Annotated in this window: 56 protein-coding genes (1 of these 56 running past the window's edge); 29 read left to right on the top strand and 27 right to left on the bottom strand. The window is 71.2% G+C overall.

Features of this window, described 5'->3' with window-relative positions:
- The 6 genes in view from ACWF7A_RS06285 to ACWF7A_RS06260 are tightly spaced (at most 23 nt apart) and all read left to right on the top strand, a layout consistent with a single transcriptional unit that may run on beyond the window.
- Positions 1-1,119: the 3' end of a bifunctional acetate--CoA ligase family protein/GNAT family N-acetyltransferase gene (locus ACWF7A_RS06285; protein WP_452249356.1), read on the top strand. It extends 1,476 nt beyond the left edge of the window; 1,119 of the gene's 2,595 nt are visible here — the last part of the coding sequence; the start codon falls outside the window, past its left edge; the stop codon is at positions 1,117-1,119.
- Between the two features lie 23 nt (positions 1,120-1,142).
- Entirely contained in the window at positions 1,143-1,598 is a 456-nt protein-coding gene (locus ACWF7A_RS06280) for a universal stress protein (protein ID WP_452249355.1), read from the top strand.
- Positions 1,595-1,990, top strand: a complete 396-nt coding sequence (locus tag ACWF7A_RS06275) for a CBS domain-containing protein (protein WP_452249354.1) — start codon at positions 1,595-1,597, stop codon at positions 1,988-1,990. Before ACWF7A_RS06280 ends, ACWF7A_RS06275 begins: the two co-directional genes overlap by 4 nt.
- Positions 1,971-4,499, top strand: coding sequence for an HAD-IC family P-type ATPase (locus ACWF7A_RS06270; RefSeq protein WP_452249353.1), 2,529 nt, complete (start codon positions 1,971-1,973; stop codon positions 4,497-4,499). Before ACWF7A_RS06275 ends, ACWF7A_RS06270 begins: the two co-directional genes overlap by 20 nt.
- Entirely contained in the window at positions 4,499-5,320 is an 822-nt protein-coding gene (ppk2, locus tag ACWF7A_RS06265) for a polyphosphate kinase 2 (protein WP_452249352.1), read from the top strand. Before ACWF7A_RS06270 ends, ppk2 begins: the two co-directional genes overlap by 1 nt.
- On the top strand, positions 5,317-5,727 hold the full coding sequence (locus tag ACWF7A_RS06260) for an Hsp20/alpha crystallin family protein (protein WP_452249351.1): 411 nt from the start codon (positions 5,317-5,319) through the stop codon (positions 5,725-5,727). Before ppk2 ends, ACWF7A_RS06260 begins: the two co-directional genes overlap by 4 nt.
- 127 nt (positions 5,728-5,854) lie before the next feature.
- Here ACWF7A_RS06260 and ACWF7A_RS06255 read toward each other — a convergent pair whose 3' ends face one another.
- Positions 5,855-6,256: a hypothetical protein gene (locus tag ACWF7A_RS06255; protein WP_452249350.1), complete on the bottom strand. Its 402-nt coding sequence runs from the start codon at positions 6,254-6,256 to the stop codon at positions 5,855-5,857.
- Positions 6,257-6,424: 168 nt separating this feature from the next.
- On the opposite strand from ACWF7A_RS06255, the gene ACWF7A_RS06250 reads away from it, so the two are divergent.
- Both ACWF7A_RS06250 and ACWF7A_RS06245 read left to right on the top strand, forming a co-directional pair.
- Positions 6,425-7,018 (top strand): Rv1733c family protein, encoded by a 594-nt coding sequence (locus ACWF7A_RS06250; RefSeq protein ID WP_452249349.1) that lies wholly within the window; start codon positions 6,425-6,427, stop codon positions 7,016-7,018.
- Positions 7,019-7,023: 5 nt separating this feature from the next.
- Positions 7,024-7,929 carry a universal stress protein gene (locus tag ACWF7A_RS06245; RefSeq protein WP_452249348.1) on the top strand — a complete coding sequence of 302 codons (906 nt, stop codon included), beginning with the start codon at positions 7,024-7,026 and terminating at the stop codon, positions 7,927-7,929.
- A 55-nt stretch (positions 7,930-7,984) separates the two neighbouring features.
- On the opposite strand, the gene ACWF7A_RS06240 is transcribed toward ACWF7A_RS06245, so the two are convergent.
- The 3 genes from ACWF7A_RS06240 to ACWF7A_RS06230 all read right to left on the bottom strand — a co-directional run bounded on the left by ACWF7A_RS06240 (position 7,985) and on the right by ACWF7A_RS06230 (position 11,295).
- Positions 7,985-8,536 (bottom strand): hypothetical protein, encoded by a 552-nt coding sequence (locus tag ACWF7A_RS06240; protein ID WP_452249347.1) that lies wholly within the window; start codon positions 8,534-8,536, stop codon positions 7,985-7,987.
- Positions 8,537-8,827: 291 nt separating this feature from the next.
- Positions 8,828-10,156: a nicotinate phosphoribosyltransferase gene (locus tag ACWF7A_RS06235; protein WP_452249346.1), complete on the bottom strand. Its 1,329-nt coding sequence runs from the start codon at positions 10,154-10,156 to the stop codon at positions 8,828-8,830.
- Entirely contained in the window at positions 10,153-11,295 is a 1,143-nt protein-coding gene (locus ACWF7A_RS06230; protein WP_452249345.1) for a site-2 protease family protein, read from the bottom strand. The genes ACWF7A_RS06235 and ACWF7A_RS06230 overlap by 4 nt, the downstream gene beginning before the upstream one ends.
- Before the next feature lie 162 nt (positions 11,296-11,457).
- Here ACWF7A_RS06230 and ACWF7A_RS06225 point away from each other — a divergent pair, with 162 nt between their 5' ends.
- Positions 11,458-11,709, top strand: coding sequence for a hypothetical protein (locus ACWF7A_RS06225; RefSeq protein WP_452249344.1), 252 nt, complete (start codon positions 11,458-11,460; stop codon positions 11,707-11,709).
- A 569-nt stretch (positions 11,710-12,278) separates the two neighbouring features.
- Here ACWF7A_RS06225 and ACWF7A_RS06220 read toward each other — a convergent pair.
- From ACWF7A_RS06220 to ACWF7A_RS06205, 4 genes are all read right to left on the bottom strand, one after another.
- Positions 12,279-12,773 (bottom strand): flavodoxin domain-containing protein, encoded by a 495-nt coding sequence (locus ACWF7A_RS06220; protein WP_452249343.1) that lies wholly within the window; start codon positions 12,771-12,773, stop codon positions 12,279-12,281.
- A 110-nt stretch (positions 12,774-12,883) separates the two neighbouring features.
- Positions 12,884-13,894 (bottom strand): type I glyceraldehyde-3-phosphate dehydrogenase, encoded by a 1,011-nt coding sequence (gene gap, locus ACWF7A_RS06215; protein WP_452249342.1) that lies wholly within the window; start codon positions 13,892-13,894, stop codon positions 12,884-12,886.
- Positions 13,895-13,920: 26 nt separating this feature from the next.
- Complete coding sequence (gene ppsA, locus ACWF7A_RS06210) at positions 13,921-16,167, bottom strand: phosphoenolpyruvate synthase (RefSeq protein ID WP_452249341.1); 2,247 nt, start codon at positions 16,165-16,167, stop codon at positions 13,921-13,923.
- Positions 16,164-17,159, bottom strand: a complete 996-nt coding sequence (locus tag ACWF7A_RS06205) for an Acg family FMN-binding oxidoreductase (RefSeq protein WP_452249340.1) — start codon at positions 17,157-17,159, stop codon at positions 16,164-16,166. Before ACWF7A_RS06205 ends, ppsA begins: the two co-directional genes overlap by 4 nt.
- A gap of 184 nt (positions 17,160-17,343) precedes the next feature.
- Between ACWF7A_RS06205 and ACWF7A_RS06200 the strand changes: the two genes are divergently transcribed.
- Complete coding sequence (locus tag ACWF7A_RS06200) at positions 17,344-18,030, top strand: CBS domain-containing protein (RefSeq protein WP_452249339.1); 687 nt, start codon at positions 17,344-17,346, stop codon at positions 18,028-18,030.
- A gap of 11 nt (positions 18,031-18,041) precedes the next feature.
- The gene (locus ACWF7A_RS06195) at positions 18,042-18,650 is read left to right on the top strand and encodes a CBS domain-containing protein (RefSeq protein ID WP_452249338.1); all 609 of its coding nucleotides are present in this window, start codon (positions 18,042-18,044) and stop codon (positions 18,648-18,650) included.
- A 57-nt stretch (positions 18,651-18,707) separates the two neighbouring features.
- Here the strand turns inward: ACWF7A_RS06195 and ACWF7A_RS06190 are convergent, their stop codons facing one another.
- Entirely contained in the window at positions 18,708-19,745 is a 1,038-nt protein-coding gene (locus ACWF7A_RS06190; protein ID WP_452249337.1) for a zinc-dependent alcohol dehydrogenase family protein, read from the bottom strand.
- A 190-nt stretch (positions 19,746-19,935) separates the two neighbouring features.
- Here ACWF7A_RS06190 and ACWF7A_RS06185 point away from each other — a divergent pair, with 190 nt between their 5' ends.
- From ACWF7A_RS06185 to ACWF7A_RS06165, 5 genes are read left to right on the top strand one after another with little or no spacing between them, the layout of a single operon-like run.
- Positions 19,936-21,309, top strand: coding sequence for an APC family permease (locus tag ACWF7A_RS06185; protein WP_452249336.1), 1,374 nt, complete (start codon positions 19,936-19,938; stop codon positions 21,307-21,309).
- Positions 21,306-22,550: an arginine deiminase gene (locus ACWF7A_RS06180; RefSeq protein ID WP_452249335.1), complete on the top strand. Its 1,245-nt coding sequence runs from the start codon at positions 21,306-21,308 to the stop codon at positions 22,548-22,550. The genes ACWF7A_RS06185 and ACWF7A_RS06180 overlap by 4 nt, the downstream gene beginning before the upstream one ends.
- A 13-nt stretch (positions 22,551-22,563) precedes the next feature.
- Positions 22,564-23,556 carry an ornithine carbamoyltransferase gene (argF, locus tag ACWF7A_RS06175; protein ID WP_452249334.1) on the top strand — a complete coding sequence of 331 codons (993 nt, stop codon included), beginning with the start codon at positions 22,564-22,566 and terminating at the stop codon, positions 23,554-23,556.
- On the top strand, positions 23,556-24,482 hold the full coding sequence (locus ACWF7A_RS06170) for a carbamate kinase (RefSeq protein WP_452249333.1): 927 nt from the start codon (positions 23,556-23,558) through the stop codon (positions 24,480-24,482). The genes argF and ACWF7A_RS06170 overlap by 1 nt, the downstream gene beginning before the upstream one ends.
- Positions 24,482-24,994, top strand: a complete 513-nt coding sequence (locus ACWF7A_RS06165) for a DinB family protein (RefSeq protein WP_452249332.1) — start codon at positions 24,482-24,484, stop codon at positions 24,992-24,994. The genes ACWF7A_RS06170 and ACWF7A_RS06165 overlap by 1 nt, the downstream gene beginning before the upstream one ends.
- Here the strand turns inward: ACWF7A_RS06165 and pflA are convergent, their stop codons facing one another.
- The 3 genes from pflA to ACWF7A_RS06150 are packed head-to-tail and all read right to left on the bottom strand — an operon-like array spanning position 24,995 to position 29,002.
- Positions 24,995-25,726: a pyruvate formate-lyase-activating protein gene (gene pflA / locus ACWF7A_RS06160; protein ID WP_452249331.1), complete on the bottom strand. Its 732-nt coding sequence runs from the start codon at positions 25,724-25,726 to the stop codon at positions 24,995-24,997.
- Positions 25,723-27,972, bottom strand: a complete 2,250-nt coding sequence (gene pflB, locus ACWF7A_RS06155) for a formate C-acetyltransferase (protein ID WP_452249330.1) — start codon at positions 27,970-27,972, stop codon at positions 25,723-25,725. The genes pflA and pflB overlap by 4 nt, the downstream gene beginning before the upstream one ends.
- A gap of 34 nt (positions 27,973-28,006) precedes the next feature.
- Positions 28,007-29,002: an Acg family FMN-binding oxidoreductase gene (locus tag ACWF7A_RS06150; protein ID WP_452249329.1), complete on the bottom strand. Its 996-nt coding sequence runs from the start codon at positions 29,000-29,002 to the stop codon at positions 28,007-28,009.
- A gap of 221 nt (positions 29,003-29,223) precedes the next feature.
- Between ACWF7A_RS06150 and ACWF7A_RS06145 the strand changes: the two genes are divergently transcribed.
- Entirely contained in the window at positions 29,224-30,105 is an 882-nt protein-coding gene (locus tag ACWF7A_RS06145; RefSeq protein ID WP_452249328.1) for a universal stress protein, read from the top strand.
- Positions 30,106-30,115: 10 nt separating this feature from the next.
- The gene (locus ACWF7A_RS06140) at positions 30,116-30,532 is read left to right on the top strand and encodes an OsmC family protein (protein ID WP_452249327.1); all 417 of its coding nucleotides are present in this window, start codon (positions 30,116-30,118) and stop codon (positions 30,530-30,532) included.
- An 11-nt stretch (positions 30,533-30,543) separates the two neighbouring features.
- On the opposite strand, the gene ACWF7A_RS06135 is transcribed toward ACWF7A_RS06140, so the two are convergent.
- Complete coding sequence (locus tag ACWF7A_RS06135) at positions 30,544-31,059, bottom strand: flavodoxin domain-containing protein (protein ID WP_452249326.1); 516 nt, start codon at positions 31,057-31,059, stop codon at positions 30,544-30,546.
- Between the two features lie 124 nt (positions 31,060-31,183).
- Here ACWF7A_RS06135 and ACWF7A_RS06130 point away from each other — a divergent pair, with 124 nt between their 5' ends.
- A complete protein-coding gene (locus tag ACWF7A_RS06130) occupies positions 31,184-32,563 on the top strand; it encodes a DUF4389 domain-containing protein (protein WP_452249325.1) in 1,380 nt (459 codons plus the stop codon).
- On the opposite strand, the gene ACWF7A_RS06125 is transcribed toward ACWF7A_RS06130, so the two are convergent.
- The gene (locus ACWF7A_RS06125) at positions 32,524-32,739 is read right to left on the bottom strand and encodes a hypothetical protein (protein WP_452249324.1); all 216 of its coding nucleotides are present in this window, start codon (positions 32,737-32,739) and stop codon (positions 32,524-32,526) included. The two genes, ACWF7A_RS06130 and ACWF7A_RS06125, sit on opposite strands and share 40 nt — an antisense overlap.
- 46 nt (positions 32,740-32,785) lie before the next feature.
- Here ACWF7A_RS06125 and ACWF7A_RS06120 point away from each other — a divergent pair, with 46 nt between their 5' ends.
- Genes ACWF7A_RS06120 through ACWF7A_RS06110 form a run of 3 tightly spaced genes read left to right on the top strand, consistent with a single transcriptional unit; the run spans position 32,786 to position 36,210 of the window.
- Positions 32,786-33,358, top strand: a complete 573-nt coding sequence (locus ACWF7A_RS06120; RefSeq protein ID WP_452249323.1) for a CBS domain-containing protein — start codon at positions 32,786-32,788, stop codon at positions 33,356-33,358.
- A 10-nt stretch (positions 33,359-33,368) separates the two neighbouring features.
- Entirely contained in the window at positions 33,369-33,893 is a 525-nt protein-coding gene (locus ACWF7A_RS06115) for a flavodoxin domain-containing protein (protein ID WP_452249322.1), read from the top strand.
- A 25-nt stretch (positions 33,894-33,918) separates the two neighbouring features.
- Entirely contained in the window at positions 33,919-36,210 is a 2,292-nt protein-coding gene (locus tag ACWF7A_RS06110) for a heavy metal translocating P-type ATPase (RefSeq protein ID WP_452249321.1), read from the top strand.
- 55 nt (positions 36,211-36,265) lie between these two features.
- Here ACWF7A_RS06110 and ACWF7A_RS06105 read toward each other — a convergent pair whose 3' ends face one another.
- The 3 genes from ACWF7A_RS06105 to ACWF7A_RS06095 all read right to left on the bottom strand — a co-directional run bounded on the left by ACWF7A_RS06105 (position 36,266) and on the right by ACWF7A_RS06095 (position 39,020).
- On the bottom strand, positions 36,266-38,014 hold the full coding sequence (locus ACWF7A_RS06105; RefSeq protein ID WP_452249320.1) for a carboxypeptidase regulatory-like domain-containing protein: 1,749 nt from the start codon (positions 38,012-38,014) through the stop codon (positions 36,266-36,268).
- Positions 38,015-38,100: 86 nt separating this feature from the next.
- A complete protein-coding gene (locus ACWF7A_RS06100) occupies positions 38,101-38,748 on the bottom strand; it encodes a LiaF transmembrane domain-containing protein (RefSeq protein ID WP_452249319.1) in 648 nt (215 codons plus the stop codon).
- Positions 38,745-39,020: a DUF4342 domain-containing protein gene (locus ACWF7A_RS06095; RefSeq protein ID WP_452249318.1), complete on the bottom strand. Its 276-nt coding sequence runs from the start codon at positions 39,018-39,020 to the stop codon at positions 38,745-38,747. Before ACWF7A_RS06095 ends, ACWF7A_RS06100 begins: the two co-directional genes overlap by 4 nt.
- A 288-nt stretch (positions 39,021-39,308) precedes the next feature.
- Between ACWF7A_RS06095 and ACWF7A_RS06090 the strand changes: the two genes are divergently transcribed.
- Entirely contained in the window at positions 39,309-40,703 is a 1,395-nt protein-coding gene (locus tag ACWF7A_RS06090) for a wax ester/triacylglycerol synthase family O-acyltransferase (RefSeq protein WP_452249317.1), read from the top strand.
- Here ACWF7A_RS06090 and ACWF7A_RS06085 read toward each other — a convergent pair.
- From ACWF7A_RS06085 to ACWF7A_RS06070, 4 genes are read right to left on the bottom strand one after another with little or no spacing between them, the layout of a single operon-like run.
- Complete coding sequence (locus ACWF7A_RS06085) at positions 40,609-41,700, bottom strand: ABC transporter permease (protein WP_452249316.1); 1,092 nt, start codon at positions 41,698-41,700, stop codon at positions 40,609-40,611. The genes ACWF7A_RS06090 and ACWF7A_RS06085 overlap by 95 nt on opposite strands.
- Entirely contained in the window at positions 41,697-42,866 is a 1,170-nt protein-coding gene (locus ACWF7A_RS06080) for an ABC transporter permease (RefSeq protein WP_452249315.1), read from the bottom strand. Before ACWF7A_RS06080 ends, ACWF7A_RS06085 begins: the two co-directional genes overlap by 4 nt.
- 2 nt (positions 42,867-42,868) lie before the next feature.
- Positions 42,869-43,792: an ATP-binding cassette domain-containing protein gene (locus ACWF7A_RS06075; protein ID WP_452249314.1), complete on the bottom strand. Its 924-nt coding sequence runs from the start codon at positions 43,790-43,792 to the stop codon at positions 42,869-42,871.
- Positions 43,749-44,213 (bottom strand): universal stress protein, encoded by a 465-nt coding sequence (locus ACWF7A_RS06070; RefSeq protein ID WP_452249313.1) that lies wholly within the window; start codon positions 44,211-44,213, stop codon positions 43,749-43,751. Before ACWF7A_RS06070 ends, ACWF7A_RS06075 begins: the two co-directional genes overlap by 44 nt.
- Positions 44,214-44,373: 160 nt before the next feature.
- Between ACWF7A_RS06070 and ACWF7A_RS06065 the strand changes: the two genes are divergently transcribed.
- From ACWF7A_RS06065 to ACWF7A_RS06055, 3 genes are read left to right on the top strand one after another with little or no spacing between them, the layout of a single operon-like run.
- Complete coding sequence (locus ACWF7A_RS06065) at positions 44,374-45,060, top strand: CBS domain-containing protein (protein ID WP_452249312.1); 687 nt, start codon at positions 44,374-44,376, stop codon at positions 45,058-45,060.
- Positions 45,060-45,503: a universal stress protein gene (locus tag ACWF7A_RS06060; protein WP_452249311.1), complete on the top strand. Its 444-nt coding sequence runs from the start codon at positions 45,060-45,062 to the stop codon at positions 45,501-45,503. The genes ACWF7A_RS06065 and ACWF7A_RS06060 overlap by 1 nt, the downstream gene beginning before the upstream one ends.
- Complete coding sequence (locus tag ACWF7A_RS06055) at positions 45,500-45,715, top strand: PLDc N-terminal domain-containing protein (RefSeq protein ID WP_452249310.1); 216 nt, start codon at positions 45,500-45,502, stop codon at positions 45,713-45,715. Before ACWF7A_RS06060 ends, ACWF7A_RS06055 begins: the two co-directional genes overlap by 4 nt.
- Positions 45,716-45,768: 53 nt before the next feature.
- On the opposite strand, the gene ACWF7A_RS06050 is transcribed toward ACWF7A_RS06055, so the two are convergent.
- From ACWF7A_RS06050 to ACWF7A_RS06035, 4 genes are all read right to left on the bottom strand, one after another.
- Positions 45,769-46,086 carry a hypothetical protein gene (locus ACWF7A_RS06050; RefSeq protein WP_452249309.1) on the bottom strand — a complete coding sequence of 106 codons (318 nt, stop codon included), beginning with the start codon at positions 46,084-46,086 and terminating at the stop codon, positions 45,769-45,771.
- A gap of 3 nt (positions 46,087-46,089) precedes the next feature.
- Positions 46,090-46,428, bottom strand: a complete 339-nt coding sequence (locus ACWF7A_RS06045) for a spore germination protein GerW family protein (RefSeq protein ID WP_452249308.1) — start codon at positions 46,426-46,428, stop codon at positions 46,090-46,092.
- Between the two features lie 102 nt (positions 46,429-46,530).
- Positions 46,531-47,613 (bottom strand): acetate/propionate family kinase, encoded by a 1,083-nt coding sequence (locus ACWF7A_RS06040; RefSeq protein WP_452249307.1) that lies wholly within the window; start codon positions 47,611-47,613, stop codon positions 46,531-46,533.
- Complete coding sequence (locus ACWF7A_RS06035) at positions 47,598-49,928, bottom strand: phosphoketolase family protein (RefSeq protein ID WP_452249306.1); 2,331 nt, start codon at positions 49,926-49,928, stop codon at positions 47,598-47,600. Before ACWF7A_RS06035 ends, ACWF7A_RS06040 begins: the two co-directional genes overlap by 16 nt.
- A 153-nt stretch (positions 49,929-50,081) precedes the next feature.
- On the opposite strand from ACWF7A_RS06035, the gene ACWF7A_RS06030 reads away from it, so the two are divergent.
- On the top strand, positions 50,082-50,384 hold the full coding sequence (locus tag ACWF7A_RS06030; protein ID WP_452249305.1) for an HPF/RaiA family ribosome-associated protein: 303 nt from the start codon (positions 50,082-50,084) through the stop codon (positions 50,382-50,384).
- Between the two features lie 57 nt (positions 50,385-50,441).
- On the opposite strand, the gene ACWF7A_RS06025 is transcribed toward ACWF7A_RS06030, so the two are convergent.
- Positions 50,442-50,891 (bottom strand): universal stress protein, encoded by a 450-nt coding sequence (locus ACWF7A_RS06025; protein WP_452249304.1) that lies wholly within the window; start codon positions 50,889-50,891, stop codon positions 50,442-50,444.
- A 126-nt stretch (positions 50,892-51,017) separates the two neighbouring features.
- On the opposite strand from ACWF7A_RS06025, the gene ACWF7A_RS06020 reads away from it, so the two are divergent.
- Positions 51,018-51,521 carry a universal stress protein gene (locus ACWF7A_RS06020; RefSeq protein WP_452249303.1) on the top strand — a complete coding sequence of 168 codons (504 nt, stop codon included), beginning with the start codon at positions 51,018-51,020 and terminating at the stop codon, positions 51,519-51,521.
- Positions 51,518-54,088: a cation-translocating P-type ATPase gene (locus ACWF7A_RS06015; RefSeq protein WP_452249302.1), complete on the top strand. Its 2,571-nt coding sequence runs from the start codon at positions 51,518-51,520 to the stop codon at positions 54,086-54,088. The genes ACWF7A_RS06020 and ACWF7A_RS06015 overlap by 4 nt, the downstream gene beginning before the upstream one ends.
- Here the strand turns inward: ACWF7A_RS06015 and ACWF7A_RS06010 are convergent.
- On the bottom strand, positions 54,079-54,213 hold the full coding sequence (locus tag ACWF7A_RS06010) for a hypothetical protein (protein WP_452249301.1): 135 nt from the start codon (positions 54,211-54,213) through the stop codon (positions 54,079-54,081). The genes ACWF7A_RS06015 and ACWF7A_RS06010 overlap by 10 nt on opposite strands.
- Positions 54,214-54,364: the final 151 nt, after the last annotated feature.

Below are 54,364 nucleotides of genomic sequence, written 5' to 3'. Positions count from 1 at the left end.
GCCGCGGACGCGTGCGTGCGGGAAGGACTGCACGTGGCGGACCTGTCCGAGAAGACGGTCGCCGCGCTGCGCAAGCTGCTGCCACCGGTCGCGAGCACGCACGACCCGGTCGACACGACCGCCGTGGTGGACGAGGCGACGTTCGCCCGCTGCCTGGACGTCGTCGCGGCCGATCTGTCCGTCGACGCCGTGATCACCGTGACCGTGCCGACCGCGCTCGGCGACCCCACCGGGGGAGTGCACCGCGTCGAGGGCAAGCCGGTGCTGGCCGTGCGCACGGGGCAGACCGAACGGCTCGCGGGCGAGGTGCCCTGCTACGCCGAACCCGCCCGCGCGGCGGCGGCGCTCGCCCGGCTCGCGGAACGCGCGGAGTGGCTGGCGAGGCCGGCGGAGATCCCCGAGCTCGACGGCGTGGACCTGGTCACGGCTCAGGCGGTCGTGGCACGCCGCGGTGAGGGCTGGCTGACGCCGGACGAGGTCGTGACGCTGCTCAAGGCGTTCGACCTGCCGGTGCTCGGTGGCACGTTCGCCACGACCGCCGAACACGCGGCATCGGCGCAACGCGCGTACGACGCGCCGGTGGCACTCAAGGCCGTGGCCGACGACCTGCTGCACAAGAGCAAGGGCGGCGGCGTGGAACTCGGCGTCGCCGACGCCGACGGTGTGGCCGCCGCTTTCCGCGCGTTCCAGGAGCGCTTCGGCGACCGGCTGCGCGGCGTGTTCGTGCAACCGATGGCCGACCGCGGAAGGGAGCTCCTCGTCGGGGTGGCGACCGACGAGAAGTTCGGGCCGCTCGTCGTGACGGGGCTGGGCGGCGTGGACACCGACGTCATCGACGACAGGACCGCCGCGCTGGCACCGCTGTCCACTGCGGACGCGGACGGCCTGCTGCACAGCTTCCGCGCGGCCGGTGCCGCGCTGGCGGACGCAGACAGGGAGTCCGTGCGTGACGTCCTGCTCCGGGTCGCCGCGCTCGCCGCGGCACTGCCCGAGGTGGTCGAGCTCGACATCAACCCGCTCGTCGTGTCGGAGAAGGGGTGCCTGGTGGTCGACGCCAGGGTCCGCGTCGCACCCGCGCGGCGGACCGACCCGTTCCTGCGGCGGCTGCGGACCAGCTGACAACACGAGACGAGGAGATCGAGATGAGCACGAACGCGAAGCCCGTCGTGGTGGGTGTGGACGGGACGCCCGCTTCGGACCGCGCGCTCACGTGGGCGGTGGACGAGGCCGTCGTGCGCGGATGCCCGCTGCACGTCGTGAACGTCTGGCAGTACGAGGCGCTGGTCGACTGGACGGAGACCTCGGCCCAGCGCGAGAAGGCCGCGTCGGAGCGGCTGATGGAGCAGGCGCTGGACCGCGTGCTCGAAGGCAGGACCGACCGGCCGGAGATCGTGCGGCGCAGCCTGCGCGGGTCCGCGGCCGAGGTGCTGGAGACGGCGTCGGAGGGCGCGGCGATGCTGGTCGTCGCCTCGCACACGGACCACCGGATCCGGCAGGCGGTCCTCGGCTCGACCAGCATGCACGTGGTGCGCCACGCGCACGCCCCGATCGTCGTGATCCCGGTGACCGACCGCGAGCACGCGGAGAGCACGCGATGAAGGCCGGAGACCTGGTGATGCGGCCACTCGTGACCGTGGGGCCGCGCGACTTCGCTCGTCACGCCGAAGGGCTGATGGACGACTTCGGCCTCACCGTCCTGCCGGTCGTCGACCGGCTGGGGTTCCTCGGCGTGGTGACCAGGGCGGGGTGCCGGCGTGACGACGAGGACGCGCCCAAGGTGGAGCGGGTCATGACCAGGCCGGCGCTCACCGTCGGACCCGGTTTCGACGCGGAGTCGCTCTTCGAGGCGATGACCCGCTACGAGGTGATCTGCGTGCCGGTCCTCGACGAGGGACAGCTCGTCGGGATGGTCAACCGCCTCGACGTGCTGCGGGCGCTCAGCCACGAAGACCCGCACCTGAGGGTGGACCATGCCGGTCACCGCTCCTGAGCGCGAGGACGTCGTCCACCACGGGCTGCCCGCTGCGGAGGTCGTCCTGCTCGCCGAGTCCGATTCCGGCGCCGGCCTCTCGGCCGCCGAGTGGCGGGACCGGCTGGCCCGGCTCGGTCCCAACGAGCTGCCCGCTCACCGCGGGCCGGGGTGGGTGGTGCGGCTGCTCGGACAGCTGCACCACCCGCTCATCTACGTGTTGCTCGCGGCGGCGACGATCACCGCCGCGCTCGGCGAGGTCGTGGACGCGTCGGTGGTGTTCGGCGTCGTCGTGGTCAACGCGATCATCGGGTTCGTCCAGGAGGCACGGGCCGAACGGGCGCTGGACGCGTTGACCGCGATGGTGCGCACCGAGGTCACGGTCGTGCGAGACGGACTCACCACTCGCGTTCCGTCCGCGGAGCTCGTGCCCGGCGACCTCGTGGTGCTGGAGGCGGGTGACCAGGTCGGCGCCGACCTCCGGCTGATGTCCACCGACGAACTGCACGTCGACGAGTCGGCGCTGACCGGGGAGTCCGTACCGGTGACGAAGAACCCGGTGACGCTGCCCTCGGACACCGCCCTCGCCGATCGCGCGAACATGGCCTACTCCAGCACGCTGGTGACCGCGGGCGCCGGGCGCGGTGTCGTGGTCGCGACCGGTGCGGACACCGAGATCGGCCGGGTGCACCGGCTGGTGAGCACCACGACCACCGTGCAGACCCCGCTGACGCGCAAGCTCGCCCATTTCAGCCAGGTGCTGACCGTGGTGATCCTCGGGCTCGCCGCCTTCAGCGTCGTGGTGGGAGTGCTGCGCGGCGAGCCGTTCGCCGAGATGGTGACTGCGGCCGTCGCTCTCGCCGTCGGCGCGATCCCGGAGGGTCTGCCCGCGGCCGTCACGGTGACGCTGGCGATCGGCGTGGCGCGGATGGCGCGGCGCAACGCGATCATCCGGCGTCTGCCCGCCGTGGAGACGCTGGGCAGCACCACCGTGATCTGCACGGACAAGACGGGAACCCTGACGGCCAACGCGATGACGGTCGGCACGGTCGTCCTGACCGCGGGGACGCGCTACGAGCTCTCCGGGATCGGTTATGCCCCTGAGGGTTCCGTCACGCCGTTCGTGACCCCGGTTCTGCGCGAGTGCCTGCTGGCCGGTCTGGCGTGCAACGACGCGCGGATCGTCGAGGAGGACGGGCGCTGGCTGCCGATCGGTGATCCGACCGAGGCCGCGCTGGTGGTGGCGGCGCGCAAGGCCGGGCTGTGCGAGGACGACGTGCCCGCACGGGTGGACACGCTGCCGTTCAGCTCGGAGCGGCTGTTCATGGCGACCAGGCACGCGAACGACGTGGTGTACGTCAAGGGCGCGGTCGAACGCGTCCTGGCGCTGGCGGGATTCGACCACTTCCCGGAGGCCGAGGAACTGGCTCACACCGGCCTGCGGGTGCTCGCGATCGGCCGCGCGGCGGGTGCGGAGCTGACCGAGGAGGGCTTGCGCGGCACCGTCGAACTGCTGGGCGTCGTGGCGATGCACGACCCCGCCCGTCCCGAGGCGATCGAGGCGGTGCGGGCCTGCCAGGCGGCGGGCATCGAGGTCAAGATGATCACCGGCGACCACCCGGCGACCGCGCGCTCGATCGCGGCCGAGTTCGGGATCTCCTCCGTGCACGCCCGCGTGGCGCCGGAGGAGAAGTTGCGGCTGGTGAAGGAGATGCAGGCCGCCGGCGAGGTGGTCGCGATGACCGGTGACGGGGTGAACGACGCCCCCGCGCTGCGGCGCGCGGACATCGGCGTGGCGATGGGCAAGGGAGGCACCGAGGTCGCGAAGCAGGCGGCTGACATGGTGCTGACCGACGACAACTTCGCCTCGATCCGCGCCGCGGTCGAGGAGGGCCGCGCGGTCTTCGACAACCTGCGCAAGTTCATCATCTGGACGCTGCCCACGAACATGGCCGAGGGACTGGTGATCCTCACCGCGATCCTGCTCGGCGTGGCGTTGCCGATCCTGCCCGTGCAGATCCTGTGGATCAACATGACCACGGCCGTCGCACTGGGACTGACGCTGGCGTTCGAACCGCGCGAGCCGGGCGTGATGAACCGCCCGCCGTTGCCGCCCTCGCTGCCGTTGCTGACCAGGCAGCTCGTCGGACGCATCCTGTTCGTCTCGGCGATCCTGCTCGCGTGCTCGTTCGGCGCGTTCCGCTGGCAGCTCTCGGCCGGCGCGTCGCTCGAGGTCGCGCGCACCGTGGCGGTGAACGTGTTCGTCGGCGCACAGATCGCCTACCTGTCCAACTGCCGTTCGCTGGAACGCTTCCGGCCGAGCACCGGACCGAACCGGTGGCTGCTCGTCGGTGTCGCGCTGACGGTCGGACTGCAGCTGCTGCTCACGTACGCGCCGTTCATGAACACGTTGTTCCACACCGCTCCGCTCGGCTGGCAGGCCTGGGGCGCGGTGGTGGCGCTGAGCGCGGCGTCGTACGTGCTGGTGGAGCTGGAGAAGTGGCGCCAGCGCAGGGGAAAGGGCGCCTGATGGACCGGTTGGGCCGCGAGACGTACGAGCGGGAGCTGCTGCGGCTGCAGACCGAGCTCGTGAAGCTGCAGGAGTGGGTCAGGGAGACCGGCGCGCGCCTGGTGGTGATCTTCGAGGGGCGTGACGCGGCGGGCAAGGGGTCGGCGATCAAGCGGATCACCGAGCACCTGAACCCCCGCGTCGCCCGGATCGTGGCGCTGCCGGCGCCGAGCGAACGTGAGCGCACCCAGTGGTACTTCCAGCGCTACGTGGCACATCTGCCGGCGGCGGGGGAGATCGTGCTGCTGGACCGCAGCTGGTACAACCGCGCGGGAGTCGAGCACGTGATGGGCTACTGCACGCCCGAGGAGCACCGGCTGTTCCTGCGCCAGTGCCCGCTGTTCGAGCGGATGCTCGTCGAGGACGGGATCCTGCTGCGCAAGTACTGGTTCTCGGTCAGCGACGCCGAGCAGGAACGCCGGTTCCGCAAGCGGCTCGACGACCCGCTCAAGCGGTGGAAGCTGTCCCCGATGGACCTCGAGTCGCTGACGCGCTGGGAGGACTACTCGCGCGCCAAGGACGAGATGATGGTCCACACCGACATCGCCGACTCCCCCTGGTACGTGGTCGAAGGCGACGACAAACGGCGCGCGCGGATCAACATGATCGCCCACCTGCTCGGCACCGTCGACTACCACGAGGTGACCGCGCCGCGGATCACCGTGCCCGACCGCCCGTCCTCGACGGGCTACCAGCGCACCGCACGCGCCCTGCAGACAGAGGTCCCCGATCACGCCGCGGGGCTGGTGCGACACAACCACGACAGGAAGGTGAGGACATGACATCGGTCGTCCGTCGTCCCTCCGGGGGACTGCACCCGGATCTGTGGGACGTGTTCGAGGCGTCCTGGCCGTTCTCGACCAGGCACCCCATGCACATCGAGGACTTCGTCGAGGACGGTGCCTACGTCGTCCGCGCGGAGCTGCCGGGACTCGACGTCGCGAAGGACGTCGACGTCAGCGCGGCCAACGGAGTGCTGACCATCAAGGCCAAGCGGGAGGAGACCACCAAGCAGCACCAGCGGACCGAGTTCCACTACGGCTCGTTCACCCGCGCCGTCACGCTGCCCACGGGGGCGGAGGCGGAGAACATCTCCGCGAAGTACGAGAAGGGCATCCTGGAGGTGCGCGTCCCGCTGCCCGCCGCACCGGAGGAGCGCAAGATCGAGATCGAGGTCCAGCCCGACTAGGCTGAGACCACGGGGGAAGGGCGCGGCGTGGCTCCGCGGGCAGGCCACGCCGCGCCGCTCGCCCCGAGTCCGTTGACGAGGTGCCTCCGGCGTCCACAGTCGGGCGTCGTACGTCTACTTGAGACAGTCAGGCGGACTGCCGCTCCACGCAGGCGTTCCCGGGGAAGAACCCTTGCGCTGCTGCCAGACTCGCCCGGCACGCGCGCACGATCTGCCTGGTGGCCGCCGTGCCGGGAGCCGTTCCGCACGACCCGCAGCGGACCAGGACGTCACCGGTCAGCTCGTCGACACCGACGGACGCGACCGACGAGCAGTCGCGGCACCACCGGTGACCGGTGACCTTGATGACGTGGTCCGCGGAGTGCACGCAGTGGTGCAGCCAGCGGCGGTGCACCCGGCAGGAGAGGCGCTCCAGCGGGTCGAGCCCGAGCTCATCCGCCGCGTCCTCCTCGGCCAGCATCGCCGCGAGCCGGCGGTCCCTGACGTCGGCGTAGCAGTGCCGGTCGGCGACGAGAAGTGGCGTGGTCATGGCGTTCTCCCCGGAATCGAAGTCCGCTTCAGCCTGCTGTGCGCACACCGGCGCCGACACCGCATCCCGGCTCGGATCCGCCGAGACCACGGGCTCATCCCCGATGCGACGAAGGACCCTGGGACCTGCCTCCCGCACGCGGAAATCTTGAACCAGGAGGTGGACCACATGATCGCGAAACCGATGTCCCGACTCGTCCATCAAGCCTTCCCGGGTCGCAACCGGCTCGCCACGGCGGGAGACCGCCTCGAGGGCGCGGTGCTCGCGCTGGGGCTCGCCGTCACGGTCCTCGCCGTGCCCCTCACGGGTGCCACCGGCTCGGAGATCTATGCGCACCAACGGTCCCGGGTCGCCGTGGAACAGGCGACCAGGTACGAGACCACCGCCGTGCTCGTCGAGGACGCCCCGGAGACGATCGGATCGTCCGAGCGGGGCGGCGTCGTCGAGACAGCCTCCGTGCTCGCCACGTGGCGGCTGCCGGACGGAAGCGCGCGGCGGGGCGAGGTGCAGGCGCACTACGACGCCCAGGCCGGTGCCGCGGTGACGATCTGGGTCGACGAGCACGGCGACCCGTCCGATCCGCCGATGACCCCCGAGGGCGCGGCGATCGACGCGATCGCGCTGGCGTTGCTGCTGTGGGCCGGCGTGGCCGGCGCGATGACGTTGCTCTACCTGGCGACGCGGTTCACGCACCAGCGAATCCGCCTGAGCCGGTGGGCGCGTGACTGGGAGCGGATCTCCCCGGAGTGGACCGGGAGGTGAGCCGGATGACCGTCCCGATCGGACATGCGAACGTGGTCGTCGTCGGGGTGGACGGATCGGGGCAGGCCCTGCGCGCCGTCCGCTGGGCCGCCGCGGAAGCGGTGCGCCGCGGTGCGGCGTTGCGCGTCGTGCACGCGGAGATGCCACTGCCCGCGGACGCGCTGGACATGACCGGCATGGCCCGCGAGGCGTTGCACGACGAGGCGATGAACTGGGCGTACGAGGCCATCGCCGCCGCGCTCGAGGTCGCGCCGGAGCTGGACGTCACGCACCGGGTCGAGGTCAGCACGGCCGCCTGGCTGCTCGAACGGGAGTCGGCCGACGCGGTGCTGGTCGTAGTGGGCTCCCGAGGGCTGGGCGGCTTCGCGGGCCTGTTGCTCGGCTCGGTCGCCGTTTCGCTGTCGTGCCGTGCGATGTGTCCTGTGGCCGTTGTCCGGGGCGACGAGGGAGAAGGTCCTGTCGTCGTCGGCGTGAACGGCGCACCGCACAACTGGATCGTGCTGGATCGCGCGTTCGTGGAAGCAGAGGCGCGGGGTACGTCGCTCGTCGCCGTGCACGTCTGGAAGCCGCCGATGGGCAACGAAGAGCTCGCCGCCTCGCTCGGGATCGTGTGGTCGGAGCTCCAGACCGCCCGGGACGCCGTGGTGGCCCAGCGGCTCGCCGCATGTGCGGACCGGCACTCCGGTGTACCCGTGGAGCGCCACGTCGTGCACGGGTCCGCCGCTCACCGCCTGGCCGAGTTCGCCGCCGGCGCGTCCCTGCTCGTCGTGGGGTCGCACGGCACCGGCGGTCTGCGGGGCAAACTGCTCGGGTCGACCAGCCAGGCAGTGATCCGGCACGCGCCGTGCCCCGTCCTGCTCGTGCGGCCGGGCCTGGACGAACAGATCGAGAACGCCCACCGCGCCGGTTGATCCCGTGCACGCGGGAAGGGAGGGCACCGAGGTGCCCTCCCTTCCCGCGGTGCCGTCACCGCAGCCAGGTGTTCGCCTTGACCAGCGGCAGTTCGGCCCACCAGCGACCCAGGCCCCAGACAACGCCCGATGCCGTCGCCGCGAGCACGACCAGCACGATCGCGTAGACGACGTGGTAGTCGATGATCGGGTTGGTGGACATCGTGGCCTCACCGGCCGAGTTGTGCTGCGCCGGCGGCCATTCGGCGACCCACATCAGCAGCATCATCAGGGTTCCGGCGACCGCCGAGATGCGCAGGCCGACGCCGAGCACCAGGGCGACCCCGATCGCGAGCAGGCCGATCATGAAGAGACCATCGGCCCACCAGGTGCCCGCGATGTCGTGGAAGGCGGACTGGAACGGTCCGACGTCGACCCTGCTCAGGAAGCCCTTCGTGGGCGAGCCGCCCGAGAACCACGCGTTCTTGGACTGCGTGGCGTAGCCGAGACCGAACGCCTTGTCGAAGAACGCCCAGAGGAACAGCAACCCCGTCGCGATGCGGAGCACCGCGAGGGACTTCGCGGCCGCGTCGACACGGCTGCGGGCTGGAGCGTGAACAGCGGACATCGTTGCCTCCCAAGTGTTTCCCTGATTTGAGTCTTCTCGGGTGCGGCGGGTGGGGACGCGGTCATTGGTCCCGTTCCGCCCGGGACGTCACGACCTGGCCGCCCGGTCACTCCTCCTCGGGCCCGTTCAACACCGTGCCGGCCCCGAACAGCGACATGCCGCGCGTGCCTCCCGGATCGTCCACGAGCGACAGTCGTCTCCGCTTCCTCCCGTCACAACGACGAGGTGGTGGACGAGGCGACCTTCGCCCGCTGCCAGGCGGCGGTCTCGGCGCCGCGCGTGACCGCCGAGTCAGGTCGGTGGAGAGGACAGCGACCGGCGGACGTCCTCGGTGAGCGCGTGCAGCCGGTCGCTGACGCGCACCCGCACCGATGTCGGATCGACGAGGTCCCGGGAGTGCGCCGGCAGCCAGCTGAGGTCGGCGGTGCACCTGTCCCTCGCGTCCCGCACCACCTCGGGTTCGGTTCGGGGCTGACCGACGCGCCGCCCGTCGCGCATGACGGTCGTCAGCAGGGGCTCGTGGCCCTCGGGGACTTCCTCGTCGTACAGGGCCAAGACGTCGGCCGGCCGGTCCGCGGCGCGGAAGACCTGCTTGCGCCCAGGGACGCCGGCCTTGCCCGTGGAGAGCTTCGTCGTCGGCCTGCCGTCCAGGTCGACCAGCTTGTACACGCTGTCGAGAGCGGGGGCGTTGGAGGAGACGCCCATCCGGGTGCCCACACCGAAGACGTCGATCGGCGCACCGGCCACCACGAGACGGTCGATCGCGCGCTCGTCCAGTCCGCCGCTGACGATGACGCGGGAGTCGGTCAGGCCCGCCTCGTCAAGGCGCTTGCGGGTCACCCACGACAGGGTGTGCAGGTCACCCGAGTCGAGTCGTATGCCGACCGGCTGGTGCGAGGGCATCCGCCGGGCCACCTCGATCGCCCGGTCCACCCCGGTGAGCGTGTCGTAGGTGTCGACCAGGAAGACCGCGGAAGACGGGAAGTCCGCGGCGAAGGCCTCGAACGCCGCGGACTCGTCCGGGAACGCCTGCACGTAGGAGTGAGCCATGGTGCCGCTCGGGGTGAGCCCATACCGGTCGGCGGCCGCGACGTAGCTGGTGCCCGCGAAACCCGCGATGGCCGAGGCCCGTGCCGCCGCCATCGCGGCGTCGGGGCCGTGCGCACGGCGTGCGGCGAAGTCGACGAGGTCACGTCCGGCCGCGGCGATCCGGCAGCGGGCGGCCTTGGACGCGATCGCCGTCTGGTAGGTGAGGAGGTTCAGCAACGCCGTCTCGACCAGCTGCGCCTCGGCCAGGGGAGCGGTGACCTCCAGCAGCGGCTCGCCCGCGAACACCACCCGGCCCTCCGCGACCGCGCGCACCTCCCCGGTGAACCGCACACAGGCCAGAGGGGTGACGTCGAGACCGGTGAGCCGGGCGAGGTGGACGAGTTCGGCGTCGGTGAAGCGGAAGTCCTCGAGGAACGACAGGCAGTCGGCGAGCCCGGCCGCGACGAGGAATCCGCGCGTCGGAGGCAGTCCCCGGACGAACAGGCTGAACGTCGCCGGCGCACTCATGTCCCGGAGCAGGTAGCTCAGCGCCATCCGGATCTCGTAGAGATCGGTCCGGTTTCCGCTCATGACGACGGTTCCCGGTCGCCGAGCGGCACCGCTCTGCTGATCTCGGTGGCCCAGGCGACGTCCTCGGCGTCGAGCACGCCGGTGAGGAAGCCGTCCTCGAGCACCGGCACGATGTCCTTGCCGGCGGTGAGCGACACCCTGCCGATCACGTCCAGCAGCGGCTCGCCGGCGGACGCGACAGGCACCTCCCTGGCGATGGCGGACACCGGCGTGTGCGCCCGGTCGGGCACGCGCACGAGATCGGCGAGGCTCACCACGCCCACGGGTTCCGCGTCGGAGGAGATCACCGGGAACACCCGCTGGTGCCGGTCGGCGGTGCAGGAGCGCAGGAACTCGTCCACGGTCCACCATCCCGGTGCCACGGGCGGGTCCGGCTTCATCACCTCGCGCACCAGCACACCGTCCAGCTGGTGCCGGACCTGGTCGTAAGACTGCTCCGCCGAGGCGGAGAACGCGAGGAACACCCCGGCGAGCAGGAGCCACACCCCGGAGATCCGCCCGGCGAACGACTCGCCCGCGCCGGCCGCGACGAGCACGAGCCCGAACGCACGCCCGGCGAAGGCGGCGACCCGCTCACCGCGAGCCTGCTCGCCCGTGCGCCACCAGATGATCGCCCGCAACACCCTTCCTCCGTCGAGAGGTGCGGCGGGCACCAGGTTGAACGCGGCGAGCAGCACGTTGGCGACCGCGAGCCACATCAGTGACGACGTCACCGGCGCGGGCACACCCGCCACGTCCAGCACCGTCGCGGTCAGTGCGGCCACCACTCCCGTGACCGCACTCGCACCGGGACCGGCGAGCGCGACCAGCAGATCGGCCCGCGGTGTCGGCGGCGGTGCGGTCAGCTCCGTTGCGCCACCCAGCAGCCACAGGTCGATGCGGCGGACCCCGACGCCGTAGCGGGTCGCGACGCGTGCGTGCGCAAGTTCGTGGACCAGCAACGACGCCATGAACGCCAACGCGACGACCACACCGGCCAGCCAATAGCTCACCGGCGAGTACCCCGGTGCGGTGGTGGGCAGGAACGACATGGCCATGACCTGAGCGATGAGGAGCACCACGACCAGGGTCGACCAGTGCACGCCCAGCACGACGCCCCGGTAGCGGCCGAGGGGAACGGAACGCAGAAGTGTGTTCATGCACTCCAGCATCTCGGCCGGTGTCCTGACCGGGCAGAGCCTCAGGTCTCGCCGGGGCGCGGCGATGGTCCCAGTGCGGTCACCACGTTGGGATCTGCGTCACAGCCGGGTCCGAAGAGCAGCCTTGCCTCACCACGAAGGACGTGCGAGAGGGGAAGTCCGATGAGCGTCCACGGATACACCGCCCGCCACCGAGCCATGTTGCAGGCTGTCGCGGACGGCCGCGCCGAGATCCTCAGCGGCCGCGTTCCCAGCCTGTCGGTGGACGGACTGTGGTGCGACTTCACCGCCACCAACGACCTGTGCACCGCCGGGCTGGTCGCCTCGGTGTCGCGATCCCGGGCGGGGACGCGTGTTCCCGCCGTCCTGACGCCGGTCGGCAGGCAGGTTCTCGGCACGCTGGCGGCCGCCTGACGCCACGTCCGTGCCGGTGTCCGGGGGCTTCTCGAGCGGGATGACCGTGACCGTTGCCCCGCTCTGCTCGTCGGCTCGACTCAGACCTCTGCCGCACCGGGCCGCCGTCGGAATCATCGCGATCAGGGCCCTGCGATTCGGTGCTGTGGTGCCCCAAGCCGCGTCGCCGGTACTCGCCGGATGCCTGGCCTCGGACGCATGACAGCGGCGATCGCCCTGTCCGGTCTGAGGAGGTCGTTCGGCCCGATCACCGCACCTGACGGACTGGCCCTCACCGTCCGCACGGGAGAGGTTCACGGTCTGCCCGGCCCCAAGCGGCGCGGGCAGGACGACCACGTTGCGCATCCTGCTCGGACGGCTGCGCGCCGACGGCCGCGGTCCTCGGCGCCGATCCGTGGCGCGACATCGCCACGCTGCACCGGCCTCCGTGCCGCGCAGGCCGGGAGGCACTGTCACCGCTGAACCCCGGTCTGGCTGATGGTCGTGGCGGCGGCGCTGATCGCGGCCGGACTGACCGCCCTGAGCCGCCGGGACGTGGGCTGAGCGGCGGCCGCGTCCCGGCGGAACCGTCAGCGCGCGGCCACCAGCCTTTCGGAGATCACGTACGCCCACAGCCGGATCTCGTCCCAGTCCCGGAAGTCGCCGGCCGCGGCGGTCCGCGCCATCCTCCTCGCGAGGAATCCGACGGCGGTGTCGCTCGAGAGCCTGCCGCCGAACGTGACGGGTTCCTCCGCACCGATGCGTGCGGCGATCTCACGCACCTGGCGCGGTGCGCGCTGGGGCACCTGGCCGGGGCCGAGCGGGCCGCTGTGGAAGAGCCACACCGGCTTGCGGACGAGCAGTTCCTCGTTGCGCTTCAACAGCCTGACCGCCTCCGGCCGCCAGCGACCGGAGTAGAGCGCGCTGCCCAGCACGACCGCCTTGTACGGCTCGACGGACTGCACGTCCGCGGCGTCCAGCACGGCGACTTCGTGCGCGGCGTGGCGGATCTGCTCCGCGACGGCCTCGGCGATCTCCCTGGTGGAACCCGACCTGGTCGCGTACGCGACGAGAATCTCAGCCATACCAACACCATCGGGCCTGTCCTCGACCGCGGACAGAGCACTTGTGCTCGGCTGCGGGAGGACTCCGGTCATCGGCTCGGGGACCAGCGGTCAGGTGGTGGTCCGCTCGTTCACGGCAGCGTCCTGGCCACCCGGTCCGCGAGGTCGATCGTGCGGTGGGCGTAGCCCCACTCGTTGTCGTACCAGCCCATCACCTTGACGACGTGTCCCTGCACCTTGGTGAGCGAGGCGTCGAACACGCACGACGCCGGGTCGCCGATGATGTCACGGGAGACGACGGGATCCGTGGTGTAGCGCAGGATTCCCTTCAGATGCCGGGCGGCGGCCTCTTCGAACGCGCTGTTGACCTGGCCCGCCGTCGCCGGCTCGGCGAGCCGCACGGTCAGGTCGGTGAGCGACCCGTCCTCGACCGGCACGCGCACGGCCAGGCCGTCGAGCTTGCCGTCCAGCGACGGGATGACCTGGCCGATGGCGCGGGCGGCACCGGTGGAGGTCGGGATGATGTTGACCGCGGCCGAACGCGCTCGGCGCAGGTCCTTGTGCGGGCGGTCGAGCAACGCCTGGTCGCCGGTGTAGCTGTGGATCGTCGTCATCACGCCCTCGACGATGCCGAACGCCTCGTCGAGCACGGCCGCCATCGGGGCGGCGCAGTTGGTGGTGCACGAGGCGTTCGAGATGACGTGGTGCTTGCCCGCGTCGTAGCTCTCGTCGTTGACGCCCATGACGATCGTGGCGTCGACGTCCTTGCCCGGAGCGGTGATGATGACCTTGCGCGCACCGCGTTCGAGGTGGACTCCCGCTGTCTCCCTGGTGCGGAAGCGGCCCGAGGCCTCGATGACGACCTCGACGCCGAGCACGCCCCAGTTGAGCTCTGCCGGATCCGCCTGCGACGTCACGAGGATGCTGTGATCGTCCACGGTGATGGTGTTGCGCTCGACGGTGACGTGGCGGCTCCACGGGCCGTACGTCGAGTCGTAGGCGAGCAGGTGTGCCAGCGTCTCCGCGTCGGTGACGTCGTTGACGGCGACGATCTCGATCGCCGTGTCGTTGCGGTCGAACGCGGCGCGCAGCACGTCGCGGCCGATGCGTCCGAACCCGTTGATGCCGACCCGTACAGCCATGGTGGATCTCCCTGGTGAGTGAGGTGTCAGTGGGCGTGCCGCAGCAGGAGGCGTCGCTCGGCCGACCCGATCGCCGCCCTGGCGGAGGGAACCGCGTCCGGGTTGACCGAGATGGACGTGATGCCGAACTCCACGAGCTTCTCGGCGAACTCCGGTTTGTTGGACGGCGCCTGCCCGCACAGCGACGACGTGATGCCCGCGTCCCTCGCGGCGCCGACGATGCGTCCGATCATGTCCAGCACGGCGGGGTCGGACTCGTCGAACAGGTCCGCGCACAGCTCGGAGTCGCGGTCGACGCCGAGCATCAGCTGCGTGAGGTCGTTGCTGCCGATGGAGACCCCGTCGATGCCCGACCGCGCGTACTCGGGGATCCAGTACGCCACCGAGGGGACCTCGGCCATGACCCACCGGTGCAGGCCGCGGTGGCGGCCGAGCGGGCTGCGGTCGATCTGCTCCAGGCAGGCCTCCAGCTCCCACTTCGTGCGCACGAACGGGATCATCAGGTGCAGGTTCGGCGTCTGCTCCCGCACCCTCGCCAGTGCTTCGAGCTCCAGCCCGAACAGCATCGGGTCGTCCACGTACCGGTAGCAGCCGCGGTAGCCGATCATCGGGTTGTGCTCGTGCTTCTCGAACTCGTCGCCACCCTTGAGCTCGCGGAACTCGTTGGTGCGGAAGTCCATCGTCCGGTAGACGACCGGCCGCGGCGCGAACGCGTGGGTGATCTGCAACAGCGACGACGTCATGGCGTGGAGGAAGTCCTCGGTGCCGTGCTGCGCCAGGAACCGGCGCGGGTGCTCGGCGCCGAGCGCCTCGGTGAGCATGAACTCCGCCCGCAGCAGGCCGACGCCGTCCACCGGCATCGCCGCCACCTCGGAGGCGTGCTCGGGCAGCGCGAGGTTCACGTACACCCGCGTGCCGAGCGCCTCGGTGGCGAGCACGGCGGGCGGCACGATGCGCGGCGCGGTCGTGATCGGCGCGGCGCCGGCCCGCACCTCGCCCGCGCTGCCGTCGACGGTGACCTGCTGCCCCTCCTTCAGCACCGAGGTCGCCGCGCCGGTACCGACCACGCACGGCACGCGGAGCTCGCGGGCCACGATGGCGGCGTGGCAGGTGATGCCGCCGCCGTCGGTGACCACCGCGGACGCGCGCCGCATCGTCGGCACCCAGTCGGGATTGGTCATCTCGGCGACGAGGACCTCGCCGTCGCGCAGGCGGGAGCCCTCGTCGGGGGAGGTCAGCACGCGCACCCGGCCCGAGGCGATGCCCGGTGAGGCGCCGAGCCCGGCGACCAGCGGGCCGTCCGGGGTCGTGCCGGTGTCGGGCAGGGTCGTGATGGGACGGGACTGCACGAGCCACGTCTTCCCGTCGGCGATCGCCCACTCGGTGTCCTGCGGCTCGCCGTAGTGCCGCTGCACCCGCACGCCGAGCTCGCCGATCGCGACGGCTTCGGCCTCGGCTAGCACCTGGGTGTGCGACTCCTCCGCGGTGAGCTCGATCCGTTCGTCGTTGCCGTTGGCACCCCGAACGATCTTGTGCGTCTTGCGGCCGATCCGGGTGTCCACAAGGGACACCGTGTCGCCGTCGCGGCGCAGGACGTAGGTGTCAGGTTCCACGGACCCGCTGACGACGACCTCGCCGAGCCCGAACGACGCCTCGACGAGCAGCCGGTCGCGTTCCCCGGTCGACGGGTCGGCGGTGAACATGACGCCGGAGCGCTCGGAGTCGACCATGCGCTGCACGACGACGGCGATGGCCGGCTCGTCGGAGATGTCCTGCTCGGCGCGGTAGGCGACCGACCGGGTGCCGAACAGCGACACCCAGCAGTCGAGCAGCCGGTCGAGCAGGGCGTGCGCGCCGCGGGTGTTCGTGAAGGTGCTGTTCATCCCGGCGAACGAGGCTCCCGCGGTGTCCTCGGACGTCGCCGAGGACCGCACGGCCACGGACTCGTCCTGTCCGAGCTCGCGGTAGGCGTGCAGCACGGCGTGCCGCACGTCGTCGGAGATCCCGGCCTTGCGCACCAGGTCGCGCATGCGTTCGGCGGACTCCGCGAGGCGGTCCGGCGCGGTGGCCCGGTCGAGCGCGATGGCGAGCTCGGCGGCGAGGTCCTCGCGGACCTGGCTCATCGAGGTCAGGAACGCTTCGGCGGTCACGACGAAACCGGGTGGCACCGGCAGGCCCGCACGGGTCAGCTCGCCGAGGTTGGCGCCCTTCCCGCCGGCGATGCCGGTGTCGTTCTTGCCGAGCGTGGTGAAGTCGCGGATGTACCTGGTCACGGCTGCTCCTGGTGGCTGAGGACGTCGAGGACGGGACGGCGGGGCGTGCCGGGCACCGGGTCCGCGTTGAACCCGGCCCAGCCGATCCGGATGACGAGCTGCGGGCAGGTCGCGCCCCCGAGCACCTGGTCGCGCACCAGCTCCTTGGTCTCGACGACCTCCAGCGGCTGGCTCAGCGGGCAGGTCGCGAGTCCCGCCGACGTGGCCTCCAGCAGCACCGCGCTCGCGGCCTCGCCCGCGCGCAGCCGCGACAGGTCGTCGTCGGACGAAGTGCTGAGCAACAGCAACGACCCCGCGTCCTCGCCGAGCAGCCTGCGGTCGGCCTGGATCAGCTCACCGGGCGCGAACTCGCGCATCCGGAGGTTGCCGTACCGGTGCGGTCCGGCGGGGATGTTCGCGGCGGGCACGCCGGCCGAGGCTCCGGGGTAGACGCCGCTCCAGTCGCGGATCTCCCTGCGGTAGGCGGGGTCCGCCTCCTGGGTGGCGGCAGCCCTGTCGATGGCGATCAGCAGTTCGTCCCGCCCCCTTCCGGTCACGACCAGCGCCTCCACGCCCTCGTTGCGGGCGCGCCGCACGAGCTGGTCGAGGATCGCGTCAGGCGGCGGCCAGGAGGAGAAGGCACGGCGATCGGTGCGCCTGCGCGGAATCGCGGTCGAGAGCGCGACGAGCGCCTCGCTCGGCTCGCGCGCCTGGAACTCGATCGCGGCGAGGTGGTCCGGCTGGCTCGGGTTGGGCAGCCGGTGCACGACCGCCCGCCAGCCGAGCGCGGCCAGCCCGACGCGCAGGTGGTGCAGCGCGGCCCCGCAGCTGATCACGAGGTCGGCGCCCGTCGGGTCGATCGCGGGCAGGCCGCGCGTGCGGTCGGCGTACAGGTGCAGGCTGTGCGCGCCGATCTCCCAGCGCCAGGGCTGGGAGTTGTGCACCGACGGCGCGCGGCAGGCGAGCGCCACCGCCGCCCGCAGTGTGTTCTCGTCCGGCTGACCGCGGTCCATCCGGCTCACCTCCAGGTCGAAGTCGCCCTTTGAAACTCGCAGCGACGACGGCCTGCGGTGAGGGGCGTAGGTCCCCGCCTCTCCGGGACCCGCGTCCCGTCCGCGTGCGCCTTTGGCAGGTGTCCCGCCCGCGGTTCCGGCAGAAGGCTGGAGGCACGTGGACCGAAGATCACCGGAGGGTGTCATGCGTGAACCGACAGTCGCCTCGCTGATGACGCGTGAGGTGATCACCGCCGACATCGGCAGCTCGTTCAAGGAAGTCGTGAAGCTGTTGGAGGACAACGAGATCAGTGCTGTTCCCGTGCTCGACGGCGGTTATCCCGTCGGCGTCGTGTCCGAGGCGGACCTGCTGCCGAAGGAGGAGTTCCGCGGTGGCACCGGGCAGGAGCCGGGACTGTTCGCCGGCCGCGCGGTGAAACACCGCTGGGACCAGGCGTCCGGGCTGACCGCCGAGGACCTCATGACGGTCCCGGTGAAGACCGTGACGCCGGACACCGCGGCGAGCGCGGCCGCGCGCGAACTGGCGGCCACCGGACTGCGCAGGCTCTTCGTCATGGACTCCGACGGCGCGCTCGTCGGCGTGCTGTCCCGGCGCGACCTGCTGAAGCTCTACCTGCGGGAGGACGACGAGCTGCGCACCGACATCCGCGAGCAGATCTTCGGCGGGATGCTGTGGGTGGACCCGGACGGCATCGACGTGGAGGTCGACGACGGCGTGGTCGCCCTGCGGGGACAGCTGGAGCGCCAGAGCGAGGTCGAGATCGCCGAGCACCTCGTGCGCGCGTTGCCCGGGGTGGTCGACGTCCGCAACGGGCTGCGCGCCGGGTGGAACGACACGACGCACGCCCGCCAGACCGAGATCTTCGGGTGAAGGAGAGCACGATGAGGACTCGAGACGTGATGACGGCCGACGTCGTCGTTGTCAGGCCGGACACCCCCGCCCGCGAGGCGGCGCACCTGCTCGCCGAACGCGGTTTCACCGCGCTGCCCGTCGTGGACGACTACGGCGTGCTCGTCGGCCTGGTGAGCGAGACCGAGCTGCTGCGGCACCGATTGCCGCAGGACCCCAGGAAACTGGTGCACGGCGAGCCGCCCAAGGCCAGGGTCGCCCCCGCCGACCTGGTGGGCCAGGTGATGACCTCCCCGGCGACGGTCACGCCGAACACCGACCTGGCCGAGGTCGCGGACCTGATGCTGGAACGCGGAGTGCGCAGCGTGCCGGTCGTCTACGAGGGCCACCTCGCGGGCATCGTGACACGCAGGGACCTGTTGCGCTCCATCAGCAGGGACGACTGGATCATCGAGGCCGAGATCCGGCACCGTCTCGACGTGATCGGCTCCGAGCACCGGTGGACCGTCTCGGTGCGCGACGGCAAGGTGTCCATTGTGGACAGGCTGAACGACGCGACGGATCGGCACGTCGCGGAGGTGCTCGCACGCGCCGTCGCGGGTGTGACCGACGTGCGGATCGTGCAGTACGCGGAGAACTGACCACCGTGGTCCAAGAGGGCGCCGGGATCGTCCCGGCGCCCTCTTGTCGTTGCCGCGTCAGGCCTGCAGGACGACCTTGAGCGCTCCGGTGTCACCCGCGTTCTCGAACACCTCGTACGCCTGCTCCATCTCGTCGAGGGCGAACCGGTGCGTGATGAACCGCTCCCCGTCGATCCGGCCGGCCGCGACCATGCGCAGCAACGTCGGGGTGGAGACGGTGTCGACGAGCCCGGTGGTGATGGTGACGTTGCGGATCCACAGGTTCTCCAGGTGCAACGTCGCGGGCTTGCCGTGCACGCCGACGTTCGCGACGTGCCCGCCCGGACGGACCAGCTTGGCGCACAGCTCGAACGTCTCCGGCACCCCGACCGCCTCGATGGCGACGTCGGCGCCCAGGCCGCCGGTGAGCTCGCCGACGATCCGCTCGGCCTCCTCCTCGCTCGATGCGGTGATGTCGGCGCCGAACTGCTTGGCCGCGTCGAGCCGCGACGCCGCGAGGTCGACGGCAACGATGTGTCCGGGGCTGTAGAGCTGCGCGGTCTGGATCGCGGCGAGGCCGATCGGCCCGGCACCGACGATCACGACGGTGTCCGCGGGCTTCACGGTCCCGTTGAGCACGCCGACCTCGTACGCGGTGGGCAGGATGTCGGCCAGCACGACCGCGGCGGTGTCGCTCACGTCGTCGGGCAGCAGGTGGGTCGAGGTGTCGGCGAACGGCACGCGCACGTACTCGGCCTGCACGCCGTCGACCAGGTGCCCGAGGATCCAGCCACCGCCGCCGAGGCATTGGCCGTAGCTGCCGGTGCGGCAGTACTGGCAGCGTCCGCAGGTGGTGATGCACGAGATCAGCACGCGGTCGCCGGGCTGGAGACCGGTGACGGACGCGCCGACCTCCTCGACCACGCCGACGGCCTCGTGCCCGAGGATCCGTCCGTTCTCGACCTCCGGCACGTCCCCCTTGAGGATGTGCAGGTCGGTGCCGCAGATCGTCACCGCCGTGACGCGCACGACCGCGTCCGTCGGGTCCTGGATCTCAGGCTTGGGAACCTCTTGCCACGCGCGTTTCCCGGGCCCGTGGTAGACCAGCGCCTTCATCAGGATTCCTCCTCTGTCCGGTTTCCATCCCAGGCTGCTCGCGCGGGTGCGTGCCGCGCAGAGACCGGGGTCCCGCCCGCCGGGGGACCTAGGACCTGCCGCCGAGAAGACCTGGGGTGGTGGGGGATCGCGCGGCCGCGGCGCACGCTGCTGACAGCGACACGGTCCACATCGGAGTGAGGAGTTCGCCGTGAGCACAGACATCGCCGGGCCGGCTGCCGAGACGCGGCCCGACCCGGGAAGTGACCGGCCGCGGCCGTCGAGGTTCGGCCTCCCCACCGCCACCGCGCTGGTGGTCGGATCCGTGATCGGCACCGGCGTGTTCGGCCTGCCGTCCGCACTGGCGCCGTTCGGGCCGGTGAGCCTCGTGGCGTTCGTCCTCGTGTCGATCGGCGCTCTCGCCCTCGCCCTCACGTTCGGCGCGCTGGCGAAGCGCCTCAGCGGTTCCGGTGGCCCGTACGTGTACGCGAGGGACGCGTTCGGCGAGTTCGCGGGATTCCTCAACGCCTGGTGCTACTGGATCACCGCGTGGGCGGGCAACGCGGCGATCGTCGTGGCACTGGTCGGCTACGTCGAGGTGTTCGTGAACACCGAGCACCAGGTCGGCTGGTCCATCGTGATCGCGTTGGCGGGCCTGTGGATTCCCGCCCTGGTCAACCTGTCCGGGCTGCGGAGCATGGCCGTGACGCAGATCGTCTTCACCGTGCTGAAGATCGTGCCGCTGCTGTTCATGGCGACCGTCGGGCTGTTCTTCGTCAAGTCGGCGAACTTCGGCCCGTTCAACGCCAGCGACCTCTCACTCGGTGGTGCCGTCTCCGCCGCCGCGGCGATCGCGTTGTTCAGCTACATCGGCATCGAGACCGCCTCGGTCGCCGCCGGCCGCGTCCGCGACCCCGAGCGCAACGTCGGCCGCGCCACCGTGTTCGGCACGATCGGGTGCGCTGTCGTGTACGTCCTCGGCACCCTCGCCGTTTTCGGCACCGTGCCGAACGGGGCGCTGCAGGAGAGCAAGGCGCCGTTCACGGACGCCGCCAACGCGATGTTCGGCGGCCAGTGGGCCGGTCAGGCGATCGCGGTCGCCGCCGTCGTCTCCGGCCTGGGCTGCCTGGTCGGCTGGACGCTGATCATCGGCGAGATGCCGATGGCCGCGGCGAAGGACAAGCTGTTCCCCAAGGCGTTCCTGCGCACCCGCGGTGACATCCCGAGCTTCGGCATCATCAGCTCGACCGTGCTGGCCTCGGCGCTGGTCGTCGTCAGCTACACCAACTTCGAGCAGGTCTTCACCACGCTCGTGCTGCTGTCGGTGTTCACCGCCGTCGTGCCGTACCTGTTCAGCGCCGCCGCACAGCTGTTCTGGCTGTTGGTCCGCGGCCGCAAGGCCGAGTGGCCGCACCTCGTGCGCGACGGCGTCGTGTCGGTGCTCGCGCTGGGCTTCGCCTTCTGGGCCCTGGCCGGCAGCGGCTACCAGGCCGTCTACTACGGCGTCGTGTGCCTGCTGCTGGGCGTGCCCCTCTACATCTGGCTGAAGGTCGGCCGCCGTGAGTACGGCGAGGTCGCGTCATGACCCTCGGCGTCGGCTCCGAGGTCGGTGCGCTGCGCCAGGTGATCGTGCACCGGCCAGGGCTGGAGCTCAGCAGGCTCACCCCGCGCAACTGCGACGAGCTGCTGTTCGACGACGTGCTGTGGGCCTCAAGGGCCCAGGAGGAACACGACGTGTTCACCGGTGTGCTGCGCGGGCGGGGGATCACCGTGCACCACACCGGCACCCTGCTCGCCCAGACCCTGGCGTTGCCGGAGGCACGGGCGTTCGTGCTCGACCGCGTGTGCACGCCGGAACTGCTCGGACCGGCCCTGGCGGGACCGGTGCGCGAGTTCGCGGAGAAGGTCGACGCGACGGATCTCGCCGAACTGCTCGTCGGAGGCGTGACCCGCGCGGACCTGTCCCCGCTCGGAGTGCACAGCCTGCGCTGGAACACCCTGGGACTGGACGACTTCGTGCTTGCGCCGCTGCCGAACACCCTGTTCCCGCGCGACAGCTCGGCGTGGGTCTACGGCGGCGTCACGATCAACCCGATGGCGAAGGCCGCCCGCCGCCGCGAGTCTCTGCACTGCCAGGCCGTCTACCGCTTCCACCCGTTGTTCGCCGGCGCGATGTTCCCGACCTACTACGGCGCCGACGACGCCAACCACCAGCCCGCGACGCTGGAAGGCGGCGACATCCTCGTCCTGGGACGTGGTGTCGTGCTGGTCGGCATGGGGGAGCGGACCACCCCGATGGGCGTGGAGATCCTGGCCCGCGAACTGTTCCGCACCGGCCAGGCCACCTCGGTGATCGCCGTGCAGCTCCCGCGTTCGCACGCTCTCATGCACCTCGACACCGTGATGACGATGCTCGACCTGGACACGTTCATCCGCTACCCGGAGCTCGACCCGGCCGCGCTGCGCACGTGGGTGATCACACCGGCCGATCCGCACGAGGTCGTCGAGCACGCCTCGGCGGGCCTGCGGGTCGAGGAACGCGTCTCGGTGTTCGCCACGATCGCCGAACTGCTGGAGGTCGACCGCCTCCGCGTGTTGTGCGCGGACGAGGACGCCCGCGCCGCCGAACGCGAACAGTGGGACGACGCCAACAACTTCCTCGCGCTCGCCCCCGGCGTCGTCGTCGGCTACGAGCGCAACACCGTCACCAACACCATGCTCGCCGACCACGGCATCGAGGTCATCTCCATCCCCGGCAACGAACTCGGCCGCGGCCGGGGCGGGGCTCGCTGCATGACCTGCCCGATCCAGCGCGACGGCATCTGAAAGGACCTCTCCGATGCGACACCCCGGCTCTCTGCTCAAGGAACTCGACCTCACCAAGGAGAAGTTCCTCGACCTCGTCTCGCAGGCGCGCGGCCTGAAGCGCGCCAAGGCGTCCCACACCGAGCACCCCGTTCTGAAGGGCAAGAACATCGCCCTCGTCTTCGAGAAGAGCTCGACGCGCACCCGCTGCGCGTTCGAGGTCGCCGCCCACGACCAGGGTGCCCACGTCACCTACCTCGACCCGACCGGCTCCCACATGGGCCGCGAGGAGTCCGTCCCGGACACCGCGAAGGTGCTGGGCCGCATGTTCGACGCCATCGAGTTCCGCGGATTCGCCCAGGAGACCGTCGAGACGCTGGCCGAGCACGCCGGCGTGCCCGTGTGGAACGGCCTGACCGACTCCTGGCACCCCACCCAGATGCTCGCCGACGTCCTCACGATGACCGAGCACTTCGACGGCCAGGTCGAGGACATCGCCTTCGCCTTCGTGGGGGACGGCCACAACAACGTCGCCCGGTCGTTGCTCGTCACCGGCGCGCTGCTCGGCATGGACGTGCGGATCGGCGCGCCCGCCGCGCTGCAGCCACCCGCCGACGTGATCGCCAAGGCGCACGAGCTGGCAGCGGCCAGTGGTGCCCGCGTGCTCGTCACCGAGGACCCCGAAGAGGCCGTCGCGGGCGTCGACTTCGTCTACACCGACGTCTGGGTCAGCATGGGCGACTCACCGGAGGCCTGGGACACCCGCGTGCCGCTGCTGACGCCCTACCGCGTCACCGCCGAGCTGATGAAGGCCACCGGCAAGCCGGGCACGAAGTTCCTGCACTGCCTGCCGTCCGTCCACGACCGCTCCACGACCGTCGGCCGCCGCGTGCACGACCAGTACGGCCTCGAGGGCGCCGAGGTCACCGACGAGGTGTTCTCGTCGTCCGCGTCGGTGGTCTTCGACCAGGCCGAGAACCGCCTGCACACCATCAAGGCGGTCATCGTCGCCGGACTGGCCTCGTGATGCGGATCGTCGTGGCCCTCGGCGGCAACGCCCTGCTGCAGCGCGGCGAACGCGCGGACGCCTCCGTCCAGCTCCACCACGTCGAGGCGGCGGCGCGAGCACTCGCGCCGCTGGCGGCCGAACACGAACTCGTGGTGTGCCACGGCAACGGTCCCCAGATCGGCCTGCTCGCCCTGGAGAGCGAGGCCGACCCGTCGTTGAGCCGGCCGTACCCGCTCGACACCCTCGGCGCCGAGACCCAGGGCATGATCGGCTACTGGCTGGCCCAGTCGCTGTGCAACGCGGGCGTCCGCAGACCCGTTCTCGCCGTCGTCACCCAGACCGTCGTCGACGCAGCGGATCCGGCGTTCGCCGCACCGACCAAGTTCATCGGCCCGATCTACGACCGGGACCAGGCTGATCAGCTGGCCGAGCAGAACGGATGGACGATGGCGGCCGACGGCCCGCACTGGCGCCGTGTCGTCCCGTCACCGGAACCGCTGCGGCTCGTCGAGCAGGAGTCCGTCGAGCAGTTGGTGAGCGGCGGGACTGTCGTGGTCTGCGCGGGTGGCGGCGGCGCGCCCGTGGTGGACGACGGGCAGCTGCGTGGTGTGGAAGCCGTGGTGGACAAGGACCTCACGTCCGCCGTGCTCGCGATCGGACTGAAGGCCGACCGGCTGCTGTTGCTGACCGACGTGCCGGCCGTGATGACCGACTTCGGCCTGCCGGACGCCGAACCGCTGCGCCACCTCGACGTGGCGGAGATCGACCGGCTGACCTTTCCGGCCGGTTCGATGGGGCCGAAGGTCGAGGCGTGCCGGCGGTTCGTGGTGGCGACCGGCAGCACGGCGGCCATCGGTGCGCTGACCGATGCGAAGGCGCTGCTGTCGGGTGACGTGGGGACGACCATCAGCACCCAGGCGGTTGCGAGGAGCACACTCGGGTGATGGACAGGCAGGCGGTTCACGACGACCTCGAGCGCGTGCGGGCGACCTTCCGCACGGCGCTCAGCGACACGTCCGGTCACGAACTCCGCCGCCGCTCGAACGGCACGCGGTGGACCAACCGGCAGCTGTTGTTCCACATGCTGCTCGGTTTCCTGATCATGCGTGCGCTGATCGGCCTGGCCCGGATCGTCGCGCGGCTGCCCGGCGGGGTGGGCCGCACCTGGGCCCGGTTGCTCGACGCCGGAACCAAACCTTTCGACGTCGTCAACTTCGCGGGCTCCTGGCTGGGCGGTAGCCTCCTGCCCCGCCGGGCAATGCTCGTGCTGTGCGACCGCACGATCGCGTCGTTGCACCGCCGCCTCGACCGGGAGAACGACATCGGCCTGGCGAAGGGCATGCCCTACCCGACGCGCTGGGACCCGTGCTTCCACGAGTTCATGACCATCGCGGACCTTTACCGCTTCCCGGTGCGGCACTTCGACTTCCACCGCGACCAGCTCTCGCTCGCCTGATCAGTGCACCGGGACGCCGCAGCCGGCGAACTGGTCCCGCACGCGGCGGACGAGGTCGTTGTCGGGGGTGGGGACGTCGGCCAGCGGGAACCGGATGCCGAGTGCGGCGTACTTGGGCGCGCCGAGCTTGTGGAACGGCAGCACCTCCACGCGTTCTACGGTCTTCAGGGTGCTGACGAACGACGCGATGCCCGCGACGTTGTCCGGGTCGTCGGTGAGTCCTGGCACGAGCACGAACCTGATCCACATGGTCTTGCCCAGGTCGGACAACCGGCGCGCGAACCGCAGCGTCGGCGCGACCTCGCCGCCGGTGACGTGCCGGTAGGTGGCCGGGTCCCACGACTTGATGTCCAGCAGCACCAGGTCGGTGTCGGTCAGCAGATGGTCGGACGCCCGTGCACCCAGGAACCCGGACGTGTCGAGAGCGGTGTGCAGCCCGAGCTCCTTGGCGCGGTGGAACACCGCGGCGGTGAAGTCGGGCTGGAGCAACGGTTCTCCGCCGGTGATCGTCAGGCCACCGCCGGCGACCTCGATGAACCGCCGGTACTTCGCGACCTCGGCCATGACCTCGTCGACCGTCTTGCGGTGGCCGTCGCGCATGTGCCAGGTGTCCGGGTTCTCGCAGTACAGGCACCGCAGCGGGCACCCGCTCAGGAACAGCACGAAGCGGGTGCCCGGTCCGTCGACCGCCGTGGAGACGTCCCACGAGTGGACTGATCCGGTTGTGGTCACAGCGACTCGTGGAAGGTGCGGTTGATGACGTCGCGTTGCTGCTCGGGGGTGAGCCGGACGAAGTTGACCGCGTAACCGGAGACCCGGATGGTGAGCTGCGGATGCTTCTCCGGGTGTGCCATGGCGTCGAGCAGGGTCTCGCGGTTCAGCACGTTGGCGTTGAGGTGGAATCCGCCCGCGTCGGTGTAGGCGTCGAGCAGGCCGACCAGGTTGGTCACCCGCTCGTCCTCGGTCTGACCGAGGCCCGTGGGGGTGATGCTCGCGGTCAGCGAGATCCCGTCCTGCGCCTGGTCGTAGGGCAGCTTCGCCACCGACAGCGCCGCCGCGACGAGGCCGTGCCGGTCGCGGCCGTTCATCGGGTTGGCGCCTGGCGCGAACGGCTCACCGGCGCGGCGGCCGTCCGGGGTGTTGCCGGTGTGCTTGCCGTAGACGACGTTCGAGGTGATGGTGAGCACCGACTGGGAGTGCACGGCGCCGCGGTGCGCGGGGTACTGCCGCACCTTCCGCATGAAGTCCTCGACCAGGCCGACGGCGATCGCGTCCGCACGGTCGTCGTTGTTGCCGTACTTGGGGAAGTCGCCCTCGACCGCGTAGTCGACGGCGAGGCCGGTCTCGTCGCGGATCACTCTCACCCTGGCGTACCGGATCGCGGACAGGCTGTCCGCGACCACCGACAGGCCGGCGATCCCGCAGCCGAGCAACCGCTGGACCGGATGGTTGTGCAGCGCCATCTCGATGCGTTCGTAGGCGTACTTGTCGTGCATGTAGTGGATGATGTCGAGCGCCTCGACGTACGTCTTCGCCAGCCAGTCGGTCATGCGGTCGAACGCCGCCCGCACCTCCTCGTGGTCCAGGTACTCCGAGGTGATCGGAGGGAACGCCGGGGCCACCTGCGCACCCGACACCTCGTCGCGGCCGCCGTTGATCGCGTACAGCAATGCCTTGGCGAGGTTGACGCGAGCGCCGAACAGCTGCATCTGTTCGCCGACGCGCATCGCCGACACGCAGCACGCGATCGCGGTGTCGTCGCTGAACGTCGGGCGGATGAGGTCGTCGTTCTCGTACTGGATGGAGCTGGTGTCGACGGAGACCTTGGCGCAGAAGCGCTTGAACCCCTCCGGCAGGCGCGGCGACCACAGCACGGTCAGGTTCGGTTCAGGCGCCGGTCCGAGGTTGTAGAGCGTCTGCAGGAACCGGAAGCTCGTGCGCGTGACCAGCGGGCGTCCGTCGCGGCCCATGCCGCCGATCGACTCGGTGACCCAGGTCGGGTCGCCGGAGAACAACTGGTCGTACTCCGGCGTGCGCAGGAACCGCACGATCCGCAGCTTGATCACCAGGTCGTCGACGAGCTCCTGCGCCTCGCGCTCGGTCAGCACACCCTCGTCGAGGTCGCGCTGCAGGTAGACGTCGAGGAACGTGGACGTGCGGCCCAACGACATCGCGGCGCCGTTCTGCTCCTTCACCGCGGCCAGGTAGGCGAAGTACAGCCACTGCACTGCCTCCCGGCCGGTGGTGGCGGGGCCGGAGATGTCGTGACCGTACGCCGCGGCCATGTCGCGGAGCTCGCCGAGCGCGCGGATCTGCTCCGCCAGTTCCTCCCTGTCCCTGATGATGTCCTCGGTGGACGCCATGTCGTCGAGGACGGCTCGTTCGGCTCGCTTAGCCGCGACGAGGCGGTCGACGCCGTAAAGGGCGACGCGCCGGTAGTCCCCGATGATCCGGCCCCTGCCGTACGCGTCCGGAAGTCCGGTGATGATGCCGGCCTTGCGCGCTCGCAGGATCTCGGCGGTGTAGGCGTCGAACACGCCGTCGTTGTGCGTCTTGCGGTACTTGGTGAAGATCTCCTCGACGCGAGGGTCGAGCCGGTAGCCGTAGGTCTTGAGGCTGTTGTCCACCAGCCTCAGCCCGCCCGCGGGCATGATGGCGCGCTTGAGCGGTGCGTCGGTCTGCAGACCGACGATCAGCTCGTGGTCGCGGTCGATGTAGCCGGGCCGGTGCGCGGTGATCGAGGACGGGGTGCTCACGTCGACGTCGTAGATCCCGCGGGCGCGTTCGTCGGTGAACATCTCCGTCAGCCGGTGCCACAACGCCGTCGTGCGGGACGTCGGTCCGGACAGGAAGCCCGCGTCGCCCTCGTACGGCGTGTAGTTGGTCTGGATGAAGTCACGTACGTCGATCTCGTCGCACCACTGTCCGGTGTGGAATCCACGCCAGGCGGTGGTCGGGCGTTCCGCCGTAGCGGTCATCGTGTTCCTCCTCGTCGGCCGGTCGGGTGTCCGCTCAGGACCGGCAGTCGTTGGGTTCGAGCAGCAGTTCGGAGACGGGACGTCGAGGTGTGGGCGGAACCGAGGTGCTGTATCCGAGACGCAGCACGGCCTGCGGCACGAGCATGCCGCCGAGCGAGCGGCGCAACTGCTCGCGGACGCTGCGCACCTCGACCGGCTGGGACAGGAAGGACGCCGACAGCCCGCGCACGGTGGCCGCGAGCAGGACGCGTTGCATCGCCTGTCCCGCCTGCAGTTCGCCGAGTGGTCCGTCGTAGAACGAGCAGACGACGACGACCAGTGGATCGGACTCGTAGTCCTTGCCGGGCAGGCGCCGCTGTCCCTTGAAGTCGCGGAAGACCCACTCGTCCTGCAGTTCGGGACGAACGCCCGCGGAAAGGGCGGGGATGCCGTCGCTCGCGTCCGGCCGGTCCCCGACGAACGACGCCAGCTCGGCCTGGACGTTCTGGTCGTGGAGCTGGATCTCGTGCGCCTGCCGGACGAACTTCTTGAGCTGGGCGCGGTTCTCCGCCGTCGACACCACGTGCAGCCACGAGCGCTCCAACTCGGCCGCGCGCACCAACGCGTGACGCTGGCGGAGGTCGACGGGCGCCTCGTGGAACGGTTTGCGGTTCGTGCGGCGGCGAGAGATCGCCTGCAGCAACGCGCGTTGCTCTTCGTCGGGAGCGATCGCGCCTCCGCGCCGCACGACCGCGAGCGCTCCGGGCGCGTCGTGACCGGGCAGCATCGACACCAGCGGCCGCACTCCCGCACCCTGCAACGCCATCCGCAGGTTGAACAGCGCCGCGCCGCAGGACAACCGCAGCTCGCGATCGTCGGGATCGGTGGCGGGCAGCCGCCGGTGCGGGTCGGGGTGCAGTTCGATCCGGTCTGGAAGCACGCGGAACCGCCACGGCTGGGTGTTGTGCACGGACGGCGCGAGCGAGGCGGCCTCGAGCACCTGGTGAACCTGTTGCGGCGCGAGCCCCAGCGCCTGCGGCACCTCGGCCATGTCACTCACCTCATCGTGTCGCGGTCGAACTCTCCGTGGCTCCACTCTCCGTGCGGACACGAGGTGCTCACACCGTCGAAGGTCCCTATCCGATCGGGAACGACGGGCCTGCGGCGGACGCCGGTGCCAAGGGCCCGGCCCGTGCGGGACCAACGGCAGCGTCCCCGCCGGTGCCGGGTTCCTAGCGTGAGGTGCACGCCCGTTGTGACTGGAGGACGACGATGAAATCTCCATCCGCCCCGATCGTGTGCGGCGTCGACGGCTCGGAGTCGGCGCTGGCCGCCGTCGGCTGGGCCGCTCAGGAGTGCGCCCGCCACCAGGTGTCGTTGCGCCTCGTGCACACCTTCATGCTGCCGACCCGCGACTATCCGGAGATCGTGCTCGTGGGCAACGACATTCGCCACGCGATGGAGAAGCAGGGGCGCGCGTGGCTGGAGGAGGCCGGGGCAGCGGCCCGCGCGGCCGCTCCCGGGATCGAGGTGACGGCCGACGTCGTCTGCTGCGGAGCGGGCGCGCTGCTGACAGAGCTGTCGAAGAGCGCCCGGATGGTGGTGATCGGATCGCGGGGCCTCGGCACCGTGACCGGGCTCGCCGTCGGATCGACCGCGGTGGCGCTGGCGGCGCACGCCCAGAGCCCGGTCGTCGTGGTGCGGGGCACCGCGGCTCCCGATGGCCCCGTGGTCGTCGGTGTCGACGGTTCGCCCACGAGCGAAGCCGCGCTGGCGTTCGCGTTCGAGGAGGCCTCGTCGCGCGCGACCTCGCTGACCGCGGTCATGACCATCACGGACTTCGCCGCCGACAGCGCGTACACGTTGTCGCGTCTGGGAATCGACTGGGGGCCGGTGGAGGAGGACGTGCGTCGGCTGCTCGCCGAGCGCCTCGCGGGCTGGCAGGAGAAGTACCCCGACGTCGTGGTCGACCGGATCGCGGTGCGAGACCGGCCGGTGCGTGCGCTCACGCGCTACGGAGCCGAGGCCCAGCTGCTGGTCGTCGGCAGCCACGGGCACGGCGGGTTCGCCGGCATGCTGCTCGGTTCGACCAGCCAGGCACTCGTCCACCACGCCCCCTGCCCGCTCGCGATCGTGCGTCCGCCGAAGAGGTGACCGTTCTGCCATGACCACTGAAGTTCCTCTGCGCCAACGGATCCAGGTGCGCCACGTCCAGGGCGACGAGTACGCCGTCCGGCTGCGGGCGCACGAGGTGCACGTCGACCAGCCCGGCAGTGACCGGGGCATGTCCCCGGTCGAGCTGTTCGTCGCGTCGCTCGCCACCTGCGTGGCCCACTACGCGGGCAGCTACCTGCACCGGCACTCCCTTCCACGAGAGGGACTCACGGTGGTGGCCGAGTACGAGATGGCCGCCGACCACCCGGCACGGATCGCCGGCATGCGCGTCACCGTGGATCCGGGACAGGAGCTGGAACCGCGCCGATGGCAGGCGTTGCGGGCGGTCGTCGACCACTGCACCGTGCACAACACCCTCCGGCGGCCGCCGGAGGTCGAGATCCTCGTCCGCGGCGGCCGGCCGTGAGGGTGTCGTGATCACGCGCCCGCCGGCGGGACCGGAGAGCTGCCGGCGAGCTGTCCGGCGACCCGGTCCGCCCAGGCGCGGATCTCGTCGAAGTCGCGGAAGTCGCCCGCCATGTCGCCCTGGGCCATCTTCTTCGCGATGAACCCGACGGCGGTCTGCGCGGTCAGCCTGCCGCCGAACGTGGCCGGCTCCTCGGAACCGATGCGGGCGGCGATCTCCCGCACCTTGCGCGGCGCCGGCTGCGGTGTGATCTCCTTGCCCAGAGGGCCGTCGTGGAACAGCCACGTGGGCCGGTCCACCAGCAGCTCCTCGTTGCGCTTGAGCAACTTCACCGCTTCACGGCGCCAGCGGCCGGCGTAGAGGCCGCTGCCGAGCACCAGCGCGTCGTGACGCTCGACCGAACGGACTCGCGCGGCGTCGAGCACCGTGACCTCGTGCCCCGCGGAGCGCAGCCGTTCTCCGATCGCCTCGGCGATCTCCCTGGTGGAACCCATCTTCGTCGCGTACGCGACCAGGACATCAGTCATACCAACACGATCGGCGCTCTCCGCGTGGTGGAAACAGGGCCCTAGGTCAGTGCCGCGAAGGGTCGCGCGGTACTGCCGGCGCCCGCGGATCTGCGTGACGGTGGAAGTGAGCTGGGAGGTAACGATGACAACTGCTACGACTGGTTATCCGGTGCACGTGCACGCGCGGCTGGAGCCCGGCCTGAGCCGATGGTTGTGGCTCGTCAAGTGGTTCCTCGCGATTCCGCACTACGTGGTGCTGGCGTTCCTGTGGGTCGGGTTCGCCGTGTTCAGCGTGGTGGCGTTCTTCGCGATCCTCTTCACCGGCCGCTATCCGCGCGTCCTGTTCGACTTCAACGTCGGCGTGCTGCGCTGGACGTGGCGGGTGGCCTACTACACCTACGGGGCACTGGCCACGGACCGCTACCCGCCGTTCAGCCTCGGCGAGCAGCCGGACTACCCCGCGACTCTCGACATCGCCTACCCCGAGCACCTCTCCCGCGGACTGGTGCTGGTGAAGTGGTGGCTCCTCGCGATCCCGCACTACCTGATCGTCGGGTTCTTCGTCGGTGGCGGCAGCTATGTGGCATACCAGACCGGGGAGACCGTCTACAACTCGGGCGGACTCGTCGGCCTGATGGCCCTGTTCGCGGGCATCGCGTTGCTGTTCACCGGAAGGTATCCCCAGGGGCTGTTCGACTTCGTGCTGGGCATGGACCGCTGGGCGCTGCGCGTCGCGGCCTACGCGGGCCTGATGACCGACTCGTACCCGCCGTTCCGCTTCGACTCCGGAGGGGAAGAGGCGGGCGCGACCACGATCGACCAGCAACCGCCACCACCGCCGTCGCCCGCGCACGGCTGGACAGCGGGCAGGGTCACCGCCGTGGTGATCGGTGTCCTGCTTCTGATCACCGGTGGCGCCGTCGGTGGGACGGGCGGGTTCGGCCTGTGGGCCGACCAGACGCAACGCGACTCGTCCGGAATGCTCAGCACCCGCGCGGCGGCCTTCCACAGCGACGGCTACGCGCTGGAGTTCGGAACGCTCGAGCTGCGCTGGACGGACGCCGACTGGGTGCTGGCCGACAACTGGCTCGGTGACGTGCGGCTGAAGGCCGGCAACGGCGTGTTCCTCGGCATCGGCCGCACGGACGACGTCCGGCGCTACCTGTCCGGAGTGGACCACGACGAGGTGACCATGGCCGGTGACCGCGTCACGTACTGGCACCGCGACGGTGGAGCGCCGGCGAATCCCGCCGCGCAGACGTTCTGGGCGGCGTCGGGCACCGGCCAGGTCGACTGGCGGGCGGAGCAGGGCAGCTGGACCGCGGTGGTGCTCAACACCGATCACACGCGCGGAGTAGACGCGGCGCTCGCCGCGCAGGCGGAGGTCCCGGCACTGCGTCCGGTGTCCGTCGGCCTGCTGATCGGCGGGGGCGTGCTGTTCCTGCTGGGCGTCACCCTGCTGGTGCTGGCCGTCGCCGGTGCTCAGCGCCGCAGCAGCGGCACGACGACCTCGGTGACGTAACGGAGGACCGCTTCGTACGCGGCGGGGGTCTCGTCGTAGGCACCCCGGTGGGTCGTGCGGGCGGCTGGTCCTCCTGGCAGGGGCACGACGTCGACAGGAGACCTGTCCTGTACCTCGCCGGAGATCGGCAGGTACAGGTCGAGCTCGAAGTCGCCCGGGGAGGGTCGAGGGTTCATGACCGTGGGCGTCCGCCCGCTGTCCTGAGTGGACGGAGGAGTGAAGATGCGTGCGTTCGACGTGATGTCCGCGCCCGCGGTGAGCGTGCTGCCGGGAACGTCGATCGAGGAAGCCGCGGCACTCGTCGCCGAACACGGCTTCGCCGCGTTGCCGGTGGTCGACGACGAGGGCCGGCTCGTCGGTGTCGTGTCAGGTGAGGACCTCCTGCGCGAGGAGCTGCGAGCCCGCCGGACCGCACACCGGGTGAGCGACGCGATGAGTGATCTCGTCGTGGCCGTCGAGGCGGAGATGCCGGTGGGGGAGATCGCACGGCAGTTGCTCGGGCACCACCACCGGTCGTTGCCGGTCGTGGCCGGTGACCAGCTCGTCGGCGTCGTGAGCCGCGGAGACCTCCTGCGGGCGCTCGTCCCGCAGGACGAGGTGACCGCGGCGCGGATCAGCAAGCTGTTGTGCGACCACCTCGGCGCCCGGCCGTGGGACGTCGTGGTGGTGTCCGGGACGGCCACCGTGCTGGGGCCGTTCAGCGGCCGGGACGAGGAGCAGGCCGTGGCCGCGCTGGCGGAGAGCGTGCCCGGGGTGCGTTCCGTCCTGGTGCAGCCCTGCGTGGAAGACGTCTGAGGAGGAGATCATGAAGGTGCTGGTGGCTTACGCGACCGCGGCGGGCTCGACGGTGGGCGTCGCGACCCGCATCGCGGCGGTGCTGCGCGCACACGACCACGTGGTGGCCACGTACAGCGTGGACGAGGTCACCGACGCGGGCGAGTACGACGCCTACGTCATCGGCAGCGCGGTGCACGACCAGGCGTGGCTGCCGTCCGGCGCGGCGTTCCTGGCGAGGGAACGCGGAACGGTGCGGGGCAAACCGGTCTGGTTGTTCAGCGTCGGTCTGCCGGACTCCCTGCGCGGTCCGCTGCGCAGGTGGGCGGGTCTGGAGGAACCGGCGATCCTCCGCCATCTGCGCGAGGACGTCACGCCCGTCGAGCACCGTTTGTTCAGCGGCGTGGTGCGGGCCGAGATGCTCGGGAGGCTCGGCGCGCTGGTCTTCCGCGCCGTGGGCGGCCGGTTCGGCGACTTCCGCGACTGGCGGGAGATCGAGGTGTGGGCCGGCGACATCGCCGACGTGCTCACCGACATCGAGGCCACGACCAGGTGACCAGGCCGCACAGGAGGACCGCGTGATGGGTGGTGTGGTCGCGAGGACGAAGCGGTGGGCGGGGCCCGCGTTCCTCGCGCTCGTGGTGGCGCTGAGCGTGGTGGGAGGCGCACTGTGGTTCTGGCAACCCGGTGCCGCACGCGTCTGCTGGGCCGCGGCCACCGGCACGGCCCTCCTGCCCGCCGTCACCTGGGTGGTGGCGGACCTGCGCGCCAGGCGGTTCGGCGCGGACGTGCTCGCCGTGCTCGCCCTGGCCGGAACGCTGCTGGTCGGGGAGTACCTGGCGGGCGCGATGGTCGCGGTCATGCTCGGCACCGGCCACGCGCTCGACTCGTTCGCCCAGCGCAGGGCGCGGCGGGACCTGAGCGCGCTGCTCGACCGGGCACCGCGGTTCGCGCAGGTGCGCGTCGGGGACGACCTGCGGCAGGTGCCCGTGGACGAGGTCGGGCCGGGCGACGTGGTCATCGTTCGTCCCGGCGAGATCGTGCCGGTCGACGCGGTGCTGCTCGCCGACGGGGAGTTCGACGAGTCCGCCCTGACCGGAGAACCCCTCGCGGTGCACCGGCCGCGCGGAGACCGGGTCCGCAGCGGTGTCGTCGCGGCAGGCGCCGCGGTCGAGCTGCGTGCCACGGCGGCCGCGGCGGACAGCACGTACGCCGGTGTGCTGCGGCTGGCGGAGCAGGCCGCGGCCTCGACCGCGCCGATCGCGCGGATCGCCGACCGCATCGCCGCCTTCTTCCTGCCTCTCGCGCTGGGGGTGGCCGCACTGGCCGCCGTCCTCGCCCGCGACCCGGTGCGCGCGGTCGCCGTGCTCGTGACCGCGACGCCGTGCCCGTTGCTCCTGGCGGTGCCGGTCGCGATCACCGCCGGGATGTCGCGCGCCTCGCGTGCCGGTGTGGTGATGCGGGACGGTCGAGCCCTGGAAGCGCTGGGGCACGTCAGGATCGCCGTGCTGGACAAGACCGGAACGGTGACCGAGGGGCATCCGGCCGTGGTGGAGGTGGTGCCCGCGCCGGGCTGGAACACCGGACGCGTGCTCGAGGTGGCGGCCGCGGTGGAGCAGCTGTCCACCCACGTGCTCGCCGCCGCCGTGGTCGAGGCCGCGGCGACGGCGGGGCTGCGGCCACCTCCCGCACTCGGTGTGCGGGAGGAACCCGGGCGAGGGGTGACCGGGTCGGTCGGCGGGCGGCACGTCGTCGTGGGCAGGCGTGCCGAGAACGGGGGAGCGGAGTGGGAACGCGCGGTGGTCGCGCGTGCGAGCCTGGACGCGGCTACCGCGGTGTGGGTGGAGGTCGACGGTCAGGTGGCCGGTGCGTTCCTGCTGCGGGATCCGGTGCGCCGGGACGCGGCTCGGACGGTGCGCAGGCTGCGCGCCGCCGGCCTGCGCCGCATCGTGATGCTCACCGGTGATCGCACCGCCGTGGCGCAGGACGTGGCCGGGATGCTGGGGTTCGACGACGTCGTCGCCCGCTGCACACCACAGGACAAAGTGGACAGAGTGCGGGCGGAGAACGCCAACGGCCTCACGGTCATGGTGGGCGACGGCATCAACGACGCTCCCGCACTCGCCGCGGCCGGCGTCGGCGTCGCGCTGGGCAACCGGGGATCGTCCGCGGCGGTGGAGGCAGCCGACGCCATCATCCTCGACGACCGCATCGACCGGCTCGCCGACGGCGTGGAGATCGCCGCACGGGCCCGCCGGATCGCTGCGCAGAGCGCGATGTGGGGAATGGGTCTGGCGCTGGCCGCGATGGGACTGGCGGCGTTCGGTCTGCTCGCCCCCGTGGGCGGCGCCGTGGTGCAGGAGGCGATCGACGCCGCGGTGATCCTGCATTCGTTGCGCGCGTTGCTTCCTGTACGGCGGCTGCGGCTCAGCGCGGACACGACGCGGTTGCTGCAGCGGTTCGACGCCGAGCACGAGGACCTGCGAGCAGCCAGGGAGACCGTGCGGTTCGCGGCCGACGAACTGCGCGAGGGCCCCACCGACGAGGCCATGACGGCAGTTCGCAGGGCGCACGAGCTGATGATGACGCGGGTGCTGCCGCACGAACACGCCGAGGAAGCCGAGCTGTACCCCGCCCTGGCCGCCGAGTTCGGTGACGCCGAGTCGACCGTGACGATGAGCAGGGGCCACGCCGAGATCGAACGGCTCACCCGCAGGCTCGGCCGGCACCTGGCACGGCCCGACGGTCCGGCGAACGGCGGTGTCGACGACCTGAGGGCCACCCTCTACGGGCTGGACGCCGTGCTGCGCCTGCACTTCGCCCAAGAGGAGGAGGCGTACTTCGCGCTCGCCGAGCACGCGCCACGGCCGTGATGGGAGCCTCCGCGACGTGAGACGTCGGTGAGGCTCCCCTCTGACAGGCGGGGAATCACCTCGGGTCGGGGCGACGTCCACCGGCCAGGACCAGCGCGCTGCCCGCGAGAAGGCTGAGCAGGCCTCCCAGCGCCAGCCAGGTCACCCCGGCGCCGGTCACCGCAAGAGGCGGTGTTCCGGTGTCCGCGCCCGGCGGCGCCGGGCGGGCGGGTGTCGCGAGGTCCGGGTCAGGCTGGTCGGGGCCTGGCAGGACGAAGAACGTGCGCCTGTGGTACCACTCCCACCAGGGGGTGTTGTCGCCGTTCTCCCCGTCCTGCACCACGAAGTTGTCGGGGTCCGAGTACACGAACCGCCACGGTCCGACTATTCCGAAGCGGTAGATGCCGGCCGGTGTCTGACGGAACTCGAACCTGCCTTCGACCGTGGTGACGTCCCTGGCGACGATCTCGCCGGTGACACGGTCTGTCAGGTACACCTTCACCCCTGGCAGAGCGACACCCGAAGGCAAGCCCAGCAGCGGCTTGTAGCGGAAGACCGCCACGTGCCCGACGACGCGAGACGCCATGCCACCGGGTACTCGCGCGAACGCCGTCGTCTGGGCGTAGCCGTTCGAGCTGGGCGGCGCGCCGATCCGGCAGTCCGCGCGCACGTGGCCCTGCGTCCGGGCCTCGGAGGTGATCCGCATGGTCATCTCGAACGTCTTCGTCGTTGCGGCCGGCAGGACCGCGCCGCGCGCCAGTTCGCCCGCGTCGAACTCGGCCACCCCGTCCACCGTGCAGCTGGCGGTGAGGTCGGTGAAGGTGGCAGCGCTGCCGTTGGTCAAGGTCACCAGCAGGCGAGCGATGTCGTTCACGCGATAGTCCTGCTGGGTGAACGACATCGACGCGGTCAGCGCGTCCCGGCCGATCTCCCGCACACCGCGCAGCACCACGTCGGGGTCGTCCGTGCCGTCGACCACCGCACTCAGCCGGGTGAAGTACCACCCCGGACTCTCGACGCGGATCCAGTAGGTCCCGCCGGGCAGGCCGAGGAAGGTGAACCGCCCGTCCGGGCCGGTGGTCGTGGTCTGGTGGCCGCCGTGATCGTCGGACGCCCGCACCGTGATTCCCTGGAGCTCCTCACCGGGATCGACGGCCTTGTCGCCGTCGGTGTCGCCGTAGACCAGTCCGCGAAAGCCGCCCTGGACGAACATGATCGGCACGGAGACGGTCGTTTCGTTGTCCGCCGGGTTCGCGTCCTGCTCATCGCCGAGCGGCCGGACGGTGATCACGAGCCGCAGCACGCCGACCGTGCCCGTCACCCGGCCGGTGAGGCTGCCTTCGACACTCTGCCCAGGTTCGACGCGCCACCCGGCAGGGAAGAACGGCACCCAGTCGTGGGTGGAGAACGGCCCGGTGGAGGTGACCATCGCCTGGTTCACGGAAGCGCCGCCCACGTTGGTGACCCGGACCCTGGCGGTGATCTCCTCGTGCCCGAGGTAGGAGGGCTTGTCGAACCACGCCGTCAACGTCAGGTCCGGCAGCTCCTCCTTAGGTGCGGGCGAGGACGTTCCCGGTGCCGGCGAGGTGCTGCCTTCCGGGTCTTCCCGAGGTGGGGTCGCGGACTGGGACGGTGCGGCAGATGACGTACCAGTGGTCGCGGGCGGTGCGGTGGAAGTCGGTGGAGTGCTGGTGCCGGGGTCGGCCGGCGCCGTGATCTCCTGTCCGCCGGGACCGGCGTCGTCCGCCGTGGCGGGCCCGGCCGACACACCGAGGCACAGCACGGTCGTCAGCACGACGGCTCCCGCCGCGCGCAGTGTTCGCATGGTTCGGATCTCCTTCCTCCCGCCCGGATCGCCGGTCGGGAGGAAGCCCGTGCGGCGATCCGGGCGGGGCTGAGGCGGTGTGCAGATCAGGACTTCGGCTGGTTCGCGACCTCGACCGCGCCGAACAGCGCGGTGCCGTTGACGGTCAGCACCGGCGCGTCGTCGCGCAGCCGCTCGTTGTCGGTCTTGTCGACGATTCCGCCCATGAACGGCAGGCCGCCCACGGAGACGCGCCACTCCTCCGGCACCAGCACCTCGACGCCACCGAAGAGAGCGAACGCGTCAACGCTGGCCTCGCCGTCGACGTGCGCCTGGCGCAGGTCGAGCGTGGCGCCACCGAAGATCGCGGAGACGTCGGCGTGCCGCAGGTGCTGTGCGCGTTCGCGAGTGGTGGTGCCGCTGAGGACCGCGATCGGTGTGCGCGTGCCGTGGTGCCTGCGCAGTCCGACGAGCACGGCGATCCCGGCGCACAGCAGCGCCGTCGGCACCAGGACGTCGCCGGTGGCCCACCCGAGAGAACCCGTCAGCAGCACCAGTCCCGCGAGCGTGATGACGGTGGGGCCGAACGAGATCCGGCGTTGCGCGGCCATCGCGACGGCACCGAGCCCCACCAGCGCGAGCGGCCACCAGCGTCCGATGGTCGCGCCGGAGTCGAGCACGTCCGTGGCGTCGAGGACGCCGAAGACACCGAGTGCCAGCAGCACCAGACCCACCCACACGCGGACGGGTCTCACGGCTCCGGCTCCTCCGGCGTGGTGCCGGTGCGGCGGTCGACCTCGATGGTCCACTCGCTCGCGAACGCGGCGACCGCGCCGATCGCTGTCACGACGGGGGCGGCGATCGCGGCGACGACGCCCGCGGTCACCGGGATCTCCATGACGGTGTGCCCCTTGTCGTTCTTGAGGATCAGACGCCGGACGTTGCCCTCGTGGATGAGCTCCTTGACCTTCTCGACGAGCGCTTCGCCGCGAAGCTTGCTCACCTTGGTCTCCTGCTCGACGGTCATGTCTGTCTCCCTTCCACCACCACCCTCTCGCCGGGAGCTCGGCGGTGGCAGTGTCCTTCGGTCCTCTCCGACCGGTCCGTCGGCCCCCGCGCGCACCGGGACAGGGCCTGACCACCGTGCCGCGGTGGCGACGGTCGCGGATGTGGTCCTTGCGACGAACTCCGGCGGCGTGCTGGTCGCCCGGTGGGTTCTGTCGTCCGCGCGTGCGCGCGGGCAGGGCCGAAGTGCTCGTGCGGCACGGGGCGCCGGGCCGTGGCGCACCGGGTTCTTCCTCGCTGCACTGGGTTCATGGACCACCTGAGCCCGCTCGACGCGGCGTTCCTCGACATCGAGGACGCGGATCCGCACGCCTGTCTCGCGATCGCCTCGGTGGCGGTGGCCGAGGGCCCGGCCCCGAGCCAGGACGAGTTCCTGGCGTTCATCCGCGCCAAGCTGCCCGTGCTGCCGCGCGCCCGGCAGAAGCTCGTCCGCGTCCCGCTGGATCTGGGCACGCCGGGGTGGGAGGACGATCCGGCCTTCACGCTGGCCTACCACGTGCGGCGCACCGCGTTGCCGGCGCCGGGCGGCGACGCGGAGCTGTCCGCGCTGATCGCGCGCGTCATGGGGCAGCGCCTGGACCGCGACCGCCCGCTGTGGGAGTACTGGGTGGTCGAAGGGCTCGAGGGCGGCCGCTGGGCGATCGTCGCCAAGGTGCACCACTGCCTGGTCGACGGCGTGGGCGGCACGATGCTCTACGACGTGCTGTACGGCGACGCGCCCCCGCCGGACCCCGCACAGGACGAGGAACCGGGTCTGCTCGCGTTGCTGGCCGCGGCGGTGACGTCGCCGGTGCGCTCCGCGCGGCTGGTCGCGTCTGCGGTGAGCGGGTTGGTCTCGCTCGTGGGTTCCCTGTTGCCGGTGCACGCCTCGTCGTTGTTCGGCCCGCTCGGCACCGCACGGCACTACCGGATCGTGCGCGCCTCACTGGCAGAGGTGAAGGAGGTCGCGCACGCGTTCGGCGTGACCGTCAACGACGTGGTGCTCGCGGCGGTCAGTTTCGCGTATCGCACCGTGCTGCTCGCACGGGGAGAGAAACCGGATCCGGAGAGCGTGCGGACGATGGTGCCCGTGTCGGTGCGCGGCAATCGCAGGATGGACAACCAGGTCAGCGTCCGGCTGGCGTTCCTGCCGGTCGGCACCGAGGACGTCGTGGACGCGCTTTCCCTTGTGCACGACAGGTTCACCGCGCTCAAGAAGGGCAACGAGGCAGAGGCGGGACACGCGGTCACCGAGTTGGCGCGGTACGAACCGTTCGCGCCGCTGTCGTGGAGCATCCGGTTCGGGGCGATGCTGCCGCAACGCAGCATCGTGACGGTGACCACGAACGTGCCGGGGCCGAGGAAGCCGTTGAGCGTGCTGGGCCGCCCGATCGTCGAGATCCTGCCCTACGTGCCGATCGCCGTGCGGATCAGGACGGGCGTCGCGGTGCTCTCCTACACCGACCGCCTCAGCATCGGTATCACCGCCGACTACGACAGCAACCCGGACGTGGACGTGCTGGCGAGTGCGTTGCACAACGCACTCGCCGAGCTGGTGAGCGCGGCCCGGCTCAAGCAGTCACCGCCCGCCGCAACCTCCAGGAGCCGAGCAGGAACAGCACGGCGGCGAACCCGAGCAGCACGCCCAGGTGCGGCACCACGGTGAGGAGATCACCGCCGCGGCGGGTGAGCGCCGCGAACCCGTCGGCCGCCCAGCCGTGCGGCGTCAAGAAGGCGACGGTGTGCAGCGCGGGACTGAAGAACTCGACCGGCACCATGCACCCGCCGAACGCCGCGAGGCTCAGCCCGAGCAGGATGCCCGCACCCGTGCTCTGCTGCTGAGTGCGGCACAACGAGCCGACGAGCAGGCCCGCGCCACCGGACACCAGTGCGAACGCGCCCAGCAACGCGGCGGCGCCCAGCGGGTCGCCCCAGCGCACGCCGAACAGCAGCGCCGCGCCGACGAGCACGATCAGCCCCTGCAACAACGCGATCACGACCCGGCCCAGCGCCTCGCCGGCCACCACGACACGAGCCGGCGTCGGGGTGGCGAGCATGCGCCGCGTGACGCCGAGCGCGCGGGACTCGACCAGCGCGGCCGAGGTGGTGAGCGCGTTGAGGAACGTGAACAGCACGAGCTGGTTGGCCGCGCCCAGGTCGAACCCCGAGAAGTCCTGGGGGAACAACGCCTCACCCGTGGTGCTGGTGCGCACCTCGACCGGCTCCACCCGGATGGAGTTCACAACGGACAGTGCGGCGGCGCGATCGAGTCCCGTGTGGGACGCGACGAAGTCACCGGACGCGGACCGGTTCGCCTCCCTCGTGAGCGTCGTCGTGACGAGCATCCGCAGCTGCTGACCCGTGCGGTCGGGCCGCACCAGCATCCTGGGCGTGCTCGTGCGCACCAGCCCGGCGCTCACCTCGCCGTGCTCGACGGCCGCGCGCAACGACGCCTCGTCAGCGAAGTCCTGGACCCGCAACGAGGGTTCGGCGCGCAGGGCACCGGCGTCGCCCACCACGCCGAGCAGCGGGGTGGTGGCTCCGCCGAACGAGGCGCCGATGACGAAGACCAGCATCATCGGCAGAGCCACCAGGAAGAACAGGCCGGTGCGGTCGCGCATCACCCGCACCAGGTTCATCCAGGCGATCGAGAGGATCTTCACGGTCGCACCACCTTCCGGAACAGCAGCAGGGCCAGGGCACCGGTGACCGCGGCGAACGCGGTCATGGCGGCGACCGAGGGCAGCACGGCGGCCACCCCGCCACCGGCGAGATCGGCGAGTCCGCGCAGGAACCAGCGGTGCGGCGTCACGAGACTGAGCACCTCCAGCACGCGGCCCGCCTGCGCCACCGGGAAGAACGCGCCGCCGAGCGCGCCGAGCACGATCGCGACGACGGCCTGCCAGCCACCTGCCTGCTCCGCCGTCTTCGCGAGGGAGGCCACGACCGCCATCGCCCCGGTGGCGGCCAGCACCCCGGACAGCACGAGCAGTCCGACACCGGCCGGATGCCCCCAGCGCGCGCCCATCAGCAGTGACGACGCCACGATCAGCACAGTTGTGCTCAGCACGCCGATGACGACGCTCGTGAGCAGCTTGCCCGCGAGGATCGACGACCGGCGCACGGGTGCGGCGAGCAGCCGCGCCAGCGTGCCGGTCCGGCGTTCGTCGAGCAGCCCGGTGACGCCGGACTGCACGGCGAAGAACAGGAAGAACACCGCCATGCCCGCCGAGTACTGGGTCTTCGGGTCGAGCTGACGGCGGCTCGTGGTGTCCTCGGCGACGACGGTCGACGGCAGCGCGGCCGCCGCTTCCACCACCAGTTCGGCCGGTGGCGTGGTCACTCCCGAGTGGACGGTCGCCGCCACGGCGAGCCGCACCGCCGCCAGCCGGCCCGTGTAGGCCTCGGCGAGCGAACGGGCGACCTGCGTGCCGGTCGGAGCGTCGACGTCGCCGACGACCTCGATCCGCGCGGCACGGCCAGCGGCCACGTCCTCGGTGAGTCCTTCCGGCAGCAGGAACGCCGCTGTCGCCTCGCCTTCGTCCACCCAGGCCCTCGCCTCGGCCGCGGACGACGCGGTGCGGATCTCGATCGCGCCCGACGCCGCCGCGCCGTGCAGCACCTCGCCGGTGAACGTCGTGGCGACGACACCGCGGTCGGAGTCGGCGACGGCGTAGCGGAACACCTCGCCGTCGCCGCCGATGTTGCCCAGGATCAACGTGAACACGCCGGCGAGACCGAGCGGCAGCACGAGCGCGAGCACGTAGGCCGTGCGGTCGCGGGCTCGTTCGCGCAGGTCGCGAAGGGCGATCAGCAGTGCGTGCCGCATGGTCACTCCCGCAGAGCTTTGCCGGTGAGGTGCAGGAAGACGGTCTCCAGGTTCGGCTCGTCGACCTCCACCGAGCGCACCACGACGCCGTTGGAGGTGACCGCCGACAGCACGACGGGCAGGCATTCCCGTGCGTCGTCCACGACGAGTTCGACACCGTTCCCGTGCACCGCCACGTTCTTCACGTCGCGGAGGCCGCCGAGCAGTGACGCGGCGTGGGCGAGATCTCCGTCCAGCAGCAACGAGATCCGGTCCCGTTCGCCGAGCTTCTCCACCAGCTCCCGGCGGGTTCCCTCGGCGACGATCCGCCCGGAGTCGATCACGCCGACCCTGTCGCAGAGCCGTTCGGCCTCCTCCATGTAGTGCGTGGTGTAGAGGATCGCCATGCCCTCGGCGGCGAGCGCCCGGACGTTGTCCATGATCTGGTTGCGGCTCTGCGGGTCGACGCCCGCGGTGGGCTCGTCGAGCACCAGCAGGCGAGGTTCGTGCAGCAGCCCGATCGCCACGTTCAGCCGGCGTTTCATCCCGCCGGAGTACTCGCGGGCCAGGTCGCCCGCCCGGTCGGTCAGGCCGACCACGTCGAGCACGTGGTCGACGCGGGAACGGGCGGCGCCGTAGAGGCTCGCGAAGAACCGCAGGTTCTCGCGGCCGGTGAGGTCGGGGTAGAGGGCGAGTTCCTGCGGCACGTAGCCGACCAGCCTCTTCGCGGCCACGGCGCGCGGCGACATGGGCAGGCCGGCGACGACGACCTCACCGGCGTCCGGTTCGAGCACGCCGGTGATCATCGAGATCGTCGTGGTCTTGCCGGCGCCGTTGGGCCCGAGCAGACCGTAGGTCTCGCCCTCGGCGATCGTGAACGAGACGTCGTCGACGGCCTGGACGTCACCGAACCTGCGGCTCAGGCCGGAGCATGAGAGGACCGTCATGGTGCGCTCCTTCCAACGGGACCACGACGACGGGGCACCGGGCGTGCCGCAGGCAGTAGCTCGTGACCGAGCTCATGACCAGCACGTCCGTCCGGTAGTAACCGTGTTCGCCGACGACGAGGCAGGCCGCGCCCGCGGAACGTGCCACCAGGACCGGACCCGCCACGCCCTGCGGCACCTCCGTGTCGATGCGCACGTCGAGCACCGCCGGCCCGAGCGACTCCAAAGCGGTCTCCAGGTCGTGGCGGTGCCTCGCGCTGAACGCCTCGGTTCCTTCCTCGACCGAAGGGTTCAGTTGACAGACCGACAGCGCCAGCACGGACGCGTCCGTGCGCTTGGCCTCCGCGACTGCCCAGGCGAGTGCGCTCCGCGCGGCGGGAGAGCCGTCGACCCCGACGACGATGAGGGATTCGTCCTTCATGATCTGCTCCTCGGGTGGTTTCTTCGATCAGCGTGCCCAGACCGCGCTGCCCCGCGCAGAGCCCTTCGTCCCGTCCCCTCACCGGCTTTCGCACGTGTCGCGTGCTCCGGCGCGGATGAACGCTGGGAGTGGGAAACCCGACGACTTGCGGAGGACTGCCATGCGCGAACCCACCGTGGCCTCACTGATGACCGCCGAGGTCGTCGGTGCGAGCCCTGACACCTCGTTCCAGGACCTCGTGCGGCTGCTGGAGGACAACAGGATCAGCGCGGTACCGGTGGTCGAGGACGACCGGCCCGCGGGCGTGGTCTCGGAGGCGGACCTGCTGCCGAAGGAGGAGTTCCGCGCGGGTGCCGAGGAGCCGCCTGGACTCTTCGCCGGACGGGCGGAGAAGCACCGCTGGGCGAAGTCCTCCGGGCTCACCGCGCGGGACGTCATGACCTCGCCGGTGCTGACGACGACCCCTGACACCCCGGCGAGCCGGGCGGCCCGCGAACTCGCGAAGGCGGGGGTGCGCAGGCTGTTCGTGGTCGACGGCGACGGCGTGCTGGTCGGAGTGCTGTCCCGGCGGGACCTGCTGTCGCTGTTCGTGCGGGAGGACGCCGACCTGCGCCGCGAGATCCAGGACGAGGTGTTCGGCCGGACGCTGTGGGTCGACCCGATGACGATCGGCGTCACCGTCGTCGGAGGCGTCGTCACGTTGAGCGGCCGTCTCGAGCGGCGCAGCGAGATCGAGATCGCGGAGCACGTCGTGCGATCGATTCCCGGCGTCGTGGAGGTCCACAACAACCTGCGGTCGGAGTGGGACGACTCCAAGCCGCCGCGGCAGACCGAGATCTTCGGCTGATGGCCGGCTCGATCGTGGTCGGGGTCGACGGCTCGCCGGTCTCGAAGGCGGCTCTGCGCTGGGCTGTGGACGAGGCGGTGCGGCGGGACTGCGACGTGGCGGCGATAGCGGTGTGGCACCGCGACGACGGTGTCGTCTCCGGTCCCGTGCCGGTGGAGGTGGCCGCGCAGTTGTCCGAGCAGCACCAGAAGTCCTTCGGGCAGAAGGCCCTGGACGAGGCGTTGTACGACATCGGGAACGTCGGCGTGCGCATCCGTCCCGCCCTTCTCGAGGGTGATCCGCGGAGCGTGCTCGTGACCGCGTCCGCGGACGCCGACCTGCTCGTCGTCGGCAACCGCGGGCACGGCGCGGTCGCCCAGGCGCTGTTCGGCTCCGTCAGCACACACTGCCTGCACCACGCGGCGTGCCCAGTCGTGGTCGTGAAGGAGGCGAAGACCGGATGACGAGAAAGCGGTGGAGCGAGCTGACTCCGTGGCAGCGCAGGACGGCGGTGGCCACCGGTGTGGTCGAGGCCGCGCTCGCGGCGGCGGCGTGGACCGACCTGGCACTGCGGCCCACCCAGTTCGTGCGCGGCAGGAAACTGTGGTGGGCACTGGCGATCCTGATCAACTTCGTCGGCCCGGTCGCCTACTTCCGCTGGGGCAGGAAGGCCTGACCCCCGCAAGCGGGACGGCGGTGCGGCGAGGTCCTCTCCGCACCGCCGTCCGCTCAGGCGGCCCTGGACGCCTTACGGCGCTTCGGAGACACCCGCCGCCCGTGACCCAGGACGGTGTGCAGCAGTCCGATCCCCGCCACGAACCCGAAGTCGTACCAGTTGCCGTTGTTGCGCACCTCGTAGATGTTCACGTTGTCCGTGAACAACGAGATGAAGAACGTGACCGGGTAGATGAGCCCGTGCCACACCCCGCGCCAGAACCCCGCGACCGGCACACCGTCCACCGAGGACGCCACGTTCGGTCCGGCCGCGCACGCCGTGGCGACGAGCGCCACGGCCAGGAGCACCACCCACGTCCGGCGGGCGGGCACGGCTCAGTCCTCGCGTCGCGGTCGGAGCGCGCGTGCGACGACCAGAAGCGCGGCGACGGCCACCGCACCGGACACGGCCACCAGCCTGTTCACGTCGACCGCGGGCTTCCAGCGCAGTTCACCGTGGTCGATGACGTAGGCCCCGGCCGGCTTCGCGTTGATGCCGAACCCTCCGCCCTCACCCTCCTGGCCCTTCTCGTCCTTCCCCGTGCCGCCGCCGGCACCACCCGCGACCGTGGCGGCGGGGATCACGGTGATCCCGTCCCGCTCGACGGGCTCGGCGTAGACGGTGCGTGCTTCCAGGGACTCCCTGGTCTTGCCCATGATCTCGGCGATCTTCATCGTCGCTCCTTCGACGTCGGGCTGACGGTTCCAGCCTCGGACTCGCGGAGAACGGGGGACAGGGCCTCAGGTCCCCGTGCCGCTGAGCCTCAAGCCCCGCGATCACCGCAGCGCGGCGCGGGTCTGCTCCGCGATCTCCAGGTCCTCCCTGGCCGGCACGACCCACACCCCGACACGGGACCCGTCCCGGCTGACGCGGCCCGGCTCGCTGTTGCGGTCCGCGTCCACGGTGATGCCGAGGAACTCCAGCCCCGCGGCGGTGTCGGCGCGCACCACGCTGTCGTGCTCACCCACGCCCCCGGTGAAGACGAGCAGGTCGATGCCGCCCAGTGACGCGGTCATGGAGGCGATGCCCTGCCGCAACCGGTGCACGTACACGTCGAGGGCGAGTGCCGCGCGCTGGTCTCCCGACTCGGCCGCCCTGCGCACGTCGCGCAGGTCTCCGCCGACGCCGGACAGGCCCGTCAGCCCGGCCCGGTGTTCCAGTCCGTCCTCCAGCGCGTCGAGCGACAGCCCCTTCCGCTGCAGCCACACCAGCAGACCGGGATCCACGTCACCGCTGCGTGTCGCCATCACCAGGCCCGCCAGGGGAGTGAAGCCCATCGTCGTGTCGACCGACCGTCCACTCGCGACGGCCGCGAGCGAGGCGCCGGCGCCGAGGTGGCAGCTGACCACACGGACACCAGGTGTGCCCGCCAGTTCCGCCGCGCGCCTGGCGGCGTAGGAGTGCGACAGCCCGTGGAACCCGTAGCGGCGCGGCTCCCAGCGACGTTGCCACTCTTCCGGGATGGCGTAAGTCGTCGCGGCGGCGGGCATCGTGGCGTGGAACGCCGTGTCGAAGCACGCGACGTGAGGGACGTTCCCCATGAGTTCGTACGCTGCGTCGATGCCCGCCAGCGCACGGGGCTGGTGCAACGGCGCGAGCGCGGTGAGCGCCTTGATCCCGCCGCGCACCTCGTCGTCGATCAGGGTGGCGGCGGTGAAGGCCGATCCGCCGTGCACCACGCGGTGCCCCACGGCGTCGGCGGGCGGCGCGTGGTCGAGGAAGTCCCGCAAGGGCCCGGTGTCGCCGTTCCAGCGCTCGACCTGGTGCTCGGCGAGAACGGTGCCGTCCTCGCCGAGCAGGCCGAGCTTCAGGCTCGAGGAGCCCGCGTTCACCACCAGGACGTTCACTGCCAGGTCCACTCGCGGATCTCGGGCAGGTCCTCGCCGTGCTCGCGGATCCAGGCGTGGTGGCGGGTGCGCTGGTCCTGCATGAACTGCCGCAGCCTCGCCGCCTTCGGCCCGAGTCCGGGCACCCGGTCGACCACGTCGATCACCAGGCGATAGCGGTCCATGTCGTTGAGCACCAGCATGTCGAACGGCGTGGTCGTGGTTCCTTCCTCCTTGTAGCCGCGGACGTGGAAGTTGTGGTGGTTGGTGCGCCGGTAGGTCAGCCGGTGGATCAGCCACGGATAACCGTGGTAGGCGAAGAGAACCGGCCGGTCGGCGGTGAACAGGGCGTCGAACTCGCGGTCCGGCATGCCGTGCGGGTGCTCGGTCTCGGGCTGCAGCCGCATCAGGTCCACGACGTTCACCACGCGGACGCGCAGTTCCGGCAGGTGTTCGCGCAGCAGACGGGCCGCGGCGAGCACCTCGACCGTGGGCGCGTCACCCGCGCAGGCGAGCACGACGTCGGGTTCGCTGACACCGTCGTCCGTGCTGGCCCACTCCCAGATTCCGGCGCCGCGGGTGCAGTGCAGCACGGCCTCCTCGGGGTCGAGCCAGTCCGGCGTCTCGTTCTTGCCGGCCACCACGACGTTCACGTAGTCCCTGCTGCGCAGGCAGTGGTCGGCCACCGCGAGCAACGTGTTGGTGTCCGGCGGCAGGTAGACGCGCACGACCTCGGCCTTCTTGTTCATCACGTGGTCGATGAAGCCGGGATCCTGGTGGGAGAAGCCGTTGTGGTCCTGGCGCCACACGTGCGAGCTGAGCAGGTAGTTCAGCGACGCGACGGGCCTGCGCCACTCCAGCTTCTTGTGCGTCTTGAGCCATTTGGCGTGCTGGTTGAACATCGAGTCGACGATGTGGATGAACGCCTCGTAGCAGTTGAACAGCCCGTGCCGGCCGCTGAGCAGATAACCCTCCAGCATGCCCTGGCACAGGTGCTCGGACAGCACCTCGATCACCCGGCCGTCGTGGACGAGGTGCTCGTCCACCGGCAAGGTCTCCGCCTGCCACTGCTTCCCGGTCACCTCGAACAGGGCGCCGAGGCGGTTGGAGGCCGTCTCGTCCGGCCCGAAGACGCGGAAGTTCCGCTTGTCCGCGTTGAGGGTGACGATGTCGCGCAGCATCCGGCCGAGCACCCTGGTCGGTTCGGAGTGCGTCGTGCCGTGCTTGCTCACCTCGACGGCGTGAGCACGAACGCCGGGCATCTTCAGCTCCCTCACCAGCAGCCCACCGTTGGCGTGCGGCGTCGAGCCCATGCGCCGGTCTCCGTCGGGGGCGAGGGCGAGGAGCTCCGGTCGTGGAGCGCCGTCGTCGCCGAACAGCTCTGCTGGCCGGTAACTGAGCAGCCACTCCTCCAGTTGCCGCAGGTGTTCCGGGTTGTCCCGCACACCGGCCAGCGGCACCTGGTGCGCCCGCCACGTGTTCTCGACCGGCACCCCGTCCACTTCGGACGGACCGGTCCAGCCCTTGGGGCTGCGCAGCACGATCATCGGCCATGTCGGCCGGTCCTGCGACCCCTTGATCCGCCCGATCTCGTCGACGACCTGGTCCAGCACCTCGGCCATCCGCGCGTGCATCGCTGCCGGTTCGTCGCCCTCCACGTAGAAGGGCGCGTAGCCGTAGCCGCGCAGCAACGCGTCCAGCTCGTCGTGCGGGATCCTGGCCAGCAGAGCGGGGTTGGCGATCTTGTAGCCGTTGAGGTGCAGGATCGGCAGCACCACACCGTCCCGCTGGGGGTGGAGGAACTTGCCCGCGTGCCAGCTGGCCGCGAGCGGTCCCGTCTCCGCCTCCCCGTCGCCGACCACGCACGCCACGATCAGGTCGGGGTTGTCCAGCGCGGCGCCGAACGCGTGCGCGAGCGAGTACCCGAGCTCCCCGCCCTCGTGGATGGAACCGGGCACCTCGGGTGCCACGTGGCTCGGCACGCCTCCGGGGAAGGAGAACTGCCGGAACAACCTGCGCATGCCCTCCGCGTCGCGCGGCACGTCCGGGTGTGTTTCGCTGTAGGAACCCTCCAGCCACGTGTTGGCGAGCAGGGCGGGGCCGCCGTGGCCGGGCCCGGTGACGAACAGGACGTCGAGGCCGCGTTCCCTGATGACCCGGTTGAGGTGGGCGTAGACGAAGTTCAGGCCGGGCGTGGTGCCCCAGTGGCCGAGCAGCCTCGGCTTGATGTGCTCCGGCGCCAGCGGCTCGCTCAGCAACGGGTTGTCCATGAGGTAGATCTGGCCCGCGGACAGGAAGTTCGCGGCTCGCCAGTACGCGTCGACCAGCGACAGGTCGGCGTGGGACATCTCGCACTCCTCTGCTCGGTGTGCCTTCACGATCCTGACCTGATCGATCAGGGAACAGGGACCCAGGTCCCTGCCCGCACGGCCCCTTGGCACCTGTCGCGAGGTGATCGAGTTCGACGACAGTGCACCCATCAGGACCATGGAGGTGTTTCGATGAAGCACGCAGGCGCGACCGAGATCGGCAACGTCGTGGTGGAGCTCGGTGACCGGGTACCCGCCGAGGCCCGGCAGTACGCGCACGACAAGATCGCACCGCTCAGCCGGTACGCACCCGCGCCGGTGCCGTTCGCGCAGGTGCGGCTGACCAGGCCGGGGCCGCGCACGATCGCGGTGCGGGTGAACCTCGACGTGAACGGCGTCTCGGTGCCCGCGCAGGCCGAGGCCGCCACGTTCACCGAGGCGGTGGACCAGGTGCACGACCAGCTGCACAGCCGTCTGCTGAAGATGCACAACTGACCACCGGACACGCCGAAGGGCGCTTCCCTCGAGGAGAAGCGCTCTTCGGCATGAGGTCTACTCGTGCACTGCGTGAGGTGGGATCACGACTACCGGGCATTCGGCGTGCTTGAGGCAATGCGCGGTGACGCTGCCGAGGAGCGCTCCCACCAGAGGCCCGTGTCCGCGGGTGCCCAGCACGAGCAGGTCGGCGTGGCGTGAAGCGCGCACGAGCGCGTCCGCCGCCTGGCCCACGACCGTGGTCTCCACGACTTCGGGCGCCGCGGGCACCGCGGCCCGCATGTCCAGCACGGCCGTGTGCAGCTCCTGGGCGGGATGCCGCTGCGGCTTCTCCCGGTAGGGGTGCATCCCCATCGAGGTCGCCGGGACGAAGGCGTCCTCGTGTTGCCAGGCCAGCACGGCCTCCACCTGGGCGCCGGTCCACCTCGCCTGGTTCAGCGCCCACTTCAGCGCGGCGCGGGACGACGTGGTGCCGTCCACTCCCACCATGATCACTCGTCGTCTCATCGGGCTCTCCCATCGCTCCCCACGAGCGTGCGGCAGCATCCGATGTGGTGGCAGGGACCAAAGGCACGTCGCCGCCGTGCCCATGCGCACTGCCTCGTCGTGCCACGGCCAGTGACGCTGGACCACATGAGCGATTCCGAACCCAAGCCCGTCGTCGTCGGCGTGGACGGGTCACCCGCCTCCCTGGCGGCGCTGAGCTGGGCCGCCGACGAGGCCCGCCGCCGCGGCCGTCCGCTCGTGGTGATCTCGGCCTGGTACCGCGAACCCGGCATCGTGATCGGCCCCCTGCCCGCCGAGATCGGCATGGAGCTGACCCCGCAACGTCTGGAAGCCGCCCAGCACGCCGTGCTCGACCACGCCGTCAAGGACATCGCCGACGTCGAGTTGCGCACGGTGGTGGTCCACGGGGATCCGCGCGCGGAACTCACCCAGGCCTCCGGTGACGCCGAGTTGCTCGTCGTCGGCAACCGCGGCCACGGCCCGGTCGTCGAGATGATCCTCGGCTCGGTCAGCTCGTACTGCGTCCACCACGCCCGGTGCCCCGTCGTGGTGGTGAAAGAGCCTCGCAAGCACCAGGAGGACCACGGCGAGGCCGTCCGTCCGCCGCTGACCCCGGGGCCGTCGCTATGACTCTCGCGAGCACCGGCCTCTCGTCGGCGGAGGCGGCGCGCCGGCTGCACGACGACGGCCGGAACGTCCTGCCCCGGACCCGGCGGCGGCATCCGCTGCTGTTGCTGGTGGAGCAGCTCGTCCACTTCTTCGCCCTGATGCTGTGGGTGGCCGCGGTGCTCGCGCTCGTCGCGGGCATGCCCGCACTGGCGGTCGCGATCGTCGTCGTGGTGGTGCTGAACGGGGTGTTCGCGTTCGCCCAGGAGTACCGCGCCGATCGCGCCGCACAACGACTGCGCGACTTGATGCCGTTGCGCGCAACGGTGCGGCGCGACGGCCAGCTGCACGAGGTGGACGCCGCGGAGCTCGTCGTCGGCGACGAGCTCGTCCTGGAGGCCGGAGCGCGGGTCTGCGCCGACGGTGAGGTGCTGACGTCGGCGGGGCTCGCCGTCGACGAGTCGATGCTGACCGGTGAGAGCGTGCCGGTCAGACCCGTTGCGGGGCAACAGGTCCACGCGGGAACCTACGTCACCGAAGGCGAGTCGGCCGTGGTGGTGACCGCGACCGGCGTGCACACCGAGCTCGCGGGCATCGCCGCGCTGACCCAGGAGGCGAAGCCGCCCCGCAGCCCCCTCGCCGGGCAGCTGCACCGGGTGGTGGTGGTCGTCGCGGTGCTCGCGATCGCGGTGGGCGTGCTGTTCTTCGGGGTCTCCGTGCTGCTCGGGCTGTCGCTCACCGAGGCCTTCCTGTTCGCCGTCGGTGTCACCGTCGCACTGGTCCCCGAAGGGCTGTTGCCGACCGTGACGCTCTCGCTGGCCCGCGCGGCACAGACGATGGCCACCCGCAACGCGTTGGTGCGCAGGCTCGACGCCGTGGAGACGCTCGGCGCGACGACGTTCATCTGCACGGACAAGACCGGCACGCTGACCCGCAACGAGATGTCGGTCGTGCACGTCTGGACACCGGTCGGCGAGGTGACCGTGCACGGCGACGGCTACGAGCCCACGGGCACGGTGACCGGCTCGTCCGAGGCGGTCGACCGGGTGCGTGCCTTGGCGAGCACCGCCAAGCGGTGCTCGCCGACCGCCCACGTGCGACAGCACGACGACACCTGGCTCCCGGTCGGCGACCCGATGGAGGTCGCGCTGCACGTCCTCGCCGGCCGGGTCGGTGTCGACGGTCCTTCGGCGGACGCCGTCCGGTTCCCGTTCGACCCCCGGCGCCGCCGTTCGTCGGTCGTGGACTCCGACGGCGTGCACGTGACCGGTGCCCCGGACTCGGTGCTTCCCCTGTGCGGCCCGGTACCCGCCGCCGACGGCGAGATCGCCGCCCTGGCCCGGCGCGGGCTGCGCGTGCTCGCGGTGGCCCGCAGGCCGGCGCGTCCGGACGACGAGACGTCCTGGGAGCACGCGGAACGTGACCTGGAGCTGCTCGGCCTCGTGGGTCTGCAGGACCCGCCGCGCGACGACGTCGCGGAGGCCATCACGGCGTGCCGGTCGGCGGGCATCCGCATCGCCATGATCACCGGCGACCACCCCGCGACCGCGCGGGCGATCGCCGAGCAGGTGGGTCTGCTCGGTCCGGACGAACTGGTGCTGGAGGGTTCGGCGTTGCCCACCGACCCGGACGAGCTCGGCTCGCTGCTGGACCACGACGGTGTCGTGGTCGCCCGTGTCACGCCCGCGGACAAGCTGCGCATCGCCCAGGCCCTGCAGCGCAGGGGCCACGTCGTCGCGATGACCGGCGACGGCGTGAACGACGGCCCCGCCCTGCGGGCGGCGGACATCGGTGTCGCGATGGGCGCGTCCGGCACCGACGTGGCACGCGAGGCCGCCGACCTGGTGCTGCTGGACGACCACTTCGGCACCATCGTCGCCGCGGTGGAGCTGGGCCGCGCCACGTTCGCGAACATCCGCCGGTTCCTGACCTACCACCTCACCGACAACGTCGCCGAGCTGACGCCGTTCGTGGTGTGGGCGTTGTCCGGAGGCTCGATCCCTCTCGCGATCACGGTGCTCCAGGTGCTCGCCCTGGACATCGGCACCGACCTGACGCCGGCACTCGCACTCGGCGCGGAGCCACCGAACTCCCGCACCATGCGGGGCCGCCTGCGCACCGGCTCGCTCATCGACGCCTCGCTGGTGCGCAGGGTGTTCGGCGTGCTCGGCCCCGCCGAGGCACTGGTGTCGATGACGGCGTTCCTTGTGGTGCTGCTCGTGGGCGGCTGGCGGCTGGGAGCCACTCCGGACGCGGCACTGCTCGCGACCGCCTCCGGCACGGCGTTCACCGCCATCGTGCTCGGCCAGCTGGCCAACGCCTACGCGTGCCGCAGCGCCGCGCGGCCTGTGACGTGGAAGCGGTTGTGGGGCAACAGGCTGCTGCTCTGGGCGGTGGGGTTCGAGCTCGTCGTGCTGGTCGTGTTCCTGTTCGTGCCACCACTTCCCGCACTGCTCGGCGGGCGTGCCCCCAGCGCACTGGGCTGGGTGCTCGCCGCGGCGACGGTGCCCGCCGTCCTGCTGGCGGACGCGGCGGCGAAAGCCGTGCTGGTGCGCAGGCAGGCGCCGCGTCGTCGGGTCTCTCAGCCGTGACCGATGAGGTCGGCGACCTCGCCGGGGTGCGCGGCGGGGCTGGTGGACCGGACACCGTTGCTCCAGCCGAGGTCCTCGCGCCAGCGCAGCACCGGTCCCCGGCCCGTGACCACCTCGCCGCACATGGGGCGCGACGGTGAGAGTTCCAGCACGACCTGGGTGACGTCGACGCCCCCCCCCCCCCCGGGCGGGACCAACCCCCCGAAATATAATGTGTAGGCCAACCCGGGGCCCGCGGGGACCCGGGTGTGGACCGGGGGCCCCCAACAGGCCCCG

This window comes from Lentzea sp. NPDC055074 (assembly GCF_053608005.1).
This window is presented reverse-complemented; position numbering and strand designations above follow the sequence as displayed.

Excerpts from the sequence above, each read along its gene's own strand:
- ACWF7A_RS06280 (WP_452249355.1), top strand. The coding sequence starts at position 1,143 with ATGAGCACGAACGCGAAGCCCGTCGTGGTGGGTGTGGACGGGACGCCC.
- ACWF7A_RS06275 (WP_452249354.1), top strand. The coding sequence starts at position 1,595 with ATGAAGGCCGGAGACCTGGTGATGCGGCCACTCGTGACCGTGGGGCCG.
- ACWF7A_RS06270 (WP_452249353.1), top strand. The coding sequence starts at position 1,971 with ATGCCGGTCACCGCTCCTGAGCGCGAGGACGTCGTCCACCACGGGCTG.
- ppk2 (WP_452249352.1), top strand. The coding sequence starts at position 4,499 with ATGGACCGGTTGGGCCGCGAGACGTACGAGCGGGAGCTGCTGCGGCTG.
- ACWF7A_RS06260 (WP_452249351.1), top strand. The coding sequence starts at position 5,317 with ATGACATCGGTCGTCCGTCGTCCCTCCGGGGGACTGCACCCGGATCTG.
- ACWF7A_RS06255 (WP_452249350.1), bottom strand. The coding sequence starts at position 6,256 with ATGACCACGCCACTTCTCGTCGCCGACCGGCACTGCTACGCCGACGTC.
- ACWF7A_RS06250 (WP_452249349.1), top strand. The coding sequence starts at position 6,425 with ATGATCGCGAAACCGATGTCCCGACTCGTCCATCAAGCCTTCCCGGGT.
- ACWF7A_RS06245 (WP_452249348.1), top strand. The coding sequence starts at position 7,024 with ATGACCGTCCCGATCGGACATGCGAACGTGGTCGTCGTCGGGGTGGAC.
- ACWF7A_RS06240 (WP_452249347.1), bottom strand. The coding sequence starts at position 8,536 with ATGTCCGCTGTTCACGCTCCAGCCCGCAGCCGTGTCGACGCGGCCGCG.
- ACWF7A_RS06235 (WP_452249346.1), bottom strand. The coding sequence starts at position 10,156 with ATGAGCGGAAACCGGACCGATCTCTACGAGATCCGGATGGCGCTGAGC.
- ACWF7A_RS06230 (WP_452249345.1), bottom strand. The coding sequence starts at position 11,295 with ATGAACACACTTCTGCGTTCCGTTCCCCTCGGCCGCTACCGGGGCGTC.
- ACWF7A_RS06225 (WP_452249344.1), top strand. The coding sequence starts at position 11,458 with ATGAGCGTCCACGGATACACCGCCCGCCACCGAGCCATGTTGCAGGCT.
- ACWF7A_RS06220 (WP_452249343.1), bottom strand. The coding sequence starts at position 12,773 with ATGGCTGAGATTCTCGTCGCGTACGCGACCAGGTCGGGTTCCACCAGG.
- gap (WP_452249342.1), bottom strand. The coding sequence starts at position 13,894 with ATGGCTGTACGGGTCGGCATCAACGGGTTCGGACGCATCGGCCGCGAC.
- ACWF7A_RS06205 (WP_452249340.1), bottom strand. The coding sequence starts at position 17,159 with ATGGACCGCGGTCAGCCGGACGAGAACACACTGCGGGCGGCGGTGGCG.
- ACWF7A_RS06200 (WP_452249339.1), top strand. The coding sequence starts at position 17,344 with ATGCGTGAACCGACAGTCGCCTCGCTGATGACGCGTGAGGTGATCACC.
- ACWF7A_RS06195 (WP_452249338.1), top strand. The coding sequence starts at position 18,042 with ATGAGGACTCGAGACGTGATGACGGCCGACGTCGTCGTTGTCAGGCCG.
- ACWF7A_RS06190 (WP_452249337.1), bottom strand. The coding sequence starts at position 19,745 with ATGAAGGCGCTGGTCTACCACGGGCCCGGGAAACGCGCGTGGCAAGAG.
- ACWF7A_RS06180 (WP_452249335.1), top strand. The coding sequence starts at position 21,306 with ATGACCCTCGGCGTCGGCTCCGAGGTCGGTGCGCTGCGCCAGGTGATC.
- argF (WP_452249334.1), top strand. The coding sequence starts at position 22,564 with ATGCGACACCCCGGCTCTCTGCTCAAGGAACTCGACCTCACCAAGGAG.
- ACWF7A_RS06170 (WP_452249333.1), top strand. The coding sequence starts at position 23,556 with ATGCGGATCGTCGTGGCCCTCGGCGGCAACGCCCTGCTGCAGCGCGGC.
- ACWF7A_RS06165 (WP_452249332.1), top strand. The coding sequence starts at position 24,482 with ATGGACAGGCAGGCGGTTCACGACGACCTCGAGCGCGTGCGGGCGACC.
- pflB (WP_452249330.1), bottom strand. The coding sequence starts at position 27,972 with ATGACCGCTACGGCGGAACGCCCGACCACCGCCTGGCGTGGATTCCAC.
- ACWF7A_RS06150 (WP_452249329.1), bottom strand. The coding sequence starts at position 29,002 with ATGGCCGAGGTGCCGCAGGCGCTGGGGCTCGCGCCGCAACAGGTTCAC.
- ACWF7A_RS06145 (WP_452249328.1), top strand. The coding sequence starts at position 29,224 with ATGAAATCTCCATCCGCCCCGATCGTGTGCGGCGTCGACGGCTCGGAG.
- ACWF7A_RS06140 (WP_452249327.1), top strand. The coding sequence starts at position 30,116 with ATGACCACTGAAGTTCCTCTGCGCCAACGGATCCAGGTGCGCCACGTC.
- ACWF7A_RS06135 (WP_452249326.1), bottom strand. The coding sequence starts at position 31,059 with ATGACTGATGTCCTGGTCGCGTACGCGACGAAGATGGGTTCCACCAGG.
- ACWF7A_RS06130 (WP_452249325.1), top strand. The coding sequence starts at position 31,184 with ATGACAACTGCTACGACTGGTTATCCGGTGCACGTGCACGCGCGGCTG.
- ACWF7A_RS06125 (WP_452249324.1), bottom strand. The coding sequence starts at position 32,739 with ATGAACCCTCGACCCTCCCCGGGCGACTTCGAGCTCGACCTGTACCTG.
- ACWF7A_RS06120 (WP_452249323.1), top strand. The coding sequence starts at position 32,786 with ATGCGTGCGTTCGACGTGATGTCCGCGCCCGCGGTGAGCGTGCTGCCG.
- ACWF7A_RS06115 (WP_452249322.1), top strand. The coding sequence starts at position 33,369 with ATGAAGGTGCTGGTGGCTTACGCGACCGCGGCGGGCTCGACGGTGGGC.
- ACWF7A_RS06110 (WP_452249321.1), top strand. The coding sequence starts at position 33,919 with ATGGGTGGTGTGGTCGCGAGGACGAAGCGGTGGGCGGGGCCCGCGTTC.
- ACWF7A_RS06105 (WP_452249320.1), bottom strand. The coding sequence starts at position 38,014 with ATGCGAACACTGCGCGCGGCGGGAGCCGTCGTGCTGACGACCGTGCTG.
- ACWF7A_RS06095 (WP_452249318.1), bottom strand. The coding sequence starts at position 39,020 with ATGACCGTCGAGCAGGAGACCAAGGTGAGCAAGCTTCGCGGCGAAGCG.
- ACWF7A_RS06090 (WP_452249317.1), top strand. The coding sequence starts at position 39,309 with ATGGACCACCTGAGCCCGCTCGACGCGGCGTTCCTCGACATCGAGGAC.
- ACWF7A_RS06080 (WP_452249315.1), bottom strand. The coding sequence starts at position 42,866 with ATGCGGCACGCACTGCTGATCGCCCTTCGCGACCTGCGCGAACGAGCC.
- ACWF7A_RS06075 (WP_452249314.1), bottom strand. The coding sequence starts at position 43,792 with ATGACGGTCCTCTCATGCTCCGGCCTGAGCCGCAGGTTCGGTGACGTC.
- ACWF7A_RS06070 (WP_452249313.1), bottom strand. The coding sequence starts at position 44,213 with ATGAAGGACGAATCCCTCATCGTCGTCGGGGTCGACGGCTCTCCCGCC.
- ACWF7A_RS06065 (WP_452249312.1), top strand. The coding sequence starts at position 44,374 with ATGCGCGAACCCACCGTGGCCTCACTGATGACCGCCGAGGTCGTCGGT.
- ACWF7A_RS06060 (WP_452249311.1), top strand. The coding sequence starts at position 45,060 with ATGGCCGGCTCGATCGTGGTCGGGGTCGACGGCTCGCCGGTCTCGAAG.
- ACWF7A_RS06055 (WP_452249310.1), top strand. The coding sequence starts at position 45,500 with ATGACGAGAAAGCGGTGGAGCGAGCTGACTCCGTGGCAGCGCAGGACG.
- ACWF7A_RS06045 (WP_452249308.1), bottom strand. The coding sequence starts at position 46,428 with ATGAAGATCGCCGAGATCATGGGCAAGACCAGGGAGTCCCTGGAAGCA.
- ACWF7A_RS06035 (WP_452249306.1), bottom strand. The coding sequence starts at position 49,928 with ATGTCCCACGCCGACCTGTCGCTGGTCGACGCGTACTGGCGAGCCGCG.
- ACWF7A_RS06030 (WP_452249305.1), top strand. The coding sequence starts at position 50,082 with ATGAAGCACGCAGGCGCGACCGAGATCGGCAACGTCGTGGTGGAGCTC.
- ACWF7A_RS06025 (WP_452249304.1), bottom strand. The coding sequence starts at position 50,891 with ATGAGACGACGAGTGATCATGGTGGGAGTGGACGGCACCACGTCGTCC.
- ACWF7A_RS06020 (WP_452249303.1), top strand. The coding sequence starts at position 51,018 with ATGAGCGATTCCGAACCCAAGCCCGTCGTCGTCGGCGTGGACGGGTCA.
- ACWF7A_RS06015 (WP_452249302.1), top strand. The coding sequence starts at position 51,518 with ATGACTCTCGCGAGCACCGGCCTCTCGTCGGCGGAGGCGGCGCGCCGG.
- ACWF7A_RS06010 (WP_452249301.1), bottom strand. The coding sequence starts at position 54,213 with ATGTGCGGCGAGGTGGTCACGGGCCGGGGACCGGTGCTGCGCTGGCGC.